General features: G+C 65.5%; 56 protein-coding genes and 3 pseudogenes (1 of these 59 only partly in view). 24 read left to right on the top strand and 35 right to left on the bottom strand.

The features are described from left to right. The 6 genes from HYU53_03195 to HYU53_03170 form a co-directional block, all read right to left on the bottom strand. Positions 1-924, bottom strand: partial view of a helix-turn-helix domain-containing protein gene (locus tag HYU53_03195; GenBank protein MBI2220193.1) — the 5' portion only. 117 nt of this gene lie to the left of the window's left edge; only the first 924 of its 1,041 coding nucleotides appear in the window; it begins with the start codon at positions 922-924; its stop codon lies off the left edge, out of view. A gap of 205 nt (positions 925-1,129) precedes the next feature. Further along, positions 1,130-2,440 (bottom strand): TrpB-like pyridoxal phosphate-dependent enzyme, encoded by a 1,311-nt coding sequence (locus HYU53_03190; protein MBI2220192.1) that lies wholly within the window; start codon positions 2,438-2,440, stop codon positions 1,130-1,132. Positions 2,441-2,518: 78 nt separating this feature from the next. Beyond that, on the bottom strand, positions 2,519-2,965 hold the full coding sequence (locus HYU53_03185) for a hypothetical protein (protein ID MBI2220191.1): 447 nt from the start codon (positions 2,963-2,965) through the stop codon (positions 2,519-2,521). 85 nt (positions 2,966-3,050) lie between these two features. Then, entirely contained in the window at positions 3,051-4,820 is a 1,770-nt protein-coding gene (gene arsA / locus HYU53_03180) for an arsenical pump-driving ATPase (GenBank protein ID MBI2220190.1), read from the bottom strand. 32 nt (positions 4,821-4,852) lie between these two features. Beyond that, positions 4,853-5,233, bottom strand: coding sequence for an arsenite efflux transporter metallochaperone ArsD (gene arsD / locus HYU53_03175; GenBank protein ID MBI2220189.1), 381 nt, complete (start codon positions 5,231-5,233; stop codon positions 4,853-4,855). An 11-nt stretch (positions 5,234-5,244) separates the two neighbouring features. Continuing rightward, the gene (locus HYU53_03170; GenBank protein MBI2220188.1) at positions 5,245-5,622 is read right to left on the bottom strand and encodes a winged helix-turn-helix transcriptional regulator; all 378 of its coding nucleotides are present in this window, start codon (positions 5,620-5,622) and stop codon (positions 5,245-5,247) included. 101 nt (positions 5,623-5,723) lie between these two features. On the opposite strand from HYU53_03170, the gene HYU53_03165 reads away from it, so the two are divergent. Continuing rightward, positions 5,724-5,915, top strand: a complete 192-nt coding sequence (locus HYU53_03165; GenBank protein ID MBI2220187.1) for a DeoR family transcriptional regulator — start codon at positions 5,724-5,726, stop codon at positions 5,913-5,915. Here HYU53_03165 and HYU53_03160 read toward each other — a convergent pair. Continuing rightward, entirely contained in the window at positions 5,885-6,712 is an 828-nt protein-coding gene (locus tag HYU53_03160) for a GNAT family N-acetyltransferase (GenBank protein MBI2220186.1), read from the bottom strand. The genes HYU53_03165 and HYU53_03160 overlap by 31 nt on opposite strands. Before the next feature lie 102 nt (positions 6,713-6,814). On the opposite strand from HYU53_03160, the gene HYU53_03155 reads away from it, so the two are divergent. From HYU53_03155 to HYU53_03145, 3 genes are all read left to right on the top strand, one after another. After that, positions 6,815-7,942: an NAD(P)-dependent alcohol dehydrogenase gene (locus HYU53_03155; protein ID MBI2220185.1), complete on the top strand. Its 1,128-nt coding sequence runs from the start codon at positions 6,815-6,817 to the stop codon at positions 7,940-7,942. 46 nt (positions 7,943-7,988) lie between these two features. Beyond that, positions 7,989-9,089 (top strand): AraC family transcriptional regulator, encoded by a 1,101-nt coding sequence (locus HYU53_03150; protein MBI2220184.1) that lies wholly within the window; start codon positions 7,989-7,991, stop codon positions 9,087-9,089. A 172-nt stretch (positions 9,090-9,261) separates the two neighbouring features. Continuing rightward, a complete protein-coding gene (locus tag HYU53_03145) occupies positions 9,262-11,706 on the top strand; it encodes an ABC transporter permease (protein ID MBI2220183.1) in 2,445 nt (814 codons plus the stop codon). A 38-nt stretch (positions 11,707-11,744) separates the two neighbouring features. Here HYU53_03145 and HYU53_03140 read toward each other — a convergent pair whose 3' ends face one another. Beyond that, complete coding sequence (locus tag HYU53_03140; GenBank protein ID MBI2220182.1) at positions 11,745-14,264, bottom strand: MASE1 domain-containing protein; 2,520 nt, start codon at positions 14,262-14,264, stop codon at positions 11,745-11,747. Between the two features lie 591 nt (positions 14,265-14,855). Here HYU53_03140 and HYU53_03135 point away from each other — a divergent pair. The 6 genes from HYU53_03135 to HYU53_03110 all read left to right on the top strand — a co-directional run bounded on the left by HYU53_03135 (position 14,856) and on the right by HYU53_03110 (position 24,062). Beyond that, the gene (locus HYU53_03135; GenBank protein MBI2220181.1) at positions 14,856-15,014 is read left to right on the top strand and encodes a hypothetical protein; all 159 of its coding nucleotides are present in this window, start codon (positions 14,856-14,858) and stop codon (positions 15,012-15,014) included. An 11-nt stretch (positions 15,015-15,025) separates the two neighbouring features. Beyond that, entirely contained in the window at positions 15,026-16,246 is a 1,221-nt protein-coding gene (locus HYU53_03130) for a beta-lactamase family protein (GenBank protein ID MBI2220180.1), read from the top strand. 628 nt (positions 16,247-16,874) lie between these two features. Beyond that, the gene (locus HYU53_03125) at positions 16,875-18,089 is read left to right on the top strand and encodes a TolC family protein (protein MBI2220179.1); all 1,215 of its coding nucleotides are present in this window, start codon (positions 16,875-16,877) and stop codon (positions 18,087-18,089) included. Continuing rightward, on the top strand, positions 18,080-19,615 hold the full coding sequence (locus tag HYU53_03120; GenBank protein ID MBI2220178.1) for an efflux RND transporter periplasmic adaptor subunit: 1,536 nt from the start codon (positions 18,080-18,082) through the stop codon (positions 19,613-19,615). The genes HYU53_03125 and HYU53_03120 overlap by 10 nt, the downstream gene beginning before the upstream one ends. A gap of 24 nt (positions 19,616-19,639) precedes the next feature. Beyond that, complete coding sequence (locus HYU53_03115) at positions 19,640-22,741, top strand: efflux RND transporter permease subunit (GenBank protein ID MBI2220177.1); 3,102 nt, start codon at positions 19,640-19,642, stop codon at positions 22,739-22,741. A 169-nt stretch (positions 22,742-22,910) separates the two neighbouring features. Then, positions 22,911-24,062: a PLP-dependent transferase gene (locus HYU53_03110; protein ID MBI2220176.1), complete on the top strand. Its 1,152-nt coding sequence runs from the start codon at positions 22,911-22,913 to the stop codon at positions 24,060-24,062. Between the two features lie 343 nt (positions 24,063-24,405). Here the strand turns inward: HYU53_03110 and HYU53_03105 are convergent, their stop codons facing one another. The 6 genes from HYU53_03105 to HYU53_03080 form a co-directional block, all read right to left on the bottom strand. Next, positions 24,406-24,945 (bottom strand): hypothetical protein, encoded by a 540-nt coding sequence (locus HYU53_03105; GenBank protein ID MBI2220175.1) that lies wholly within the window; start codon positions 24,943-24,945, stop codon positions 24,406-24,408. A gap of 33 nt (positions 24,946-24,978) precedes the next feature. Next, positions 24,979-25,416, bottom strand: coding sequence for a hypothetical protein (locus HYU53_03100; protein ID MBI2220174.1), 438 nt, complete (start codon positions 25,414-25,416; stop codon positions 24,979-24,981). A gap of 200 nt (positions 25,417-25,616) precedes the next feature. After that, complete coding sequence (locus HYU53_03095) at positions 25,617-25,793, bottom strand: hypothetical protein (GenBank protein ID MBI2220173.1); 177 nt, start codon at positions 25,791-25,793, stop codon at positions 25,617-25,619. A 435-nt stretch (positions 25,794-26,228) separates the two neighbouring features. After that, positions 26,229-27,074, bottom strand: a complete 846-nt coding sequence (locus HYU53_03090) for an extracellular solute-binding protein (protein MBI2220172.1) — start codon at positions 27,072-27,074, stop codon at positions 26,229-26,231. A gap of 60 nt (positions 27,075-27,134) precedes the next feature. Continuing rightward, positions 27,135-28,277: an MFS transporter gene (locus HYU53_03085; GenBank protein ID MBI2220171.1), complete on the bottom strand. Its 1,143-nt coding sequence runs from the start codon at positions 28,275-28,277 to the stop codon at positions 27,135-27,137. A gap of 131 nt (positions 28,278-28,408) precedes the next feature. Further along, positions 28,409-29,521, bottom strand: coding sequence for a chromate resistance protein (locus HYU53_03080; GenBank protein ID MBI2220170.1), 1,113 nt, complete (start codon positions 29,519-29,521; stop codon positions 28,409-28,411). A 114-nt stretch (positions 29,522-29,635) separates the two neighbouring features. Here HYU53_03080 and HYU53_03075 point away from each other — a divergent pair, with 114 nt between their 5' ends. After that, positions 29,636-30,607: a DUF1259 domain-containing protein gene (locus HYU53_03075; GenBank protein MBI2220169.1), complete on the top strand. Its 972-nt coding sequence runs from the start codon at positions 29,636-29,638 to the stop codon at positions 30,605-30,607. 663 nt (positions 30,608-31,270) lie between these two features. Here HYU53_03075 and HYU53_03070 read toward each other — a convergent pair. The 3 genes and pseudogenes from HYU53_03070 to HYU53_03060 all read right to left on the bottom strand — a co-directional run bounded on the left by HYU53_03070 (position 31,271) and on the right by HYU53_03060 (position 32,296). Further along, complete coding sequence (locus HYU53_03070) at positions 31,271-31,759, bottom strand: type II toxin-antitoxin system VapC family toxin (protein ID MBI2220168.1); 489 nt, start codon at positions 31,757-31,759, stop codon at positions 31,271-31,273. After that, on the bottom strand, positions 31,756-32,037 hold the full coding sequence (locus HYU53_03065) for a type II toxin-antitoxin system prevent-host-death family antitoxin (GenBank protein ID MBI2220167.1): 282 nt from the start codon (positions 32,035-32,037) through the stop codon (positions 31,756-31,758). Before HYU53_03065 ends, HYU53_03070 begins: the two co-directional genes overlap by 4 nt. A 166-nt stretch (positions 32,038-32,203) precedes the next feature. Further along, positions 32,204-32,296: pseudogene (locus HYU53_03060) on the bottom strand (GNAT family N-acetyltransferase). A gap of 209 nt (positions 32,297-32,505) precedes the next feature. Here HYU53_03060 and HYU53_03055 point away from each other — a divergent pair. The 3 genes and pseudogenes from HYU53_03055 (at position 32,506) to HYU53_03045 (ending at position 33,364) form a co-directional block, all read left to right on the top strand. Next, positions 32,506-32,634, top strand: a pseudogene (locus HYU53_03055) (ATP-binding cassette domain-containing protein). Positions 32,635-32,906: 272 nt separating this feature from the next. Further along, positions 32,907-33,194, top strand: coding sequence for a DUF4258 domain-containing protein (locus tag HYU53_03050; protein MBI2220166.1), 288 nt, complete (start codon positions 32,907-32,909; stop codon positions 33,192-33,194). Beyond that, positions 33,191-33,364: a YgiT-type zinc finger protein gene (locus HYU53_03045; GenBank protein MBI2220165.1), complete on the top strand. Its 174-nt coding sequence runs from the start codon at positions 33,191-33,193 to the stop codon at positions 33,362-33,364. The genes HYU53_03050 and HYU53_03045 overlap by 4 nt, the downstream gene beginning before the upstream one ends. 114 nt (positions 33,365-33,478) lie before the next feature. On the opposite strand, the gene HYU53_03040 is transcribed toward HYU53_03045, so the two are convergent. From HYU53_03040 to HYU53_03000, 9 genes are all read right to left on the bottom strand, one after another. Beyond that, the gene (locus HYU53_03040; protein MBI2220164.1) at positions 33,479-33,841 is read right to left on the bottom strand and encodes a hypothetical protein; all 363 of its coding nucleotides are present in this window, start codon (positions 33,839-33,841) and stop codon (positions 33,479-33,481) included. A 1,137-nt stretch (positions 33,842-34,978) separates the two neighbouring features. After that, a complete protein-coding gene (locus HYU53_03035; GenBank protein MBI2220163.1) occupies positions 34,979-37,255 on the bottom strand; it encodes a protein kinase in 2,277 nt (758 codons plus the stop codon). Between the two features lie 14 nt (positions 37,256-37,269). After that, on the bottom strand, positions 37,270-38,652 hold the full coding sequence (locus HYU53_03030) for a TolC family protein (protein ID MBI2220162.1): 1,383 nt from the start codon (positions 38,650-38,652) through the stop codon (positions 37,270-37,272). 22 nt (positions 38,653-38,674) lie between these two features. Further along, a complete protein-coding gene (locus HYU53_03025) occupies positions 38,675-39,169 on the bottom strand; it encodes an ABC transporter permease (protein MBI2220161.1) in 495 nt (164 codons plus the stop codon). A gap of 85 nt (positions 39,170-39,254) precedes the next feature. Then, positions 39,255-40,226 carry an ABC transporter ATP-binding protein gene (locus HYU53_03020; protein ID MBI2220160.1) on the bottom strand — a complete coding sequence of 324 codons (972 nt, stop codon included), beginning with the start codon at positions 40,224-40,226 and terminating at the stop codon, positions 39,255-39,257. Further along, complete coding sequence (locus HYU53_03015; GenBank protein MBI2220159.1) at positions 40,216-41,235, bottom strand: ABC transporter ATP-binding protein; 1,020 nt, start codon at positions 41,233-41,235, stop codon at positions 40,216-40,218. The genes HYU53_03020 and HYU53_03015 overlap by 11 nt, the downstream gene beginning before the upstream one ends. Then, positions 41,192-42,196, bottom strand: coding sequence for an efflux RND transporter periplasmic adaptor subunit (locus HYU53_03010; GenBank protein ID MBI2220158.1), 1,005 nt, complete (start codon positions 42,194-42,196; stop codon positions 41,192-41,194). The genes HYU53_03015 and HYU53_03010 overlap by 44 nt, the downstream gene beginning before the upstream one ends. 714 nt (positions 42,197-42,910) lie before the next feature. Then, on the bottom strand, positions 42,911-43,522 hold the full coding sequence (locus HYU53_03005; protein MBI2220157.1) for a hypothetical protein: 612 nt from the start codon (positions 43,520-43,522) through the stop codon (positions 42,911-42,913). 175 nt (positions 43,523-43,697) lie between these two features. After that, entirely contained in the window at positions 43,698-43,886 is a 189-nt protein-coding gene (locus HYU53_03000; protein ID MBI2220156.1) for a helix-turn-helix transcriptional regulator, read from the bottom strand. A gap of 253 nt (positions 43,887-44,139) precedes the next feature. Here HYU53_03000 and HYU53_02995 point away from each other — a divergent pair. The 3 genes and pseudogenes from HYU53_02995 to HYU53_02985 all read left to right on the top strand — a co-directional run bounded on the left by HYU53_02995 (position 44,140) and on the right by HYU53_02985 (position 45,133). After that, a pseudogene (locus tag HYU53_02995) lies at positions 44,140-44,405 on the top strand (nucleotidyl transferase AbiEii/AbiGii toxin family protein). Positions 44,406-44,535: 130 nt separating this feature from the next. Continuing rightward, positions 44,536-44,817 carry a type II toxin-antitoxin system Phd/YefM family antitoxin gene (locus HYU53_02990; protein ID MBI2220155.1) on the top strand — a complete coding sequence of 94 codons (282 nt, stop codon included), beginning with the start codon at positions 44,536-44,538 and terminating at the stop codon, positions 44,815-44,817. Further along, positions 44,801-45,133, top strand: coding sequence for a type II toxin-antitoxin system RelE/ParE family toxin (locus HYU53_02985; GenBank protein ID MBI2220154.1), 333 nt, complete (start codon positions 44,801-44,803; stop codon positions 45,131-45,133). Before HYU53_02990 ends, HYU53_02985 begins: the two co-directional genes overlap by 17 nt. 51 nt (positions 45,134-45,184) lie before the next feature. Here HYU53_02985 and HYU53_02980 read toward each other — a convergent pair whose 3' ends face one another. From HYU53_02980 to HYU53_02955, 6 genes are all read right to left on the bottom strand, one after another. Next, positions 45,185-45,853: a sulfite exporter TauE/SafE family protein gene (locus tag HYU53_02980; protein ID MBI2220153.1), complete on the bottom strand. Its 669-nt coding sequence runs from the start codon at positions 45,851-45,853 to the stop codon at positions 45,185-45,187. Between the two features lie 14 nt (positions 45,854-45,867). Beyond that, on the bottom strand, positions 45,868-46,182 hold the full coding sequence (locus HYU53_02975; protein MBI2220152.1) for a heavy-metal-associated domain-containing protein: 315 nt from the start codon (positions 46,180-46,182) through the stop codon (positions 45,868-45,870). Between the two features lie 76 nt (positions 46,183-46,258). Beyond that, positions 46,259-46,732: a heavy metal-responsive transcriptional regulator gene (locus HYU53_02970; protein ID MBI2220151.1), complete on the bottom strand. Its 474-nt coding sequence runs from the start codon at positions 46,730-46,732 to the stop codon at positions 46,259-46,261. A gap of 44 nt (positions 46,733-46,776) precedes the next feature. Further along, positions 46,777-47,085, bottom strand: coding sequence for a heavy-metal-associated domain-containing protein (locus HYU53_02965; protein ID MBI2220150.1), 309 nt, complete (start codon positions 47,083-47,085; stop codon positions 46,777-46,779). Continuing rightward, positions 47,082-47,312 carry a heavy-metal-associated domain-containing protein gene (locus tag HYU53_02960; protein ID MBI2220149.1) on the bottom strand — a complete coding sequence of 77 codons (231 nt, stop codon included), beginning with the start codon at positions 47,310-47,312 and terminating at the stop codon, positions 47,082-47,084. The genes HYU53_02965 and HYU53_02960 overlap by 4 nt, the downstream gene beginning before the upstream one ends. A gap of 26 nt (positions 47,313-47,338) precedes the next feature. Beyond that, positions 47,339-49,789: a cation-translocating P-type ATPase gene (locus HYU53_02955; GenBank protein MBI2220148.1), complete on the bottom strand. Its 2,451-nt coding sequence runs from the start codon at positions 49,787-49,789 to the stop codon at positions 47,339-47,341. Positions 49,790-50,010: 221 nt separating this feature from the next. Between HYU53_02955 and HYU53_02950 the strand changes: the two genes are divergently transcribed. The 5 genes from HYU53_02950 to HYU53_02930 all read left to right on the top strand — a co-directional run bounded on the left by HYU53_02950 (position 50,011) and on the right by HYU53_02930 (position 51,942). After that, positions 50,011-50,271, top strand: coding sequence for a hypothetical protein (locus HYU53_02950; protein ID MBI2220147.1), 261 nt, complete (start codon positions 50,011-50,013; stop codon positions 50,269-50,271). A 136-nt stretch (positions 50,272-50,407) separates the two neighbouring features. Then, positions 50,408-50,827 (top strand): MerR family transcriptional regulator, encoded by a 420-nt coding sequence (locus HYU53_02945; GenBank protein ID MBI2220146.1) that lies wholly within the window; start codon positions 50,408-50,410, stop codon positions 50,825-50,827. Continuing rightward, positions 50,824-51,138 (top strand): mercury transporter MerT, encoded by a 315-nt coding sequence (locus tag HYU53_02940; GenBank protein ID MBI2220145.1) that lies wholly within the window; start codon positions 50,824-50,826, stop codon positions 51,136-51,138. The genes HYU53_02945 and HYU53_02940 overlap by 4 nt, the downstream gene beginning before the upstream one ends. Positions 51,139-51,148: 10 nt before the next feature. Further along, the gene (locus HYU53_02935; GenBank protein MBI2220144.1) at positions 51,149-51,469 is read left to right on the top strand and encodes a heavy-metal-associated domain-containing protein; all 321 of its coding nucleotides are present in this window, start codon (positions 51,149-51,151) and stop codon (positions 51,467-51,469) included. 203 nt (positions 51,470-51,672) lie between these two features. Next, positions 51,673-51,942, top strand: coding sequence for an FAD-dependent oxidoreductase (locus HYU53_02930; GenBank protein MBI2220143.1), 270 nt, complete (start codon positions 51,673-51,675; stop codon positions 51,940-51,942). Positions 51,943-52,221: 279 nt separating this feature from the next. On the opposite strand, the gene HYU53_02925 is transcribed toward HYU53_02930, so the two are convergent. Then, complete coding sequence (locus HYU53_02925) at positions 52,222-53,079, bottom strand: hypothetical protein (GenBank protein ID MBI2220142.1); 858 nt, start codon at positions 53,077-53,079, stop codon at positions 52,222-52,224. 668 nt (positions 53,080-53,747) lie between these two features. After that, entirely contained in the window at positions 53,748-54,542 is a 795-nt protein-coding gene (locus tag HYU53_02920) for a TIGR04255 family protein (GenBank protein MBI2220141.1), read from the bottom strand. Between the two features lie 467 nt (positions 54,543-55,009). Between HYU53_02920 and HYU53_02915 the strand changes: the two genes are divergently transcribed. Continuing rightward, positions 55,010-55,264, top strand: coding sequence for a UPF0175 family protein (locus HYU53_02915; protein ID MBI2220140.1), 255 nt, complete (start codon positions 55,010-55,012; stop codon positions 55,262-55,264). Positions 55,265-55,270: 6 nt separating this feature from the next. Then, positions 55,271-55,780 carry a DUF3368 domain-containing protein gene (locus HYU53_02910; GenBank protein MBI2220139.1) on the top strand — a complete coding sequence of 170 codons (510 nt, stop codon included), beginning with the start codon at positions 55,271-55,273 and terminating at the stop codon, positions 55,778-55,780. A gap of 259 nt (positions 55,781-56,039) precedes the next feature. Here the strand turns inward: HYU53_02910 and HYU53_02905 are convergent. Continuing rightward, positions 56,040-56,340, bottom strand: a 301-nt coding sequence (locus HYU53_02905; GenBank protein MBI2220138.1) for a hypothetical protein, incomplete at its 5' end; no start/stop codon positions are given.

Here is a 56,340-nt window from a genome sequence, read left to right as displayed (position 1 = left end):
TGCCCTGTTTTCGCGGCCGTGCGGCAACTCGATGGCGAGTACACCCGCGCAGCCGCCCGGCGCCATCAAGGGCACGACCAGCGCGCCGCTCGCGTGCTCGCCGCCGTCAATCGAGCAGGTCTGAGCCGACCGGAACGCTGCGGCCGTCGCATTGTCCGCCTCGCGCCCGACGCCGGGTAAGTGCGCGAGCACCTTGGGCGAGTAGCCGTGTGCGAGCGCGGGTCTCAGCTCCCCGGCGCCCGCATCCCACACCCAGACGATGAGGCCGGTGGCTTCGAGAATTGTGCCGGCCTCCTGCAGCAGCGGCTGGACCTCGCTGGCGTGTTCAACTCGGCCAAGTTGGGTACACAGATGCGCGACCGCCAGCAGATCGAGGTCGGCCGACGGGGATTCCTGGGCGTCCATCACACCCGTTGTCCCGGCCGGGGCTGGCTCCGGAGCTGGATGCGCGGCAGCCGGAGCGCGTCGAAGCCGGGCCAGGGAGCCGATCGCCGTGCCGACGATGTAATGGAGCCGGGTCGGGGGACCGGCATTTCGTCCCGCGGTATCGGTCGTGGTGGCCAGCGCCGCGGAGATGTCGGCGGCTTCCGCCGGCTCAGGGTGAACCTCCACGAACTCGCGCAGCGCGACATCGGGATCCACGCCGATCGCCTGCGCGTACGCGCGAAGATACGCACGGCGAAAGATGCCTGAGGGCCAATGCGACAGGTCGTCGCGCTCCAGGGCTTCAAGCAACGCAACCTTTATCTTGGTCTGCTCGGCGATCGTGGCGAGCGCGATGTTGTGCGCTTCACGCTGCTGGCGCAAGCGAGCGCCGAAACTCTCACCCATGCGGAACACCTCTGCGACGTCCAGGACACGCGGACACAGGTCGCGGTGGGAACGTGATGGAAATCCGAATGGCTCACAGCCCGCGAGGGACAATCACCGCGCAGCCTCTGGCGAGGCGTCCCCGTGGCGGTGAGGGCCGGAAGACCTTTCGCGAGAGTAACAACATGTGCGCACCAGTTCAAGGGCGGAAACGCGCGCACGGTTGAGTTAACTCGCGTGGGGCGTCAGGTGACAGATAAGTGGGACAGTCACACTTTTCCCCTGTTTCGCGGAAAAGTGTGACTGTCCCACTTATCCGCTACCCCGTCATCTTCATCGTGCCGGAGAGCAACGAGTCGTAGGCCGCCAGATCGAAGATGCCATGTCCTGACAGGTTGAACAGAATGACCGTCCGCTCGCCGGATTCACGCGCGCGGCACGCGTGCCGCACGACGCTGTGGATGGCGTGCGCCGACTCGGGTGCCGGAATCGTTCCCTCGCACCGCGCGAAGGTCATCGCGCTTTCGAACACTTCTCCCTGCTCGTACGCCTCCGCCTCGATCAGCCCCGCCGCGAGCAGATGGCTGACGAGCGGCGCCGACCCGTGGTAGCGCAGACCCCCGGCGTGCACCGGCGTCGGGACGAAGCCGTGCCCGAGCGTGTGCATCATCATGAGCGGGGTCGTTCCCGCGGTGTCTCCGAAGTCGTACTCCCGCTTCCCTGCCGTGAGCGTCGGACACGCGGCGGGCTCGGCCGCGATCGCCCGCAGCCGCTTCCGCGAGCCAATCAACTTGTCCTTCAGAAACGGAAACACGAGCCCCGCGAAATTGCTGCCGCCGCCGTGGCAGGCGATCACGAGGTCCGGATACTCGCCGGCCAGCTCCATCTGCTTCTTCGCTTCCTGGCCGATGACCGTCTGATGAAGGAGCACGTGGTTGAGGACCGAACCCAGGGAGTACTTGGTGTCCTCGCGTTTGACCGCGTCCTCGATCGCCTCGGAGATCGCGATCCCGAGACTGCCGGGTGAGTCCGGAGACTCGGCCAGAATCCTGCGCCCCGCCTCCGTCAGGCGCGAGGGGCTCGCGACGACGTCGGCGCCGTAGGTCTTCATCATGATGCGCCGGTACGGCTTCTGCTCGTAGCTGATCTTCACCATGTAGACCATGCACTCGAGCCCCATCAGACGGCACGCGCAGGCAAGCGCGCTGCCCCACTGGCCCGCGCCGGTCTCCGTCGCGAGCCGCTTCACCCGTTCCTTCTTGTTCGCGTACGCCTGCACCAGCGCGGTGTTCAGCTTGTGGCTGCCGACCGGGCTGACATGTTCCGACTTGTAGTAAATGTGAGCCGGCGTATCGAGCGCCGCCTCGAACGCCTTCGCGCGAAACAGCGGGCTGGGGCGGTACAACCGATAGATCTCCCGCACCTCATCGGGGATCTCAATCGTCGGCGACTGCGAGACCTCCTGCGCGATCAGCTCCATCGGGAAGATCGGCGCCAGCATCTCCGGACCGATCGGCTCGCGCGTGCCGGGATTGAGCGGCGGCGGCAGCGGCGTCGGCAGATCCGGGACGATGTTGTAGAAGTGCGTGGGAATGTCTGATTCCGGCAGCGTGATTTTTGTGTCGATCATCGTCGCGTCACTCGGGTTGGGTTGCACAACCGTAGTGCCTGCTGCCGGAGCGTGTCAATGCGTCCAGAGCGACATAGTTCATCGCCCCGGGCTCTCGCTGGTGGTCGGGCGCACGCCCCAGCGTTCGCGCATGCGCGCCAGCATGCGTTCCCGGATTCGTTCCCGTTCCTCGGGCGTCATGGCTTCCCATCGACGGCGGTAGTGCGACCCGGATCCGCCGCGAAGTCCAAACCCGCCGAAGAGGATCCGGCACAGCGCCAGGAGCCCGAGCGCCTGCCAGAAGGTGATCTGCGGAAAGCCGAAGAGCGCCGGCAGCAGCCAGTTCCAGAGCTGCCGCACGATTTCAGTGCCGACGGCGATGAACGCCAGGAAACCCAGGATCGCCAGCGGGGCGATGCTGTTTGAAGCTGCGTCCTTCCAGCTCGTGCGCCACGAACACGTCGCGCTGCTCTCCTGGCAGTTCCTCCAGCGCCGCCTCGAGCTCGTCGAGACGGTCGCGGGGTCCGTGCCGGGCGCGTCCTTCATCTATATGCGTAGACGAACGAGGGAGCGGAATATTGTAAGGGCGCCGGTCCCGCCTCACGCGCCGCGCCGGCGCCGGCCGGTCCTCTCAAGGACAAGGCTGGGCAATCGCCGGGGCGGGCATCGGTTCGGCGACGCGACGCGCGAAGCGACGCAGGCACGCGGATCCGACCGGCGGCTCGGGATACCACGGCACCCACGCAACCCGCCGGGCGAGGCGCTCGCGGACTTCCGCCAGATACGGCGCTTCACGAACGCCGCGCTCACGAAGGACCGGATCGCTGATCGCTCCGCCGGCGAAACTCTGATTGACGACCCACGCAAATGGCTCGATGCCGGCTCTCCGGAGGTCCTCCTGCAACTGGGCCGCCTCGTGGACCGGGGTCGCCTCGGGCAAGGTGACGAGGAGCACCCTGGTGAACTGCGGATCGCGCAGGCGCGGGAGCAGGTGGCGCACCGCATCGGGCACGGCGGCGTGCGTGCGGGACACCTCGCGGTGGTAGGCTTCGGCGGCGTCGAGCAGCAGGAGCGTATGTCCCGTGGGGGCGGTATCCAGAACCACGAAGCCGTGTTCCCCCTCACCAACGGATCTGGCGAACGCACGAAACACGGCGATTTCCTCGGTGCAGGGCGAGCGGAGATCTTCCTCGAGCAGATCGCGCCCACGCGCATCAAGGCGAGGGGCCGCGGCAGCGATCACTTCGTCGGAATACGCCTTCGTCTCCGCGGCCGGATCGATGCGAGACACGCGAAGGCCGGGAAGAGCGTCACCGATCGTGTCCGCCACGTGGGCGGCGGGATCGGTCGTGCTCAGCAGGACCTCGTGACCTCGCGCGGCCAGCTCCACGGCGATCGCCGCGGCCGTCGTCGTCTTCCCGACACCCCCCTTGCCCATCGTGAGCACCACGCCGCGCCCGTCACGCTCGATGTCGTCAACCAGGACGCTGATCGGACCCGGGAGGTCCACCGGCACCTCCGGCGAGCCGATGCCTGCGGCTCCGTCGACAGGCGCCCTGAACACGCGCCGCAGTCCGTCGAGGCCGATGGGCGCCCATGACAACAGGGGCACGTCCGTCCTGGGCAGCGCGGCAAGCCGTTCCGGGAGTTCGAGCAGCGCGCCCCGGCCACGAGCCTCCAGCGCCCGAGCGACAAAATCGTCAGGGTCGTGGGCCGTGAAGACGCCATTGACGACAAGGCGCTGGTGAGCGACGCCGAGGTCCTTCAGCTCGCCGCTCGTTCGCATCGCTTCGGCCAGAGCCGACGCCTCCGGCCGGGTCACCAGAACGATGGTCGTGACGTCGGGGTTCGACAGGGCCGCGAGGCTTTCACGGTAAAGGGTGATCCTTCCCTGAAGGCCCGCCAGCGGCCCAAGGCACGACGTGCCGGTGGTATTCGTGTCGATGAATCCCGTCCAGGCGGCCGGCAGCTTCAGCAGGCGCAGCGTGTGACCCGTTGGCGCCGTGTCGAAGATGACGTGGTGGAAATCCGCGGTGGTCTTCGCGTCGGCGAGCAACGTGGTGAACTCGTCGAACGCGGCGATCTCCACGGTGCACGCGCCCGAGAGCTGCTCGTCGATTCGCGCGACGGCAGAGGCGGGCAGGAGGGCGCGGTACGGGCCCACGACGCGCTCGCGATAGTCGTGCGCGGCCGTTTCGGGGTCGATATTGAGCGCCGAGAGCCGTGCCACGCCCGGCACCTCCGTCGGACGGGTCGAGAGCCGGACCCCAAGCACTTCATCCAGGTTTGAAGCGGGATCGGTGGAGACCAGGAGCACGCGCCGGCCGCCGTCGGCAAGCGCCACGGCCGTCGCGCAGGCAAGCGACGTCTTGCCGACGCCACCCTTCCCGGTGAAAAACATCACGCGCGTCGCAGTGAACGGGAGGAGCGCCATCAGCAGCAGCCGGAGCCGGGTGTGCAGCATCCGCCCGACGACACTCGAACCAGCGGCTTCGTGCGTGAGGCCGACGGCGTCAGTCCAGACAAGCGTGCCAGTTCGTCTCTGCGTGGATAGGTCCCGCGTCCGACGATTTCGCCATTGACGAGCACGAGCGGGAGACACGCGTCCCCGTCGCGTTGCAGCGCCTGCTGCACGAGGGGATTGGTTACGAACGCCTGCGGCTCCTGGGCGAGGTTGTGGCGCGTCACGCTCACGCCTTGAGACGTCAGCCAGTCCACGTCCGCGGCAAACGCAGCGAGCAGCGGATCGACCTCGGGTCCACAGACGCCGCTCGAGCAACACATCGGAGGGTCAAAAACATCGATCCGGGTCATCTCTGAATTCCTCACACCGCCTTGAGCAGTGCCTTGAGCCGTTTCAACGCGGACGGGACGATGCAGTAGCTGACGCGCGGGCCGCTCTCGTTGGCCCGGATCAGGCCGACGCTTCGGAGGATGCGGAGATGCTCCGACACCGTGGATTGCGCGAGCGGCAGCTCATCGACGATGTGGCTGCACATCCGGGCTTCCTTCTTCGAGAGCATCCGGAGGATTCGCACGCGCGTGGGATGCGCGATCGCCTTGGCGAACGCGGCCAGTTCCTCATCGGCGGCGGGGCCCTCCAGCGCAGCCGGGAGCAGATCGACTGCCCGGAGATCCTCCGGCGGGCAGCAAGCGTCGGCGGCGGGGCGGGCAGGGTTGCCGGGGACCGTTTTCGGTGTCATCGTTTATCGACGATTAACGATAGCACCGCGATGCGCTCGGCGTCAACAACCGAAGCGCGACACGCCAATGGCCGTATTGCGCGGACGATCGCCAGCGGCTGGTGATCAACAGACTGCTCGAGGGCTCCGAAGGCAACCTGACGACGTCGAAGTGCGCGGCGCTGACGGGCAGCTCGCAGGATACGGCGCTGCGGGACATCCAGCAGCTCGTCGAACGTGGCGTCCTCGTTCGCAGCGCGGTGGTGCTCCGCCCGCGGGTTGTCTACGGCTTGACGAGAATCGCGCGCGCGTAGAGCAGCTCGAAGCCGCGGCGCATCACGTTGTCTTGAGACCGCGTGCCCGGCGCCGTGGTGACGACGGCGAGCGTGCAGCCCGCGGCGCGCGCGTCGGCGAGACGGCGGTGCAGGAGCGCCTTCTGGACGCCGCGGCCTCTTGCACGGGGCAGCGTGCCCGCCCCGGCGATCTGTGCGAGATCCCCGTCGATCCGCATCGCCGCTTGGCCGACCGCCTCCCCCTCCATCCGCGCGAGGTAGCGGATGAAGCCGGGCACGCCCATCATCTGCTCGAGGACTGCCCTCAAGCGCTCGCGCGGCAGGGCGTCCGGTGGCACGCTGCCAGTGCCGTCGAGATTCATGAACGCGTCCACGGCGATATCGATCCACGTGGGGCACTCGCCGGCCGTGACGATTTCGACCGCGACGGCGCTGATGTCCGGGCCAGGCAGCGTGCGATCGAGGGGCAGGCCCAGCACGTTCTCGAAGCCGTGCAGCCGGTAGCCGCGATCCGTCAGCGCCGACCCGAGCGAGGGATCCGCGAGGACGGACATCTCGATGCGGAGCGGCTCGCCGCGATCGCGCCATTCGCGCTCGATCCGCGCGAGCGCCGCAAGGTCCAGGTCGGCGTCGAGCCCGAGGCCGATCACTTTGTTCACCGGCGACAAGGGGGCGACATAGACGGCGTGCCCGCCGCTGATCGGCAGAACGAGCGGCGCCGGCTCCGGTCTGCCGGCGCCGATCGACCCCGCGATGTGCGCGCACATGCGCGCCTCGGCGCGATCGATCCGGGCGGCGAGCGCCGCGTCGGCGAACATGACGCCAGATACTATGCGACTTCCGCCGGCGTGGCGTGTCCGGCATATATGATGGCGCGCCGTGCTAGTGACCGCCCGTTCCGCGCCACCTACACTTGACTCATGGCCACACACCCACATCTCCCGACCGGGGCCGTCAGCCAGACGTCCTCCAGCGATCCTCACAGCCACACGTCGCGGGCGTATGCCGCGTCGTCTCCATCGGCCGGGCTCGCGCCCTTCTCGGTCGACCGTCGCGCCGTCGGTCCGACCGACGTCAAGATCCGGATCCTCTACTGCGGCGTGTGTCACTCCGACCTGCATCAGGTGCGCAACGAGTGGCAGAACACGATGCCGACGCAATACCCCTGCGTGCCCGGGCATGAAATCGTCGGCCGGGTCGAAGCGGTGGGCCGGGATGTCACGCGCTTCCGTGAAGGGGACCTCGGGGGGGTCGGCTGCCTCGTGGGCTCGTGCGGAGCGTGCCCGAGTTGTCGCGAGGGCCTGGAGCAGTACTGCGAGAACACGATGACCCTCACGTATAACAGCCCGGACCCGCATACCGGCGGCGTCACGTACGGCGGGTACTCCGAGACGATCGTCGTCGACGAGGCGTTCGCGCTGCGCGTTCCCAACCGACTCGATCTGGCGGCGACGGCGCCGCTGCTCTGCGCCGGCATCACGACGTACTCGCCGCTGCGCCACTGGCGCGTCGGCCCAGGGCAGAAGGTCGGCATCGTCGGGCTCGGCGGGCTCGGACACATGGGCGTGAAGTTCGCCCATGCCTTTGGCGCGCGCGTCATCCTGTTCACGTCGTCGCCCGGCAAGCGCCCGGACGGCCTCCGCCTTGGAGCGGACGAGGTCGTCCTGTCCAGGAGCGCCGATGGCCTCGCGGCGCACGCCAACAGCTTCGACTTCATTCTCGACACGGTGTCGGCGCCTCACGACGTGAACGCGTATATCGGGTTGCTGAAGCGCGACGGCGTCCTCACGATGGTCGGCGCGCCGGAGGCGCCGCTGCCGACGGCGATCGCCGGGCTGCTGTTCAAGCGAAGGCGGTTTGCGGGCTCGCTGATCGGCGGCATCCGCGAAACGCAGGAGATGCTCGACTTCTGCGGCGAGCACGGCATCACCGCCGATGTGGAGACGATCGCGATTCAGCAGATCAACGACGCCTTCGACCGGCTCCAGAAGAGCGATGTGAAGTACCGCTTCGTCATCGACATGGCCTCGCTTGCCTCGACGGCGTAGGCGCGCGCGGTGCTAGCATTGTCCTGATCGAGGGGACATCCGACGAATGGTGACTCGCTTCCGGCTCTCACGGCTCACCGCGGCTCGGCTGCAGGAGCGATCCGTGTCGCCGGAGGCGGTACTGCGACGCGCCGGACTGCCGCCGGCGCTCTTCCTGGAAGAGAAGTGCTTCCTCACGACCGAGCAGTTGTTTGCGTTCTGGCGCGCGGTCGCCGACCTCAGCGGCGATCCCGCGATCGGGCTCGCGCTCGGGAGCGAGGATCGCGTTGAGCGGCTCGACCTCGTCGCGCTGGCTGCGCTCTCCGCCTCGTCGTTTCGCGATGCGGTGGCGCGCGCGGCGCGCTACAAGCAGCTGTGCTGCCCGGAAGAGATTCACGTGAAGATCCGGGGCGGCGAGTGCGCCGTACGCTTTCGCTGGTTGCTCGCGGAAGATGTCGAGCCCTGGGCGCTGACCGACCTGTGTTTTGCGTGGATCGCCACGTTGGCGGCCAGGGGAACCGGTGGCGCCGTTCGGCCGCATCGTGTGGAGCTGAAGCGCGCCGCGCGGAATCGCCAACTGTACGAGTCGCATTTCGGCTGCCGCGTGCGGTTCAACGCTCCCGACAACGCGCTGATCTTTCGGGCCTCGGATCTCGATCGTCCGTTCCTGACGCACAACGCCGACCTGCTCGGTATTCTCGCGCCGCAGCTGGATGCCGAGCTGGCCGATCGGAATGCGAGGCAGGACGCCCACGAGCAGGTGAGGGGCGCGCTCCGGCGACTGCTCGCCAGCGGGCGGCCGGGGCTCCGGAGCGTCGCCCGCGAGCTCGGGTCGAGCGCCCGCACGTTGCAGCGGCGGCTTGGCCACCTCGGCGTCAGCTACCAGCAGGTACTCGAAGAGGCCCGCCGCGACATGGCGACCCAGTATCTGATGCAACCCGCGCTCGAACTGTCGGATATCGCCTATCTTCTCGGCTACGAGGACGCGAATTCGTTCTTCCGCGCGTTTCGTCGATGGGAGGGCGTGTCACCCGGTCGCTGGCGCGACGGGCAGCGCAGTCGATCGACGCGTGCGTTGCCTCTTGGCGGTCGCAGGCAGGCCTCCGCGATCGAACAACGGGTGGAGCCCTGCCGGACGGTGTCAGCCCGGAGCACTCGCGCCGGCTAGAGGGAGCGGCCGATGTCTCAGAGCGTTCACACGTACAACAAGGATGGCTGACGGTGGACTCGCATTCTCAACGGCCATCCTTGATGTGAAGAAGGAGCCACGATCGCGGCCCGAGTGACCAGGCAACATACCGGACGTTCGCTCCGTCCAATCAGGATCGGAGAACACCGACATGGCCTCCTTGCTCCTCGATCTCCGCCACGCCGTCCGGGTGCTCGTCAGGAACCCCGGCGTCACCCTCGTCGCGATCTTCACGCTGGCGCTGGGCATCGGCGCCACGACGGCCGTCTTCAGCGTCGTCCATGGTGTGCTGCTGCGTCCGCTGCCCTACCCCGCACCGGATCGGCTGATGGCCATCTGGGAAGTCAACGACCGCGGCACGTACTCGCGCCTCGCCGACCCGAATTTCAACGACTTCCGCGATCGCAATCGGACGTTCGGCGCGATGGCGAAGTACGCCGCCGGGATGGTGTCGGTTGTCGGTGCGGGCGAGCCGACGCGCGAGACGATCGCGCAGGTGACCAGGGACTTCTTCAAGATCCTGGGGGTCCAGCCCTCGCTCGGCCGCTCCTTCAGTGCAGACGATGCCCGCCTCGGCGCCGCGCCGGCCGTCATCGTAAGCCACCAGTACTGGGCGCAGTCGCTCGGGTCGGCGGCATCCCTGTCGGCCTTCCGCCTCCGCATCCAAGGTCTCGTGTATCAGGTGGTGGGCGTCATGCCCGCCGGCTTCCAGTTTCCCGCCCGCGCTGACCTGTGGGTACCGGCCGAACTCGACGCGGAGAATACGAGCCGGACGTCGCACAACTACCTCGCCATTGGCCGGCTCCGGGAGGGCATGAGCGTTGCGCAGGCGACCGCCGACCTCAGCGCGATCGCCAGGGACATCGTGCGCCAATCTCCTGAGCAAGGGAGCTATCTTCTGACCGACGCGGCGACCGTGCCCCTGCAGACCTCGCTCACGGGTCGCGTCAGCTCGACGTTGTATATCCTCCTCAGCGCCGTCTTCTTCCTCCTGCTCGTCGCCTGCGCGAACGTGACGAACCTTCTCCTCGCGCAGGCCGCCGCGCGTCAGCGCGAGATCGCCATTCGCCACGCGCTCGGCGCGGGACCCGGGCGGCTGGTCCGCCAGTTCGTCGCCGAGGCCCTGGTGCTCCTAACGGCGAGCAGCCTGATGGGCCTCGTGATTGCCTCGCTTGGGACGAGCGCCTTAATCTCGCTCGCCCCAGCCAACCTGCCGCGGCTGGACGACGTGTCGATGAACCGAGCGGTGCTGGCCTTCGCGATGGGCCTCTCGGCGCTGGTCGCCGTCGCGCTCGGCCTCGTCACGGCCGCGCGGGCGGCCCGGCGCGAACCCCGCGCGATCCTTGTCGACGCGCGAGGCCAGGCGGGCGGCGCGAGTCCGCGCGCCGGACGGATCATCGTGGCAGCACAGGTGGCGATCACCCTCGTGCTGCTCATCGGCGCAGCCCTCCTCGGCCGCAGCTTCATGCGCGTGCTGGCGGTGGATCCGGGATTCCAGACCCAGGGACTCGTCGCGATGGATCTGGCGGTGCCCCATTCGGACGATCCGTCGGCCAGGACACGGCTGTCCCCGTTCTATGCCGACGTCCTCGACCGGCTGCTCGCGATTCCGGGCGTCGAGGACGTGGCCGCGGCCAGCGCGGTGCCCATGGACGGCGGCCTGCCCGACGGTCTCTTCGCGGTGATTTCGCCGGAGGACGCACCAAGGGCGATGGACGAGCTCCGGGTCCTCTTCCAGCGGAAAGACAGGCTTGGCACGGCCGACTACTGTGCCGTGTCGCAGGCGTATTTTCGCGCGCTCGGGATTCCCCTCGTTCGCGGCCGTGTGTTCGACGATCGCGACGCGCCGGCCGCGCCGCACGTGGCCGTGATCAGCGAGTCGCTCGCCCGGTCCCGGTGGCCGGGCGCCGATCCGATCGGCCGCACGATCGAGTTCGGCAACATGGACGGCGACCTGCGGCCGCTCACGATCGTGGGCGTCGTGGGTGATACGCATGAGTACGGCCCCGAGCAGCCGCCACGCCCGACGGTGTACGTCGATCTGCTGCAGCGGCCGGGGTTCTCGGCGACGGTGGTGATCCGATCGGGCGCCGATCTGCGCGCGACCATCGCCGCGGCGCGCGGCGTCCTGAGGGAGGTGGCGCCTGACGTCCCGCCGCGCTTCCGCACCTTCGCGCAGATCTATTCGGCGGCGCTCGGCGCGCGGTACTTCAACCTGACGCTCGTCGCCGCGTTTGCGGGAACGGCGCTGGCTCTCGCGGTGGCCGGCATCTACGGCGTGATGGCTTACAGCGTCACGCGGCGCCGGCGGGAGATTGGCGTGCGGGTCGCGCTGGGCGCCAGCCCCGGCGACGTGCGCCGGATGATCCTCGGGCAGGGCCTGGCGACGACGGCGGCCGGCGTCGCGGCCGGTCTCCTGGGGGCCCTCGGCCTGACCCGAACGCTCGAGAGCCTGCTCTTCGGCGTCACGCCGACCGATCCCCCGACCTTTGCCGTCACGATCACGGCCCTCGCCGCCGTCGCGGCGCTGGCCTGTTACGTGCCGGCGCGCCGCGCGACGCGCGCAGATCCCGTGGAGGCGCTGCGCCGGGAATAGGGATTCCTGCTTACTTGAACTGCATCCAGTGAGATCCTTCACTCGGGTGGCGGCTGGCTCCACGTTTCCGTATCCAAGAAGTCACGGACCTTCCGCGCCAGGGTTTCGGGCGTGAACGGTTTCGGAAGGAAGGCTACGCCGGTGCGCAAGACGCCGTGATGGACAATGGCGTCTTCAGTGTAGCCCGACATATAGAGCACCTTGAGGTCCGGACGGACGCGCGTCAGCCGCTCCGCGAGTGCGGCGCCGCTCATACCTGGCATCACGACATCGGTGAGCACGAGCGCGATGCGCCGGCCGTGGTCGGTGTAGGTGAGGAGGGCCTCGCGGGGGTTTCTGGCAACGATGACGGTGTAGCCTTGCTGCTCCAGTGCTCGCCGAGCCAGATCGCGTACATGGTCGTCGTCCTCCACGAGCAAGATCGTCTCGGCGCCCGCCGTTGAGACGAGCTCGCGTCGGGGCGCTTCGGTCGCGGGCGCGAGCGCTTCCACGCGCGGCAGATCGATGAGAAACGTCGTGCCTGTCCCAGGCGTGCTCTCCACGGAGATAAACCCGCCGCTTTGCTTGACGATCCCGTACACCGTCGACAGTCCCAGGCCGGTACCCTGGCCCGAGGCCTTCGTCGTGTAGAAGGGTTCGAAGAGGTGCGCCTGGACCTCGGGCGTCATCCCGTGCCCGGTATCGTTGATCCGCAGACGCACGTAGCGTCCGGGCACGACCCAACTGTTGGCACGCGCCGCGGCCTCACCCACATCGACGTGGGCCGTCGCGATCGTCAGCGTGCCGCCGTGGGGCATCGCGTCACGCGCGTTGACCGCCAGGTTCACGATGACCTGGTCGATCTGCGTTGGGTCGGCGTGCACACGTCCTAACGCAGGCTCGAGCTGCAGGACGACGGCGATGTTCTCGCCGATCAGCCGCCGTAACAGGCGCTCCTGGTTCAGCACCGCGAGGTTCAGGTCCAGGAGCGCCGGTTGCAGGATTTGTTTGCGGCTGAACGCCAGCAGCTGGCGAGTCAGCGCGGCACCGCTCGCCGCCGCCCGTCGGATTTCACGCATGTCGGACGCACGCGGGTCGTCCTCGCTCAGGCCTGCGAGCAACAGGTCGGTATAGCCGAAGATGGCCGTCAGCAGGTTGTTGAAATCGTGCGCGATGCCGCCTGCCAGTCGCCCGATACCTTCCAGCTTCTGTGCCTGCCGCAGCTGCTCTTCGAGCCGCTTGCGCTCGGTCACGTCGCGCAGAATCGCCGTGAAAACGGTCTGCTTGTCGTGGACGAGCCTGGATATCGAGGCCTCGGCCGGGAACTCGCTCCCATCCTTGCGTCGGCCGAGAATCTCCCGCCGCTCCCCCATGAGGCGGGCCGTGTCCGGCGACTGGGCGAAGTGCTTGACGTGCTCGGCGTGCGCGGCCACGACTCGAGCCGGCAACAACAGATGCAGCGGCTGCCCCAGCGCTTCCGGAGCGGTGTAGCCGAATATGCGCTCGGCACCCTGATTAAACAGCGTGATGTGCTGCCGCTCGTCAACGGTGATAATGGCGTCCTGCGCAATCTCAACGATGCCGCTCAGCCGCCCCTCGGAGGCCCGCAGCGCTGCATTGGCGACGCCCAGTTCCGCCGTGCGCTCGCGCACGCGCTGCTCAAGGGTGTCGTTCAGTCCATGCAGAAGATGCTCCGCGTCTCGGCGCTCCGACACGACTGCGCCAATGGCCAGCGCCATCATGCCCACGGCGCCCATGAACGCCTGCAGGAGGAGCAGCGATTCGTTATGGGACGCCCTCGCGAAGGGTCCGAAACCATGCAGCGTGCCCCAGATCGCGATCGCCGACAGCGCAAGCGTGCCGGTCGCGGCCTCCCGCGGGCCAAAGCGAACGGCCGCCCAGATCAGCGGAGGAATGCAGAGGAATTCCAGCGGATAATTCTTCGTCGTGAAAGGCGACCAGCCGGCAAAGACGACCAAGGCGCCGAATATCAGCGTCGCCAGCACGGCCGCCGCTTCGAGCGCCTGGCGACGACCCCCCGCAAGCCAAGGAGGGGTGCTCCAGAGAACCAGGACGGGCGTCACGACCACCGCCGCAACGGCATCACCGACCCACCATGTGAGCCAGATCCCGCGGTAGTCGCGCCAATCTGCCGCCCCGCTCACCGACAGGCTGGCCGGACCGAGCGTGGCACTCACGACCGTGCTGGCCAGCGCCGCAAACAGGCAGAACCTCAGAACACCCTCGGCTCGCCTGAAGGCGTGGCGGCCATTGGCGAACCTGTTCACGAGCGCTGCGCCGATCAGCGCTTCTAAAGTGTTCCCCACGGCAATGGCGCCCGAGGTGGCCACCGTGCCCGCCGTGGTGACGTTCACCAAGAACGCCCCGAGCAAGATCCCTGGCCAGGCACGCAGACCCAGCAGGAGCAATGCGGCGAGCGCAATGCCGGTCGGAGGCCACACGGCCGTCGCGCTCGCGTGGACAAACGCCAGCTTCAAACCCAGCTTGCCCGCGGCAAAATACACCGCGCCAAGCGCGCTCCACACGGCGATGTCCCGATGGATGCGTCGCCCGATCACCGGCCAGCCACAGAGAGCTGTTTCACCAAATCTCCGCTAGGTCTTGGCGCGCACAGGAACTCACGATAGACGAGATTATCGACCTCATACCGATCACGGTGCGAGAGAATTTTTCCGCGCGCGGCCACCGACGTCGGCAGATTCGCAAGCGAGCGGCAACGAGCTCAGCTTCACGGCCTCGACAAATTGATCAGGTGTCAAGCCGCGATTGATGCCGTCGATCGTCTGCTCCCACATTCGCGCGGCAAGGTCCTCCGCCGCGGAGCGACCGTCCGCGCACGACGGGGATTCCGGGCACGGCCGAAGCTCGATAGGTTCACGCGCGGGAACGCTTGGACGGAGGCAGCTCGAGCTCGGCCCCCGGGATCCGTTGACAGCGAAGGCTCTGTTGTGGTCCTTTACTTGGTATTAGAAAGTATTTGTGTATACCAAGTCATGGCGGACACGTGCCGGGCGGCGGCGATGGCAGGGAAGGACCGATGAACCGCCGGGCACCGGGCCGGAGGCGCTGGTGTCTGGTCGCGCTGCGAATCATGTGCAGGTGGCCGACGTCGCTGTTCGCTCTACGCATTTATGACGGATCCGCTGCGTGTGGCGCATCAGGGAGCGGACGCCGCCAGGTCCGTGCTGCCGGCGGCGTTCAACTGGCCGGTGTTTCTCGTCGCACTGACGCTGATGGCGGTGCCGGTTGCGCAGATCGGTTTCAGGGCGTTCGTCCGCACGGTAAGGTTAAGAGCTGAGAGCGCATAACCGGAGGACCCGTGTCGAAGAGTCGGACCCACACCTTGCTCGCGCTGATCGTCGTGGCCGTCGGCCTGCTGCTCGCGGCGATTCTGGGGCTTTTTGCGTACATGAGCGTCACTGCGACGCCCCTGCACCCGGACCCGCAGAGCGTGCCATCCGTTACCCATTCGGCCCCATCGCGGAAATGGGCCGACGCGGTGGAACGCGGGCGACAAATCATGCGCGCGGGCCTCACCGAGCAGAACCTGCCGGGGCTTTCGGTGGCGGTCGGTGCAGATGGCGACATCGTGTGGGCGGAAGGCTTCGGCTGGGCGGATCTCGAGAACCGGGTGCCTGTCACGCCGAATCTTCGGTTCAGGATCGGCACCGCCTCCAAGGCGCTCACGTCGGCCGCGGTCGGACTGCTGCTGGAGAAGGACCGGCTGAAGCTCGACGAGGTGATTCAGACGTACGTGCGTGCGTTCCCGGAGAAACAGTGGCCCGTCACACTGCGCCAGTTGATGGGGCATCTGGCCGGCGTCAGGAACGACGCCGGTGACGAGGAGCCGCTGTCGGTGCGCTGCGAGCGGACGGTCGAAGGGCTGCAGCGCTTTGCGGAGCGCCGGTTGCTGTTCGAGCCGGGGACCCAATACCGCTATTCGAGCTACGGCTGGATCCTGGTGAGCGCGGCCGTCGAGGCCGCCGCGGACAAGCCGTTCTTCTCGTTCATGCGGAAGCAGATCTTCGAGCCGCTGGGCATGGACGACACGAGTGCCGACTCGGCGACCGAGCCGCTCCTGGATCGGGCCACTTTCTACTTCCCGAGGTTCGCGGCGGATCCCCGCTACGGCCCGCAGGCGCCGCGCGAGGTCGACTATTCCTGCTTCGCGGGATCCGGCGCGTTCCTGTCCACCCCGGCCGACCTGGTGCGCTTCGGCATGGCGATCAACAGCGGCAAGCTGCTGCAACCCGCCACGGTCCGATTGCTCCAGGCGCCGCAGCGACTGGCCTCGGGGCAGGAGACGGGTTACGGTCTTGGCTGGGACCTCGAAACCGTCGCGCTCGCGGGCGAACACACGCGCCTGACCGGCCACGACGGGGAGTTGATGGGCGGGATGGTGGCGTCTTTCATGACGTTTCCCGAACGTGGAATCGTCGTGGCCGTGACGTCGAACATCTCGTTCGCCAACACCTCGTCTCTTGCGTTGAGCATCGCGCAGGCCTTCGCGGAACAGGCGAGAAGCCCAGCCCGCAAGTGATGCGCCGAACGCGGTGGCGAATGGCTGGGTGTCAAGGACGGAGTCCGCTGGGTGGTGGTGCGACTTCGACGGTAGCCGGCTTCCGCTTTCAGAAAACCTCGAACTGTGCTGGCCTGCCGGCACAGCGGGTGTTTGACGGGCTCTCCTCGGTCTCATACACTCGCGCTTGTGCATCGCGTAGCGACAATCCTGCTCGGATTGGTCCTGGCCTCGACCTCTGGCCACGTCTCTGCGCTGCACGTCCACGTGTACACCGATCACGATCATCCCGAGCACCACCACGGGCTCGCCGCGCACGAGCATCATCTTTCGGCACCTCATCACGAGGAGAGCGATGGAGTGGCGCACCTTGAATCCTGCGGCCCCGGCCTGCATGCGGTGTCGATCGCAATGGGCTGTGCCCCATTACCGCACGTCGATTCGCTAGACGCGCAGTGCGCCAACCCCGGTGTTGTCGAGCCGCTGGTTCCGCTTCGCTCCGTCGAACCCTTCACGGATGTTCGGGCCCACGGTCCGCCGCCTCGCACAGGCGCCCCCCCTCGCGCCCCGCCTCTCGCCTTCCGCGCCTGATCACTTGACCGGCATGCCGCCGGTCGTCCGTCAGTTCGAGTAAATCGAGGACCGTCTTATGCCGACCCGAGCCCAGGTCTGTACCTGGATCGCTGGATTCGGCCTGGTCGTCGTGCCGTCGTTGGCGCAGGCCCAGGATCGAACCGAGCGCGAAGTTGTGGAGTTGATCGTGCGCGATGGGCCCCGGGCGCGGGCGATCCGCGCGGATTCGGAGGTCACCCGGCGCGAGCAACGTGCGCGGCTCTCGTACCCGAATCCCGCGGTGACGTACAGCCGAGAGGGCGCCGGCTTCACAGAGTTCCTTCAGGCCGAGCAGTCGCTCCCGATCTTCGGTGCTCGCGCGGCCCTGTCCCGAGCCGGTGTTGCGGCCACGGCGGCCGCCGAGGCAGAGCGGGATGCGCGGCTCTGGGTCCTTCGTTCGGAAGCCGCGACCGCCGCCGCCCAGCTCGTCGCCGAACAGGCGCGGCTCGAATTGGCTCAGGGACACGTGCGCGAAGTGGAACGGCTGATCGAGATCCTCCGCACGCGCGAGCGTGAAGGGGAGGGCTCTCGCTTCGATCGCCTGCGCGCGGAGCAGGAGCTCCGTGACGCGCGCCAGATCGCCACGACGGCAGCGGTCTCAGTCGTCGAAGCGCGCGCGGCGCTTTCCGCCTTACTGCCGCGCGACATCGCGCTGACGAGAATCGCCGGCGGCTTCGACCCACAGCGGACACCCGCGACCGCAGGCGCGCTGATCGCAAGGGCGACCTCGACGCGGGCAGAACTTCGGGCCCTTCGGCAATTGAGCGAGCGCGCAACGCACGAAGCCGAGGCGGCTCGCCGCGCGAGACTTCCCTCGCCGAACGTGTTCGGGGGCATGAAGCGAGCAGACGACGGGTCGGGACGTGAGACCGGCGCTGTCTTCGGCCTGAGCGTGTCGGTTCCGCTGTTCGATGCGGGCGGACGCGAATCCGCCAGATGGGCGGCCGAACGTGCGCGTGTCGACGCGGAACGGGCGTCCATCGAATACCGCATCCGCAGCGAGATCATCGGTGCTTCAGAGGTGCTCTCGCTGCGCCAGGCGGCGCTCGCCCGGGAACAGCAAGGCGCCGCCGACGAGCTCGTGCAGATCGCCGAGGTCGCCTACCGCGAAGGCGAAGTCGGGATCCTCGAATTGCTCGACGCGGTTCGAACGGCATCACGAGCGCGGATTCGCAGTATCGATTTACGACGTGAGGCGCGCATGGCACAGATCGCCCTGGAACGCGCAGTAGGAGACGCATTGTGGCCCTGAAACGTCTGTGCTCGGTGTTCGTGATCAGCATTGCCGCGGCGGGCTGCGGTCGTTCCGCCACGCCGGCAGCCGCCCCAGAGGAACCCGAGGCGCTCAGTGTGACGCGGTGGACCGACAAGACGGAGCTGTTTGCCGAGTATCCGCCGCTTGTGGTCGGTGGCACATCGCGTTTCGCGATTCACCTCACGCGGCTCGACTCCTTCAAGGCGCTCGCCGAGGGAAACGTCGAAGTGCGCCTGCGAGGCGGCGCTGGCCAGCCGGAGGTATTCCGCGCGGATGCGCCTTCTCGTCCGGGGATCTTCGGAGTGGACGTGAAGCCCGCACAGGCTGGAAAGCGCGAGCTCGTCATCGTGCTGAAGGCCAAGGGGCTCAGCGATGAGCACCGCGCCGGCGAAGTCGATGTGCACCCAGACGTTGAAGCTGCACACGCCGCGGCCGGAGGCGGCGGCGAGAACGCACCGGGCATCAGCTTCCTCAAGGAGCAGCAGTGGAGCCTGGACTTCGGGACCGCAGTGGTGAAGGAACAGGCGGTCCGTGAATCCATTCGTGTCTCTGCGCGACTCGAGGCGAGGCCCGGCGGCGCGGCAGACGTGGTCGCGCCCATTGATGGTCGCCTGACGCGGGTCGTGGAAGTGCCGCTTGGAGCGAGCGTGTCACGCGGCCAGGAGCTCGCGCGAATGCTGCCTCCGCCGTCTCTGCCGGGGGACCTTCCGCAGCTCCAGCGAGCGCGCGCGGAAGCGCAAAGTGCCCTGGCGCTTGCGAGACGCGATCGCGAACGGGCCGAACGTCTGACGACTGCCGGTGCAGCCCCCGAGAAGCGACTGGACGAGGCTCGGTCCGCCGAGGAACAGGCGAAGGCCCGTTTTGCTGCGGCTGAAGCCAGCCTGGCGCAGTACAACGCCGCGCGGGCTGGCGGCGCGGCGGACGCGGAGGGAACGTTCGTCGTTCGGGCCCCGGTCAGCGGCGTGATCGCCCGGCGCGACGCGACGACGGGTGCCAACATCTCCGCGGGAACGGTCTTGTTTCGGGTGGTCGATGCGTCGCAGGTCCACGTGGTGGGGCAGGTTCCCGAAGCGGAGGCGGCGCGCGCCCGGCTCGCGCGCGCGGCCGAGATCGGGATCGCCGGGCAGCCCGACCGCTTACCGGCCGGTCGTCTCATCAGCATTGGGAAGGTGCTTGAGTCTCCAACCCGCACGCTGCCGATGACCTTCGCCCTCGATAACCGGACACTTGGGATCCCTGTCGGTCAAGCCGTCTTCCTGCACCTGTTGATGGACACCACACCGCTGCGGCCTGTCGTTCCGGTGGCGGCAGTCGTGGACGATGCCGGACGTCCGATCGTGTTCGTGCAGCGCGAGGGCGAGACGTTCGAGCGCCGTGCGGTGAGGCTGGGACCGCGAAGCGGCGACGTGGTGCAGATCACGGAAGGCGTGAAGCCGGGCGATCGAGTCGTCACGAAAGGTGCCTATCTCGTGCGGCTCGCGTCGTTGTCAACGTCGGTGCCCGCGCACGGGCATGTGCACTAGTACTCGCTGGGGGCGAGGCTGAAGATGATTGACGGACTCATTCGCTGGTCGCTCAGCCACCGCACGATCGTCGTGGCCCTTGCCGCTGCTTTCCTTGTGTGGGGCGGTTGGACGGCAACGCGGATCCCTTTGGACGTGCTCCCGGATCTCACCGCTCCCACGGTGACCATCCTCGCGGAGGCGCCCGGGATGGATCCGTTGGAGATTGAATCGCTCGTCACCTTCCCCATCGAATCCGCGCTGAACGGTGCGGCGGGCGTGCGGCGCGTCCGTTCCGCCACCGCGGTGGGCGTGGCCGTGGTGTGGGTCGAGTTCGATTGGGGTCGGGACATCAACCGTGCCCGTCAGACCGTCACGGAGAAGCTGACGCTCGTCTCGGGTTCCTTGCCGCCGAACGTCGAGCCGCCATTCCTCGCCCCGGTTTCTTCGATCATGGGCGAGGTGCTGTTCATTGACCTCGAATCGGACCGGCACTCGCCGCTGGAGCTCCGCACCGTCGCGGAAACTGTCGTCCGCCGTCGTCTCCTCGCGGTGCCGGGGGTGTCGCAGGTGATCGCCACTGGCGGCGAGCAGAAACAATACGAGGTCGTGGTCGATCCGGCGCGCCTGGCAGCTCACCAGGTCACCTTGGGGGAAGTTGAAGAAGCGTTGACCGCCGCGAACAGGAACGCGACCGCGGGCTTTCAGGTGGCGCAGGGGCAGGAATACCTCGTACGCGGCGTCGGACGTCTGGGCGACATCGATGCGATTGCGTCGGTCAGCGTGAAGACAGCGGATGCAGCCCCCGTACTCATCCGCGACATCGCAATCGTTCGTGAAGGGGCCGCAATCAGGCGGGGTGAGGGCTCGCACAACGCCAAGCCGGCCGTGATCGTAGGGATCCAGAAACAGCCCGGCGTGAACACGCTGGAATTGACCGGGCGAATCGACACCACCCTGGAAGACGTTCAACGTGCCCTACCACAAGGGATGCAGATCCACCGCGATCTGTTCAGGCAGGCGGACTTCATCGAGCAATCGCTGGATAACCTGTTCACGGCGTTCATCGAGGGTGCCGCCCTCGTCATCCTCGTAGTCGTTGTGTTTCTGATAGACGTGCGAGCCGCGGTCATTACACTGCTGGCACTGCCGTTGTCGCTCGTTGCCGCGGTCATTGCGATGGACCGCTTTGGTCTCACGATCAACAGCATGAGCCTGGGTGGCCTCGCGATCGCCATTGGCGAACTGGTGGACGATGCGATCATCGACGTTGAGAACGTCGTCCGGCGGCTACGTGAGAATGCCGCCAGACCAGAAGCAGAGCGTTTGCCGGTGCTCGAGATCGTGTATCGCGCCAGCACGGAGATCCGGAACTCTGTCGTATTCGCCACCGTCATCGTCGCGCTCGTCTTTCTCCCGCTGTTCATGCTGAGCAGTGTCGAAGGGCGCCTGCTGCGGCCGCTTGGATTTGGGTATGTCGTCGCGTTGACGGCATCCCTCCTCGTGGCGCTCACGGTCACGCCGGCGTTGTGCTCGTGGCTGTTGCCCAACTCCCGCTTGGTTGCGTCAGGGACGGAGCCACGACTGACGCAGCGGCTCAAAGCCGCGTACGAGCGATGGTTGGGTCACGCGTTCAGATATCGGCGAACAGTATTGGCCACTGCTGCAGCGCTGCTGGTTGCTGCGCTCGCCGGCATCTTGGCAGCAGGACGGTCCTTTCTGCCCGGATTCAACGAAGGCGCGTTGACAGTCAGCGCCGTCACCATCCCGGGGACGAGCCTGGCAGACTCGAATGCGCTGGGCAATGGGCTCGAACGCTTGCTGCTGAGCGTTCCGGAGGTCACGTCCACGGCCCGTCGAACCGGACGCGCGGAGCTGGATGAACACGTGCAGGGCGTGGAGTCCGCCGAAATAGACGTCCGCCTCGAGATGAAGGAACGTTCGCGCGAAGCCGTTCTCGAGGAGATGCGGCAAAAGGTGTCGCTGCTCCCGGGCACGAACGTCACGATTGGCCAGCCGATCTCGCATCGCATCGACCACATGCTGTCCGGGACCCGTGCCAATATCGCCGTGAAGATCTTTGGCGACGATCTGCCGACCCTGCGACAGCTGGCCGGCCAGGTACAACGCGAGATGTCGCGCGTCGCCGGAGTCGTCGACCTTGCGACGGAGCAGCAGACCGACATCCCGACGCTGAAGGTCCGGGTCGATCCGGCGGCAGCTGCACGACAGGGACTCGCGACCGGCACTGTCGCCGACGCTCTGCAAACGGCGCGAGTGGGGCGCGCCGTCGGTCAAATCCTCGAGGGGCAAATCGCTTTTCCCCTCGTGGTCCGCTACGCCGTCGATAACTCAGCCGCGCTCGAGTCCATCGGCACCACGCAAATTCAGACGCCGGACCGCAGGCAGATTTCGCTGTCCTCGGTCGCGTCAGTTCAGGAAGACCGCGGACCGAATTTCGTGATGCGCGAAAACGTCCAGCGCCGAATCGTGGTGCACAGCAACGTGTCCGGACGAGACCTCCGCAGCGTGGTCAACGACATCCAGGCGCGCGTCGGACAGAACGTTCGGCTGCCGGAGGGCTTCCGCATCGAATATGGCGGGCAATTCGAGAGCGAGGCGCAGGCCTCGCGTCAGCTGCTCTGGCTCTCGCTGGGTGTCGTGATCGCGATCTTCTTCATTCTGTCCGCAGCATTCGGATCGTCGCGAGACGGGCTCTTGATCATGCTGAACCTCCCGCTCGCGTTGATCGGCGGCGTGCTGGGCGTGTACTTGTCGGGCGGGGTCCTGTCCGTCGCCTCAATCGTTGGATTCATCACGCTCTTCGGGATTGCGACGCGGAACGGCATCATGCTCGTGTCACACATCCGGCATATTCAGGAGCAGGAAGGCGTCACGGACTTTCGAACGGCCGTTGTTCGTGGCGCGACCGAACGCCTCGTGCCGATTCTGATGACGGCACTCGCGGCGGGACTGGCGCTGGTTCCGATCGCGCTGTCCGCCGGGGAGCCCGGCAGCGAGATTCAAGCGCCGATGGCGATGGTCATCATGTTCGGACTCCTCAGTTCGACGGCGCTGAACATGATCGTCGTCCCAATCCTTTACGAACGGTTTGGCCGTCCTGCCGCATCGGCGGCACCGGCATGAATGCTGCGTCGCTCTGTGGCTGAGCGCCTTGATCAGCACTGGTGTTCGCGTCGAACGATCCTGCAGAAACAGCGTGACACCTTAAGAAAAAATCGGCCTATTTTTTCTTCAAGGCCGCGCCGAGGCACGTAAGGTTTCGCCCCAAAGTTGCGATATGGAGGATCGAGCAATGACATCGAGGGATACGACAGGGCACAACGCGGGTGATCCAGGCTCGGTCGAATCGTGGCTGGTCTCGGCAGGACGGGATCGGCGCCCGGGTTCGCCGCTGAATGTGCCGCCGATGCCGGCGTCGAACTTCGTGCTGGGCGAACCTCGTGCGTACTCGCGCGACGACGGCACGCCGGGTTGGGAGGCCTTGGAAGAGATCGTCGGCGGCCTTGAAGGCGGCTCCTCGGTCGCCTTCGCCTCCGGCATGGCGGGAATCGCGGCAATCTTCGATCAACTCCCCGCGGGCTCGGTTGTGGCCCTGCCGGACGACTGCTACCAAGGTGTCGTGGGACTCGCGCAAGCTGGCCAACGGCGCGGCCGGTGGACCGTGCATCGCGTGGCCGTGGCCGACACCGCGGGCTGGGTCGAGATGTGCGGAGTGGCCGACTTGATTTGGCTGGAGTCGCCTTCGAACCCGCTGCTGACTGTGGGCGACCTGGACACCATCTGCGCTGCACCGCGGAAGCGTGGCGCGATTCTCGGCGTGGACAACACCTTCGCGACGCCGCTCAATCAGCGTCCACTGACGCTTGGAGCCGACGTGGCCGTGCAATCGGTGACGAAGTTCATCGGCGGACACTCGGACCTGCTCGGCGGCGTTGTCACCGTGCGCGACGCCAACTTGCTGGCGGCGCTGCGTCAGTCCCGGGAGCTCACGGGCGGAACACCCGGCACCCTCGAGGCGTTTCTCGCGGTGCGTGGAGCGAGAACGCTGGCACTGCGCCTGGAGCGGGCGCAGCACAACGCCATGACACTGGCCGAGCGCCTCGCGCGCCATCCCAGCGTCACGCTGACGCGCTATCCGGGTTTGGCGAGCCACCCGACTCACGAGGCCGCGCGACGCCAACTCAAGGGCTTCGGCACGATCATCTCGTTCGACGTGCGTGGCGATACTCCCGCCGCCGACGCCGTGTGCGCCGGACTGCAGCTCATTCAACACGCCACGAGCCTTGGCGCAGTCGAATCCACCATCGAACGGCGGGCCAGCATTCCTGGGCAGGAGCACCTGCCTCCGACGCTGTTGCGGCTGAGCGTGGGGATCGAGGCCGTCGAGGATCTTTGGACCGATCTGGATCGAGCGCTGCGAGCCGTGCCGGAAGTGTGGTACTGAACGCAGAAGCAGGACATGGCGGCGAGCGATCCTGGGCGCGTCGCCATCCTGCGCCGCACACTGTAGATTGGAGACGTATCCGTTCCCGTCACCTCCAGCTGGATGCGCGTAAAGCCGGCCGCCAGCAGGTCACGCTCAGTGAGCGCCGGATCGGCATAGCTGAATGGGCCACGTTCCATGCACGCGGGGGGATCGTCGGGAAACAGCGCGGCGACGGCGTTCCCCGCCGCGTTCGGGACGGGGTTAAGTTCGAGGCGGTCGAAGCTGACGAGCAAGTAGTGGCCGTTGAGACGAAGAACGCGCCGCGATTCCTGATGCGCGCGGACCTTGTCGGGGAAAAACATCACGCCGAACTGGCACACGACGAGGTCGAAGCGCTCATCCTCGAATGGCAGATCCTGTGCGTCCGCCGGCTGGAAAGACACGCGGTCAGAGCGACGACGAAGCGGTCGAGTTCTCTCAGACTCGTGAAGACGTTTGGGGTCACGCGGATGCCCCGGATTTCGGGCGCACGGGCATTGCCGGCCATCGACTGCACGAGGACGCCGTGCCTGGTTCGAAGCCGTCGCTGTAGTCCGTCTGCGTCGACGCCCGGCACTTCGATCGTGCACAGGCCGACGCTCGCCTCCGGAGCCGCCGACGTGTAGAAGCGCGCATCCGGGAGAACCGCGGCAGCTTGGGCCCGCCAGTACGCAGTCAGATAACGGAGCCGCGCTGCCTTCCGGGCCGCACCCAGCGTCCGGTGCAGCGCAATGGCGGGGAGAACGGCCGGCTCGACGTACGCGGGCACCACGTGAGTGATTTTCGGCACCAACTCATCCGTGCGGTGCCTGAACGCGGCGGGGCCGACGAAGCGATCGAGGTTTGGTTCGAAGCGGCCCAATAGGGATCACCGCTCCCCGCGGCACTGCCTGAACTAGAACGGCGCGATCGGAAAGACGAAGACGAGGGAGAAGGACCAGGGGCTGGCGCGATCGACGAAGCGGACGCCATCGACGAGGCCACCGCTTTTCGCCAGCCCGGTCGCGACGTAGTCCAGGGAGCCCTCCAGTTCGACTCCACGTAGCCAACGCCCTTCAGGGAGCCAGTTGAAGACGGACACGCTCGTGTCGAGCTCCAGATTCAGCTTATGTGTGTACGCGCGACGGTCAGTTGGTCGCTCTGCGGGACTGAACTTGTCGACGACATCGAAATGCGAGCCAAGCCAGCCTTTCGTACGTTCCGCCGGCAGCCACAAAAAATTGGTCTCGAACTCGAGCTCGGGCGTGCTGTCTCGATCGAAGGGCAGGAAGATCGCTTCGATCGTGAACTCGAGCCATGACACGCGCGTCGGCACACCCAGCGAGAGAATCACCTCGAACTCAGTCTCTCGGCGCTCCCTGGTGACGGTGCCGTCGTCGTGAACGATACGCGGTGAACCAAAGACGTTTGTGAACGTGATCGTGGGTTCGATCTTGAACTCAGGCGGACACAGGACACGACACGGCGGTGGCGCCTGTGCCAGCGCTGCGGGTGCGCCGAGCAGAAGTATTCCGACGGCGAGTACTGGTGCCCTCACGCACGTTCCTCATTTCTCGTGAGCTTATTGATGGACACGATGCGACCTGCGCGCATCTCGACCACGTCATCCGCGAGCGCCGCGGCGTCGTCTCTGTCGTGGGTGACATACACCATCGTGACGCCCAGGTCACGCTGGAGTCGGGTGAGTTCCGCGCGCAATGTGGTCCGCAACTCGGGGTCATGTAGGTCCACTTCGAGAGCAGGTCGCGGCCGGCGAGTGTGGCGACGAGCCCACGGCTGCTCCCGAGATACGTCCAGGCGAGAGCCACGATGTCCGGAGGCAGCAGCACGGGCGCGGCGAGCGCGAGCCGTAGAAGGCCTTTCTGAGGCAGGGCAATCCGGGCCAGCGAAAGACCCAAAGGGGCACCAATCGCGGTGGCGAGAAGCGCAGTGCCCACACCGAGAAGCGCCGTGTTGGCGAGCAGCCCTCGCTGCCGCGCATCGAGCCAAACCGCGTACCCGGCGTCTGGGCCGGCCGGCACCATCAAGAGCAGATAGCCGATCGGAAGCAGGCAGCACACGACGAACAGCACCGAGGCGCTGCCCACCACGATGGTTCGACTGGACGACCGTCGCCACATGCTGTGCTCGTTGTCCTCGGCCGCTTCAGAGACCCAGAATTCCGGCGAGGCGATTCGTCACGTCCTCGACGCGATTCGCGGCCTTTGAGTAATCGAGCGTCATGGGCTTGAAGGTGTCGATCGCAGGAATGTTCTTTGGACCCTCTACGCCGGCGTGAAGCGGAATCTGCACCGCCTCGGACTGTGCGAGTTGCCGCTCGACGTCCGGCGAGAGCAGATAGTCAATGAGCTTGCGCCCCTCGTCCGCGTTGGGCGCATTGGCGATCAGCGACACCATGTTCGGCATCATGGGCACGCCCAGGCCAGCCGCGTCCGGCAACACCATCGCGACGGGTTGCCCGTCTTCGAGTGCGACGTTGACATCGTCTGTATCGGTCAACCCGATCTTGACCTCGCCGCGCGCGACCAGATCACGCACGACGGAGTTGCCGTCGACCACTTTGACGTCGTTGGCTTTCAGCCGACGGAAGAAGTCGTCCATCTTTTCGTCACCTGCGAGGGCGTAAAGGGCGGCGACGTGGAAAGACGTGGAGCCGAATCGCGGATCGGCGATGGCCGCCTGCCCGCGCCACTTTGGATCCGCCAAATCGAAGACCGATTGCGGTGCGTCTTCCGACGTCACCAGCGTCGTGTTGTACGCAATCACCCGCATACGAGCCGAAAATCCCGTCCAAAAGCCCTCGGGGTCGACGAGTGTCGCCGGAATGCCTTCAGCGCTTGGTGACCGGTAGGGTGCCAGCATGTCCCGAGACTTGAGCACGAGCGTGCGGACCGGCTCGTTCGACCAGAAGACATCGGCCTGAGGGCGTGGCTTCTCGGCGATCAGACGATTGGCGAGGCCCGTCGACTTGGTCTCTTCGGTGTCGTACACCGCGTTGACCCGAACGCCGGTTCGGCGCTCCTTTCTGAGTTCCGAAAGTCGTGGGTCGCATCACTTCGCCTGCGGGAGGTCCGTCGTCGGTCGGCTTCGCGACGCCAGTGAAAACACCAGTGCCATCGCGAAGCCGACGACCGCCAGGATCTGAAACATGCGTGCGTACCCCACAGTGGCCACCAACAGGCCGGCAGCGATTGGGCCAAGCGCGTCTCCGACGTCATAAACAGTGCCGAATACGCCGTGGGCGGCCCCATAGCGCGCTCGACGGGTGACATCCGTGATGTACGCGCTCGTTGCGGCGGTCGTGGTGGCCACGCCGGCGGCGTACGCGAGCACCGCTCCGAACAGTGCCGAAAGGTCCGTGGCCCTGGACATCGCCAGCACCGCGACGCTGCATACGGTCAAGCCAGCGACAATCACCCACTGACGACCGGCCCGATCCGAGAGGAATCCAATGAGCGGCCGAATCGCGAGTGTCGTGACCGTCTGGATGCCGAACAGCCATCCGAGCTGTGGCGTGGTGAGCCCCACCACGTCGCGGCCGTAGAGAGGCAGAAACGCGTTGAGCGCCCCGTTCAGGACGAACTGGGCCGCTTGCGCACCACTTGCGACGAGGACCAGGCGATTCTGAGCCACTTCGCCGATACCGGCCTTGAATCCCTGCCAGCGATCCGTGCTCGGAGGCGCGGTGGAACCGCTTCGCCACCCCATCACGATCAAGGGGGCCGCGAGGCCGATAACACCGGCCGCGAGAAATGCGAGATCAAAACGGCCTGCGGCAATCAGATACCCGGCCAGAACCGGTCCCAGCGCCTGCCCGGCACCTTGCGCAGTGGAATACGCACTCAGCCACGTTCCGCGCTTCAAGGGTGGCGCGATGTCCGAGAGACTGGCGGACGCGACGGGCCCGAAGATGGCCGTTGCACTGCCGTGCATGAACCGGAGCGTGATGAGCGCCGCCAACGTGGAGACGCCAAGGTACGTGAACGGCAGGGTCGCGAAGACCAACGCGCCACACACCAGCAAGGGACGTCGACCCAGAATGTCAGACCACGCGCCAGCCGGGAGCTTGAGGACGATCCCGGTCAGCGTCGATGCGCCCATCACCAAGCCGATCAACGCCGGCGCCGCTCCGAGATCGCGTGCGAAGAGCGGCAGCAAAGGCGTCCGGCAGATCGCGTAGCTGCAGTACGCCACGAAGCCTGCTGCACACAAGCGAACGAGCCCGCTTGCAGCGAGCTCTGCGCCGAAGTGCCGCTCCGGGAGCACATAATCGTCCGAGCTGACATCCGGCCGCCGCGGCAGGACTGATGGCATCGGCAACCTCGTTAATCGGTGCGTCGCCGGCGAGTGGCGTCCTTCGCTCGGCGCGTTGGGGCACCGGTGCGCGACCGCGCCACGGGCCGGGGACCCGTGGATCGTGCAGACTGTTCGAAGGCACGGTATAGCGATTCGAACAGAGCCATGCCCCGGTCGAGCAGCTCGTCGTCTTTAGAAATTGAGAGCTGCATGCCTTCGATCACAGTCCCGACGGTCGGTGCCTCCTGTGCGCCGAAGCGGCCATCCTTCAGATCGAGGTCGTGCACGATGCCGGCAATGCGAGCGACCGCCGGCTCCTGAATCGCGAAGACGGCGCAGAGTGTTTCAAACGTGCATCCCTCGCCCTGGTGGCTGAACTCCACGCCGAACATGTCGAACGGCACCCCGTCGTGCGGCACTGATTCGCGGTCGGCCACGAACGCGAACCGTCCATTAGGGTCCACGAAGCGCTTGATCAGCCATGCCGAGGCCATGCGGTCCACTCCCGGACGTGGACGCGTCACCCACAGACGATTCCCATAGTCCCGCGGATCGGCGCTGCCAGCCGTCCGCGATGGTTCAGCCGGGCGATGTGTGGCGAGGGCTTTGTGTTGGAGCTGCTGCAGCACCGTGGTGACGCGATCGCGACCGGCGCTTCCGAAGAAGTCGATGTGCTCGATCGCGCTCAAGCGTTCCCTGAATACCTCGACGAGGCGCCCCAGGGCTGGCGCGCGCGTCCCGCGGGGCCGGCGTGTGGCCGCGAGCCGTCCGAGTACTTGCTCGATGTCGCGTGCGAGGGTGGCGTACGCCTCCTGCCGCGCACGTCTGAACTCCTCCACCAGCGCATCGTCCGACCACGAATCGACGTTGTCAGCGGCAAAGACGGTCGCGTCCCCGCCAGCGGACTTGATTTCCGTCTTGAGCCACTCGAAGTCTTCGCGCGCACTGGGCGTGTCGGGCAGGACGTACACCGCCTGCTTGACCGGGAGGGCACCGAGCTGTTGCAGCCGTCGCCATGTGCGGACGCGCAAGTTCGAGGCGGTGGAGGGCAGCTGGTGCACAAATAGCAGCCAACGGCGCCCAGACTGGAACGGCCGAGGGGTAGCGCGGGATTGCGGTTGAGCTTTGACCGTACCAGTCATGCCTGAGTGACTTTAGACTTGACGTTGTAACGTTCGTTTCACAGTATAGATGAAGCGTTACGGCAGTCAATCCAATACGGGAGATGGGTCATGGTCTTGTTGAGACGCGCTGCGATGTGCATGACGGTAGCTGGGGGCCTTCTGTGGTCCGGCGTGGTGAGCGCACAGGAGACGCCGAGCGAGTACAAGACGGTCCTCACGACGCTGGGGAAGGGCGGCGATTTCAAAGAGGGCGTGCTGAAGGTGAACATCCCCCGAAACGATCTGCGTGTCACGATCAAACAAAGGCCGGCACCGACGCCGTTCGGCTTCGGCGGCTGGATCGCCCTCACGAAGGGCGAGGGAGGACACGAAGTCATGATGGGTGACCTCGTGCTCACCGAGGACGAAGTGAATCCCGTGATGTCGGCCATCCTCGACAACGGCCTCGATGTCACCGCGCTGCACAATCACTTCTTCTGGGAACAGCCGCGGGTCTTCTACATGCACGTGCACGGTATGGGGAGCGCGGCGGATCTGACCCGTCGCGTCAAGCCCGCCATCGATCTCATCGACCAATCCGCGAGGCGCGCGTCGACCCCACCGGCCGCGCCGGTGGCATCAGCACCGACGCTGAACAGCGCCGCGCTCGCGAAGATCGTCGGCCACGAGGGCGAGCAGAACGGACCGGTCTACAAAATCACGATTGGCCGGCCCGATATCAACGTGCGGGAGCACGGCGCCGCGATCAACTCGCGGATGGGACTGAACACATGGGCGGCCTTCACGGGGACTGATGCGGAGGCCATGGTGGCCGGCGATGTCGCGATGCTCGAACATGAGGTCACGCCGGTGCTGAAGGCGCTACGCGGCAACGGACTCGACGTCGTCGCGATTCACCACCACATGACCGACGTGCAGCCGGTGGTGATCTTCCTCCACTACTACGGCACCGGACCCGCGGCAAAGCTCGCGCAGGGCGTCCGCGCCGCGGTTGACTTGCTAGGGAAGGCGGCAGCGAGTCGTCAGTGGTCGTCGACGCTTGGCCTTGACGGCGGCGGGTGTTTGGGATTCGAACTCGCGAGAGCGCTCGGAGGTGGACGTTAAGTCTTTCCGGACGTGAGCGTTAGAGGCGAATTTGCGCGATGCTCGTGGGCCGCAATCGAAAGACAGCCAATAGCGCAAAGCCTTCTGATTAAACGACTTAGGCTGTGTGGCTGGGAGACAGGGATTCGAACTCGGAGCGGGGCCTGTTTCTAACGCGGTGATGGCGCGCGACTTCTGATTCCAAGCGCTTGAATCACAGGCGGTTACGTCGCTCCTTTTCGTTCACTGCCGTCCACCCGAATCCTCGTGAATCTACCGCCGTCGTGGAGATATTTTGGAGACGGGCCGCCGCGTACTCTCCACCCCACCGATCGACTTTTGGCAGTGCGGAGCGCGCGCCTCGCGGCCTCCTCTCGTTGGTTGGGCACGAGCACACGGCGTTCCTGAAGAACGATCACGCCGAGCTGGACGGCGAGCAAGGATACTCATGAAGAAGCCAACGATGAAGCTTGATTCGGACGAAAAGACGTAGCTCGAGTCCGTCGACGGCGGCGACCGGAAGTCCGCCGGCGGCAAGCGCGAGCGGCGCTACTCTCGGTACGCGAAGGCGACGTCCCGGCAGGATCGCCGGCTGAACAAGACGTGGCTGCCGACGAAATGACGCTTCGATGAATGAACCAGGGAGGCCAGCGCAGCGCGTCGGCGGTCCCGGCTTAGCCAATCTCAGTCGGTGTCGTCCGTTTCATCTGGAGGCTGTTCGAGCGCCGCTGTCCCGCCTGGGCGTTCTGCCGGCCACGCTTTGAGTCCTGCTCGTTTCGCCGCGTCCCACAGCTGCTGATCGAACGTCGCCAGGACGATTTCGGCGGCGACGGATTCTTGCCAGGTCAAAGCGGACGCGAGTTGCACTGAATCGTAGCCGCGCAAGCCGTGCTCCCACGCCAGCCCCTCGGCTCGCTCGACCAGTGCCTCCGTCATCGGGACGCGCACAAGGTCCGGCCAATCTCCGATGAACAGTCGTCGAGCGTTCCGTGCAAGCTCCTGCGTGACGACACCGGTGCGAGCGGCTTTGGCGAGTGCCGCAACCACTTCAGCGCGGCTGACGATCGACGTTGCCGTCATCTCGGATTCGCCGGTGAGCGCGATCGTCTCCCTTGACCCGCGTTCGACGATGTAGCGCTTCACCAGTGCGCTCGCGTCGAGATACGCAATCACTCGCGATTTTCGACGACCAAATCGGCGACCGTTTTCGCGCCGCGGACCTTCCCGGCGGGCTTCGCCGGCCTGAGACGCCGGCCACTCCACGCAATCGTGCCGGCTCTCTTGAGAGCCTCGATGCGCTCCCGCAGCGACACCCCCTCGGGAATGATGCGAGCAACGGGTTGGCCATGGTCAGTGACGACAATCGTCCTTCCGGCCCGTACTTCGCGAACGCACTCGCTCAACGTCGATTTGAGTTCCCGGATGCCGATTCGCTTTTCGCGGGTTCCCATGAGGCTACATTGTATAAGATGTAGCCACGAGCGCAGCCGAAAACTGTCGATCGGATAGACGAGCGGGTTCGTCCCTGAAAGAACCACCAGGAACTGGTACACGAGCTTTGGCCTGGCGGCTCGTTTCTTCGGCTTCCTCGCTGCGGCGAGCCTTGGAGCGGATCGGTTACCGAGATGCAACCAACGCACGAACATCCTTGAGAAGAAGAAACAGGTGGTATGGATCGCTCGGCAAAGGGATGAAGTCAAAGCGCTCGTAGACCCTCATCTCCATCGGCGGGCCGACCGCCGTCTCTTGCTTTTGAGAATCGATGATGACGACCTGGCCGCCCGGCCTCAGGATCTTCTTCAGCAACGCGATGTACTCGGGGTGCTTGTCGATGTGGTGCCACGTTTCGGAGATGAACACACGATCAACGGAGGCATCGGCCAGGAGCGGATCGTCGGGTAAGGCGAGGATTTCCGCTCGACCGGCTCCGGCATCATCCCGGCGAGCTTTCCGGCGGGCAGCAGCAGCGTGTGGCCATTGCGCGCGCCATCGTCAACGATCCCGAGATCGTCTTCGCGGACGAGCCGACGGGAAACCTGGACACGCAAGACTGGTCTTTTCAGCGTAACTCGTATGAAGCCGGCGAATTGGCGTCTGCCGATTCTTTCGTTCGCTTTCGTCCACTCGCCTGTGTTTTCGGGTCTTGCCAGCGCAATGACACTCGCGGAAATCGTCTTCAAGAATCGCTGCCGCGGACCGCTCCGCTGGATGTCTGCGCCGATCTTCGTTGCCGATCGCCAAGGCGCCAAATCTCGATTCGCGTCCGACCGCGTCTCGCGTTAACATTTTCCTGAACTCCCCGGTTCTTGATGTCTTCTCGATGATTTCACGCGATCAACTGGACATCCGCCAGCATGCCGCGCAGCGGATGTTGGAGCGGAACATTTCGGTGGCCGACGTACTGGTCGTTCTGAACAGCGGCGCGACTATTGAGGACTATCCTGAAGACACGCCGTTTCCAAGCCGATTAACGCTTGGCTGGGTCGGGCAACGGCCGGTGCACGTGGTATGGGCCACCGCGGCCAGCACAGACCGGATTGTGATCATTACGGTCTATGAGCCGAACCCCGAGGAGTGGGACAATACCTTTCGCCGGAGGCGAACATGACGTGCGTGATTTGTAAGCACGGGACGACCGCGCCGGGCACGACGCGGATGGCGGTTGAACGCGGCTCGACGGTCCTGGTCGTACGCGGTGTACCGGCGCAGGTCTGCGAGTTGGCCGTTGCGGCCGAGGGCGGCGTACAGGTCGAGGTTCGCGAATACATCGCGGCGTGACGAGACCGCTTTCCGGTCAGCGGTAGTCTCGTTCCCCACCTCCCGGTTCGCGAATTGACCTGACGGTTCGGCGCCTTCACAAGGCCGAGATTGCCCTGGGGTGTTCAGGCCGGATCACCCACGCCTTGGATCGTGTCCTCGACGCGTGCGTCGAGCGTGAATCCCGCGAACGTCATCAGCACGCGACCGACCTGTTCCCAGGTGAAGGGCTTTGCCGTCGATGACGACCAGCGGCAGGTCGCCGTTCGTATCCGAGTCCCATTCGATGCGTCCGACAAGACGCTGGTCCGACGTCAGCTGCCAGCCGAACTGGGTGCGCTCGACGTAACGCCGCGCCATCTCGCGGCGCATGTTGGCGTACAGATGTCGAAAGAGCTCCCAGGCGTCGGCCTCGAGGTCTCCAAGCACGCGGAAGCTGTAACCGAGTTGACCGTCGCTCGTGATCTCCACCGCCTCCATCTCATGGCCGGTCGCCACGAGCACCGACCTGATCTGGAAGGTATGCGGAACGCCGTCCCCAAGGCTCTACCGCACGCGCCGCATTTGCTGTCCTGGCCCATGTCTGCCTCCTCACCGAAAGCCTCGCAACGTCATTCGGTGCGCGGCGCCTCGGGCTATCATGGCGCATGCGCCAGCGCACCTTCAAAGGGACCTGCGCACTGTGCGGGGCCAGCGTCGACAGACGTCGCAGCGCCGCTCATCACAGCAGCTGCGCAGCCGCTCATGACGTCGTCGCCTCGCGCGGGGCCGACCTCGTCACATTCCGTATCACCGCGGTGGGCGCTCCCGAGTATTGGCTGGACGCTGAAGCGGATGCTGGCGCGGCGCTGTCGACGCTGGACACTTTTCTTCGCAACATCTGGGTGGAGTGCTGTGGACACCTGAGCCTGTTTTCAGTGCCACCGTTTCGTTACTCATCCTCGCCGAGCGGCATATCGGGCTTGCTCGGGCGGGCCAATACTGAACGCAGCCTGCGCGCGAAGATCGGCGAGGTGTTCAACTTCACCGGCCAGAAGGGGACCTACGACTACGATTTCGGATCGACGACCCGGCTGACCATTGAGCGCACTGGCGTCCGGGATGGCCGCATCGGCAGGCGGTCCGAGGGCCCATCCCTGCTCGGACGCGATGTTCCTGCCGGTGGTCAACTCCCCGAGGATGGGCATCTGCGGGTACACCGGGTAGTCGACGCTGTGACCGGCGGCCCCGGCATTCCCGATCAAACGCGTGCTCTTGGAACTCCCCAGCCGGGAGTGAACGAACCGCTCGAGATGCAAGCGCCGCCCGGTGGCTGCAGCGGCCGTCCACTTGCGCGCGGAGATGTCACTTCAAAATGTCCCTTCGGGAAAGTTGGTCCGAGAACTGCCGCATTCGTTCAGGAAAGACGTTCAAGAGTGAGAAATAGGCTGAGAAGTTGCGCGGCCCGCGAACGATGCCGCGGTCACTGCGGCCAACTGCGTGAAAACATTGGCGTTCTATCGAGTTCTGCGGACTTCGTTTCGGTCCGCTTCGATCCGTGTCGTTTCCTGCGGTTTTTCGCGACGGCATTTCGATCCGCTGCTGCCTGGTTTCGCTCCGTTCCCGTGCAAGTTGTCTCAATTTGTCTCAGGCAACTCAGCCTTCCGGTGCGGTCATGGGATTCTCGGGCAGGCGCTCGCGGACGCGCACATCGTTTCGAAGATGTTGCCAATCCGGGTCAACGTTGAGTACAAGGGCGATGAACGAGGGAAGCGCCGCGACGGCCTCAGACAGGTAGGCCAACGCGCGGTCTGTCTCGCCCCTGCGTGCCAGCAGCGCCGCCAGCCCGTACCTCTCCAGCGCCCCCAGAGCGTGACCCTCGTCCTCACGTGCGAACATGCCCGACGCCTGCCGAAAGTGACGGTCTGACTCCTCTCCTCTGCCCAGCCTCCAGAACACCGCGGCGAACCGCTCCTCCAGTTCCAGACGGGCGCCGACCACATTGGGCCCACGCAGGCTCGATCCGGTCTCCTGAACCTGCACCGCCTGGCGCGCGGACGCTTCCGCTCGTGCGTAACCGCCACGCAGGAGACAGAGGCGCGCCAGGAGGAGGTGCGCGTAGCCGAGCGTCGCGTCCAGGCGGACGGCTTCGGTCAGCTCCTTGATCGCGTCGTCCAGGCGACCGCGCCCGAAGGCGAGTCCTCGGCCACGCGCCGCGTGGGCAAGCGCGTTGCCCGGATCGAGACGAATAGCCTCACCAGACGCGGCGATCGCCTCGTCAAATCGTCCCGTGTTCAAATAGGCCACGCCAAGCCAGTGGTGGGCGACGGACAACCGCGGATTGATCGCCAGTGCTCGCCGTTCCAGCTCCACGGCCTTCTCGGAAAATTGCGGCGTCCCGGAGAAGAACGCTTTCAGGTCGTACGCAGCGCCGAGTGCGGCCCATGCGGAGGCATACCGCGGGTCGTGCTCGATAGCGCTCTCGAACAGCTCGATCGCGCGCTCGAGAGATGACTGCTCAGCGCGTCGCAGTTCGACCAGGCCGCGGGAGTAGTACTCATACGCTTGTATTGACTGCGTCTCGGGCTCTTCGATCGCCAGCACCTCGGACGCGTGCAGCCGGAGATCGAGGTCGTGTGTGAGTTCGTGAACGATCTGGTCCTGCAACGCGAAGATCTGGGTCATGTCGCCATCGAGCCTGACGGTGTTCGTGACCGTGCCGGTCGGCACGTCAACGAAGCGGGCGGTGACACGCAGGGCATTGCCCTGCCGCTGGTACCCTCCGGTGACAATGCAGGTGGCGCCCAACTGACGCCCAAGCCGGATTGCGAGATCGCGCTCGCCGTTGCGACCGCGGGTGTCATCCCCGTCCAGCCGCTGAAGCGTATCGGCAACCTGCTCCGTGCCGATGACGGTCACGGCATGCAGGTGCTTTAGGTCGGACGTGACCGTCTCGGCCAGGCCGGCCGCGATCCAATCGTCGGCGGGCTGCCCGGTGATATTGGTGAAGCGCAGCACCGCGACTCGATGTCCCGATCGACCTTCTGAGCCGCCTCCGTGTGTCAGCGTCGCGCCCGCGGAGCTCGCTCCACGCTGGCTGGGACTTTCACCTGTCATGGTGAGACCACGTCGTGCGTCCTCGAGCGCCTCGCGAAATTCTGCCGCGCTCTGGTATCGGCCGGCCGGATCTTTTGCCAGCGCCCGGGTCACAACGCGTTCGAGGTCGGGAGATCCCACGGGAAGGGGCGCGGGGGAGCCGTGGAGGATGCCCTCGAGCAGGTCTGCGGCACTGCTCGTGTCGAACGGCAGTTGACCGGCGAGCATTTCATGGAGCACCACGCCGAGCGAGAACAGGTCGGAGCGGCCATCGATCGGGAGGTTTCGCGCCTGTTCGGGCGACATGTAGGCCAACGTGCCCAGGACGACGTCCGCGGCCGTCACCGGCGCCGGTGTGTGGCTGGTCGTGAGGGTGACGTCAGGCCGGTACTTCGCCAACCCGAAGTCGAGGACCTTCGCGACCCCGCGGTCGTCGATCATGATGTTGCTGCTTTTGATATCCCGATGGACCAGCCCGCGACCATGCGCCTCCTCCAGGGCCGCGGCCACCTGGATCGCGATGGCGATGCCCTCCAGCGGCGGCACCGGGCCGCGCGCCGTCCGGCGGGACAGCGGTTCCCCGCGCACGCATTCCATCACGATGAACAGCGCGCCTTCGTACTCCTCGATGTCGAAGATGGCGGCGACGTGCGGCGAACGGAGCGCGGCAGCCGCCCGCGCCTCTCCCAGGAGACGCGCCCGACTCTCGGGATCGGCCTGTCGCGACGCGGGCAGGAACTTCAACGCGACGTTCCGATCCAGGCGCAGATCGCGCGCGCGGTACACCTCGCCCATGCCGCCGACACCGAGGCGTTCCTCCACGCGATAGTGCAGCACGGTACAGCCGATCATCACAAGCCGCCGCCTGCGGCGCCCGCCGGTGCCCCGGCGGGCAGGGCACGACCGATCGTCCACTCGTACGTAGCACGGGCGGATCGATAGTCCCATTCCGCCTGGGCGCGGACCGCATCGGCGCGCGCCAGGGCGGCCTGCGCGTCCAGCAGCTCGTTCACGGTGCCTGCACCGACGCGATACCGTTCCCGCGCGATGCGGACGTTTTCGTCCGCGTCACGGATCAGCACCTCGGCTGCGCCGATGGCCTCATGCGTCTCGCGGAGTTTCGCATGCGCGGACCACACCTCCGCCTGCACCGTCTGCTTCGTTCGCTCCACCTCCGCCTCGTCGCGCGCGCGGGCGGCCCTGGCCCCGGCGAGCCGGTGCTGTTTCGCAAATCCGTCGAACAACGACCAGCTCACGCTGACGCCAAGGCGCCAGTCGCGGTCCGACGGGAAGAAGCGGTTATCCCGCACCCCGGCCGTCCATTCGGCCCCGATGCGAGGCCCGAACGCGCTCCGTGCACCCGCGACCGCTTCCGTCGCGGCCGTCGCCCGCTCGATGGCGGCGCGGATGGTCGGCCGGCCGGCCACCGCCTGCGCGAGCGCACGGGTCACGTCGATCGCATCCGCCGGCATGAGCGAGTCGCCCTGCGGCGCTGCCTCGACGAGCGTATCAACCGGCAGTCCCATCGCCGTATTCAGCGCGCCGCGTGCCTGCCGTACCAGACTCTCGATACGCACCCGCGCGAGGCGCGCTTCCGCCACCTGGACTTGCGCCTGGATGACATCGCCTCCGGACACCGCTCCAGCCGCGCGCCGCTCCGAGGCCAGTCTGAAGTGCTCCTCGGCGCGCGCCAGGTTGGTTGCGGCCACCTCCTCGCCGTCGCGCGCGGCGACCAGCGCATAGAACGCGCGCCGCACCTCCAGCGAAAGATCCTGGCGCACCCGCGCCGCCTCGTGGTCCGCGGCGGCACGATGGGCCATCGCGACGCGCAAGTCGGCTGCCCGCTTACCGCTGTCGTAGAGCGTGTAGCGGCCGGAGAGGCCCGCGGTCCAGTCGTTGGTCGGCCCGATCGTGCTCGGAATGTCCGACCCCAACAGGCCTCCCGGGAGGAAGGCGTGCGTTTCCCATCGCGTATACCCGGCGGTCACGCTGAGGGTGGGATAGTACGGCGCACGCGCCTCCCCCACCGCCTCTTCCGCCACACGCACGCCCTCGGCCGCCGCTCGCGCGCGCGGGTTGCGGTCGAGCGCGATTCGCACGGCCGCGTCCACCGTCAAGGGGGCCGGCGGCGGCGCCTGCGCGACGAGGGGCGCCGGGACCGTCAGGACTCCCAGCACCAGAAGAATGACGACGATGTGGCTGTCACGGGTGAGCGCGCTCAGTGTCGAGTCCATGGCTTGTCTTCGTCCTTGCTTGTCAGGCCAGCGTCTTGCGAAATCGGCGCGACGCGAGCCACAGCGTTGCCGTTCCCATCACCGCCAGGCTCAGCATCTGCGGCCAGAGAATGTCGGGCCCCACGCCCTTGAGAAACACGCCTCGCACGATGACCAGGAAATATCGGAGCGGATTGAGGTAGGTCAGCCACTGCACCGCCGCGGGCATGTTCGCAATCGGGAACATGAAGCCGGAGAGCAGGACCGCCGGAAAGTAGAAGAAGAAGCTGCTCATCATCGCCTGCTGCTGCGTCTGGCTCACCGTCGAGATCAGGAGTCCGACGCCCAGCGTCGTCAGGAGGTAGAGCGCCGTCGCGCCGAAGAGCACGAGCAGGCTGCCCCGGATGGGCACGTCGAACCAGCCCACGCCAATCGTCGTAATGAGCAGGACATCTGCGAAGCCGATCAGCGCGAAGGGCACGGTCTTGCCGAGGATGAACTCGATCGACGTGATCGGCGTGACGATGATCTGTTCCATCGTCCCGATCTCTTTCCAAGGCTCCGGGGATCCCGCACGATGTGCAGTACTTCTTTTCGCGCGACGGCCCACGTCCGCCGCGCCTTCACTGCCGCACCTCGGACTGTTTCGCGTCGCGGCGGTCGCGCGCCTCGATCAGTGACACGAACACATCCTCGAGCGACGGCAGGATCTGCTCGACGCGCTCCACACGATAGCCGCGCTCCTCCAGACCGTGGCGGATGGGGCCGCTGAGCGCCGGATCGGATACGACCGCATGAAAACCCGCCCCGAACAGCGCCACTTCGGACACACCGGCGAGTGTCTCGACCTCACTCATCGCCTCGTGTGGACGGTCGGTGATCACGTCCAGGACGGTCTCACGCATGACCTCTGTCTTCAGCGTGTTCGGGGTGCCGCTCGCGATCAGCTCACCCCGGTAGATGAGTGCCAGGCGATCGCAGTATTCCGCCTCGTCCATATAGTGGGTCGTGACGAACACGGTCGTGCCCTGCGCCGACAAGTCGTAGATCAGGTCCCAGAACCGGCGACGGCTGATCGGATCGACTCCCGACGTCGGCTCGTCCAGGAAGACGATGGGCGGCTCGTGCAGGATCGCGCACCCGAGGGACAGCCGTTGTTTCCATCCGCCGGAGAGGACGCCTGTTCGCGTACGGCGATGATCCTCAAGGCCCGCCATCTCGAGCACCCACGCCTTGCGGGCGGCGCGCTTGCCGGGATCGACGCGGTAAATGCCGCTATAGAAATTGATGTTCTCCTCCACGGTCAGGTCTTCGTAGAGCGAAAACTTCTGGCTCATGTACCCGACCTGGGTCTTGATCTGTTCAGCCTGGGTGCGGATGTCGAAGCCGGCCACCGCGCCGCGGCCACCGGTGGGGGCGAGAATGCCGGTCAACATCCGGATGGTCGTGCTCTTGCCAGCCCCGTTGGGGCCGAGAAATCCGAAGATCTCTCCGCGCCGCACGTCGAAGCTGACTTTGTTGACGGCGACAAAGCTGCCAAAGCGGCGTTCGAGACCGTCCACGGTGACGGCCAGCCCGCGCACATCACCGTTCATGGCGAGCCTCCGCGTCCGGGCGAGCGTTTGTAAGCACCGACACGAACACGTCTTCGAGCGCCGGCTCGATGGGCAGGATGCGCTCGATGTGATGACCGCGGCCGGCCAGCATCGTCTCGACGTGCTGGACGCCCTCGGCATCTGCGGTCAAGACGTGCACCCGGTCGCCGAACATCGTGACGGCTCCGGCGGGCAGCGATCCCCGTAGCGTCGCCGCGATCCGCCGCGGCTCCTGTCCGCGGACTTCCAGCAGCACGCCGCGCATCAGCCGCTTGACGCCGGCAGGCGTATCGATCGCGAGCAGCCTCCCCTGGTGCAGCAGGCCGACGCGATTGCAGCGCTCGGCTTCATCCAGATATGCGGTTGCCACGAAGATCGTCACGTTCTCGCGCAGGAGCTGGTACAAGATCCGCCAGAAGTCGCGACGGGAAACCGGATCGACGCCGTTGGTCGGCTCGTCGAGCAGCAGGACTTTCGGCGTGTGAATCAGGGCGCAGGCGAGCCCGAGCTTCTGCTTCATGCCGCCCGAGAGATTGCCGGCCAGGCGCCTGGTGAACGGCGTCAAGTTACTGAAGGCCAGCAGGCGCTCGACCTTCTCCTCGCGCCCACGGCGCGGCACGCCATGGATGTCGGCGTAAAAATGGATGTTCTCGGTGACCGTCAGGTCCGGGTAGAGGCCGAAGCGCTGGCTCATGTAGCCGATGTCGTCCTTGACCGCCTCCGCATCCCGCACCACGTCGTGGCCGGCCACCCAGGCGTTGCCTGCCGTCGGGGGGAGGATCGCGGCCAGCAGCCGCATGGTCGTGGTCTTCCCAGCGCCGTCCGGGCCGACGAGCCCGAAGATCTCTCCCGGCGACACGCTGAACGTGAGGTGCTCAACCGCTGCGACGGACCCAAACGATCGCGTGAGGCCGTCGGCGCGAATCGCGGCGTTGGACGTCGGCTGCGTACCGCCCGCGAGGCGTCTATCGGCTTGCACGGGGCACCTCGGCGAGCAGGATGGCGGCATCCGCCGGCATGCCCGGTTTCAGCTCGAAGGACGGGTTCGGCACGTCGATCTTGATGCGGTAGACGAGCTTTACGCGCTCCTTCTCGGTTTGCACGTTCTTCGGCGTAAACTCCGCCTCCGACGCGATGAAGGACACCACGCCGTCGTACGCCTTGTCCGAGTAGGTGTCGGCCGTGACACGTGCGCGCTGGCCGAGCTTCACCCGACCGAGGTCGGTCTCGGCGATGTAGGCGCGGAGCCAAACGTCGCCGAGGACGCCAATCGTCACCACCGGGGTGCCGGGACTGATGTATTCACCGGGTTCGATATTCTCGGCGAGCACGATGCCGGAGATGGGCGCGACGAGCAGCGCGTCGTCGAGGCGGGTCTGCGAGAGGCCTCGCGCCTGTCTGGCGCGCTCGAGGCGGGCACGGGCCTGGGCAATCCGTTCGTGACGCGGCCCTTTTCGAAGCAACGCCAGACGTTCCTCGGCGTCGCGAAGCTGCGCGCGTGCGACGGCGAGCGTCGCGTCGGCCGCTTCCCGCTCGCGCGCGGAGACGATGTCCTGCGCGTAGAGGTCCGACTGGCGCGCGGCCTCGGCGCGCCAACGCTCTTTTTCGGCACGCGCGCGCCCCAAGACCGCTTCGCCCTGCGCGATCTCCTCGGGCCGCGAGCCGGCCTCGAGCTCCGCGAGGTCGGCCGCAGCCGCCTGGACCTCCGCCTGCTGTAGGGCGACCTGCTGCGCAAGTTCGACGCGATCGAGACGGGCGATGATCTGGCCCGCGGAGACCACGTCGCCTTCCGACACCAGCCTCGCGTCCATGCGGCCCGCGGCTTTGAAGCTGGCCTGCGCCTCCGTGATTTCGATGTTCCCTGACACGAGAAGGCGGTCGGTCGGGTCCGCCGGCTGCCGCCGGGCATAGAACAAGCCGGAGCCGCCGAGCACCACCACCGCGACGAGTACCATGAGTCGTTTCTTCATATCGATTCCCCGATGCCGTCGTCTCTCCGCGTCGAATGTGAACGATTATTCACTTCAGCGCTAAATTTTTTTGAGCCTCCAACCGTCGCGTCCGACGCGGCCCGGCCGCCGTTGAGACCGTGCGATTCCTCTCGGACGAAGACCTGAGTTCGGCGTTTCACCCCCAACGGAGCCGCCCGCCTCCTTGATCTCGATCGTGGCGGTAGAGACGGCCGAGCCATCGAACGCGCGACCCGCCTGGTCGGGCAAGTCACCCGTGCTTTCCTGGAGCGTCCACGACCCTGAAAGAGTCGGTGTCCCGGGCGATTGCGCCGACGTCCCGGTCATGCCACCGCCGGCCAGAGTCACAAGGACGGCGAGCACCCAAGGTCCGGTGTGCCGTCCAGACAATGATGGCGTCGGCCTCCGCAGATCCTGCTGCATGACGTTCACGTCACCCTTCATTGACATCGTGGACACGCGCCTTGTCTCGCATACCGCCCGTCCCGAGTCCGCACCAGGAACCCCTCTGCGACAAGCGTCGCCAGCACGTGGCGGCAGACGTCGGACTCCAGGCCAAAGAGCCGCGCCGCCTGTGCCTCGGTGAGGAGCAGACCCGGCATCTCCCGATACTCGCCGCGCACGCGACGGCAGGGCGACGCGTCGATCGTGGGTCTCCCCTCCGGCCACCGAGGGCAATCCGGTGCCCGTGGGTCGTCGCCTGCCATCACCACCTCACCGGTCATCCCGGTGCCCATGGACGGCGGTCTCCTGGTGCTCGGCCGCACCCGTCGCACCAGCCTTGTACAGCGCCTCGACGTAGTGCAGGTAGTCCACGTACGCCGCGACGTACGCCCGGCCCGCGTCCACATTGCTGTCGGCACGCGCCCCTGTTTCACGCGCCCTTGCGAAGCGCTCCCGAACGCTGCGACTCACATGGGCGGTCACGTCGCCCACCACGGTTTCCACCGAACCGGTGGCGAGCGAGCGGTCGACCGCAGCGACAAACGGCTCGATGTGACCGGCCGGCTTCAGTCCGTCGTACGGCGCGCCCTCTCCGGCCCGGTGGATGCGCACGAGCGTTTCAAAGAACCACGTATCAGCGAGAGCACGGGCGTCCGCGCCGAGTGCGCGAACCGTGAGCGTCCGCGTGAAGGCGGCGCGCACGTCAGCTTCGCGCTCGGGCGCCACCCACCGAAGCACCAGGCCCACATCGTCCTTCTCGAGGGCCGTGCGAGCCGCCTGCACCACAGGGCCGTCCAACGCATCGCAATGCGCAGACGCGGACGCGGGGTACAGAACAAGGCTTGCGACCACCATCACCACCGCAGCAACTGTTCTAGGCATTCGTTCTCCTCTCGTTCTCCTGCGACGCCAATCGTTTCGAAGCTGGCCGTCTGACGTGACGCTCCATTCACATCAGACGCAAAAAAAGGGGACTTCGTTCAATCCGCCCGAATTGCTCCGGCGAATATCTTCCAAGCACGCTCGGCGTGCTGCGTGATATCGAACTCGCCATCACTCATGTGGCAGAGGATCGCCGCAGGTCGTCCTTGTTCTCGAAATGCCGGTACGGCGCGGACGGGACGATGCCGACCCGGCGTGCCACCGACGCAATACTTAGTCGTCTGATGCCATGCCGGGCCACCACGGCGAGTGCCGCTTGCGCGATCTGCTCCTGACGAATTTCAGTATCCAGTTTCAGTGCCATTAAGAACGTCAATTCACAATGTGGCGCTGATTTAGGTCGGTGTCAAGTGACGATGACATTTGGCATTGATCGCCGCCGGCCGTCAGTGTCATGCGGCCGGCGCGCGGACTCGGACGTTGCCGGCATGGATGCAAGACCTCGTGCGCGAGCTGCTCAGCAGAGATCATGATCGCCCGGTCCCCCCGATTCGCAGGCGACGCGACCGAGCGCGAGCGAAGCCGACTCCCAGAAGAGTCGTGGCATCGCGCGCATCATGAACGAGGCGTTCGGACGTCTGCTCGCCGCGAGTGACGACGAGCGCCGCGACGTGTTCTGACGACGGCTCGTCGATTGGACACAGCCGTCGAGAATGTCGAGAAAGACTTCAGGGTCTGCTGGACGCTCGACGTGCTCTTCAACGGGCTCCCTGAAGATCACCCGCGCCTCCTCTTCAAGGGCGGCACGTCACTGTCGAAGTCGTTCGGCCTGATCAACCGCTTTTTCGAGGACATCGATATCACGGTGTTCCGCAAGAACCTTGCGAGCCGGCGCCAGAGGCCCTGTTGTGGCGCCTCGCAGGGACAATTTCAGGGACAGGCGTGGCGCGGCTTGACTGAACGACCGGCACCGTGGAATCATCAAATTTGATGCGAATTTGATGAGGCCACACATGCTCGATCTCGCCAACGACATCCGCTCGCTCAGTGACTTCAAGCGCAACACGCTCGACCTGCTGAATCGCCTCAGAAAGACAGGTCATCCCCTGGTTCTGACCATTAACGGAAAGGCGGCGCTGGTCGTGCAGAACGCGGAGGCTTACCAAACGCTCCTCGACCGCGTGGAGGCCATCGAGGGCATTCAACGCGGGCTGGCCGATGTGAAGGCCGGTCGCACAAAGCCCGCGCGGCAGGCGTTCGATCGGCTGCGTCGCAAGCATGGCATACCGCGTTGACATTGCGCGGAGTGCGGAAGCTGAACTCGAGGCGCTGTACCTGTGGGTCGTTGAGCGCGCTCCGCAGCAGGGTGCCGCGTGGTTCAACGGTCTCGAGCGGGCCGTTCTCTCGCTCGACCAACACCCGGAGCGCTGTCCGGTTGCGGCTGCGAGTATCGAACCGGACCGCCCGGTTCGGGTGCTCAGCTACGGTCGAAAGCCTCACGTGTACCGCGACTTCTTCACCGTCGACCACAACGCGCAGGTCGTTCGCGTGGTGCACGTGAGGCGTGGCGCCAGGCGACGGCCGACGCCGGACGAGTTGAAGGGCGAGTAGTCCTCAGCCGAGAGCCAGGCTTTTCTGCCGGAGATCGGCGCGTCGCGACCATCAGAGCAGTGTTGCGAACGCCCGCACGTAGTACACCGCCACCGTGAGGAGCGCGCATCCACTGACAATCTGCAACGGACGGCGCCAGCGGGCCAGCGACACGAACCGCATGATCAGACCCGCGAAGAGACCGACGATCAGAAACGGCAATCCTCGGCCGACTCCAAAGGCGAACGCGAGCAGTAGACCGTATTCAGCGCGGGCTTGCGCCGCGGAAACCGTCAGCAGAACGAGGAGCGGGGCTGCTGAGGTCCCCAGACTAAATATGAATCCGTAGAGGAACGCGCCGCTGATTCCTGGACGTCGTAAGTCGGCGAGTCGTTGAACCTTCAGCCGGGGACCCCGGAATGCGACCACCGCCGCAACGAGGGAGAACACCGCCATGCCGAGCGCCCAATACCGGCCGAACGATTCGGTGAGAATCGCGCCGAGCCGACCAGCGACGGCACCAAGCAATGTGAGATTGACGACAATCCCGAGGAAGAACGCGAGCGCAACCAGGAGGCCACTGCGTCGCTCCTGGCTCTCGGTCCCCCCGGTTACCGCCGCTACGCCTATTCCCACAGGGAGCGTGCACGGACAGACGGCACTCGCGAGCACACCGGCGACAATGGCCACGAGTACTGCGGCTCCACTCGCGTCAGGCAGCCACGCACCAAACCTCTGCAGAAAGTCTTCGAGAATCACTGCGATTGGGCGGGCGTCGGCACTCCAGCCTTGTACCCAAGTTCGTTGATCGCGCGGGTCAAGGCATCGACGCTGACTTGGCCATGTTCGTATTGGACGGTCACGTTGTGCTTTGCCAAATCGACCTCGGCTTTCCGGACGCCCTGGACAGCTTGCAGCGTGTTCTTGACGCTACCAGCGCAGACCATGCAGATCATGCCGTTGACAGGAACGGTGACGGTCCGTACCTCTGCTCGGTTTGAGGGTGAGTCCTGGGCCGTCGGGGTCGCCTCACGTTGGCAGGCGGTTGACAAGACCGCGATGCTCAGCACGAGCGCCGCAAGCCCCCACAACGCGGCTCGGTGGCGATTTCTCGGTGGTCTCAGCGTTGGCCTCTCTCGGTGTCGCTTACTTTCGCGATTTTCGCCGCGCCGCCGCAGGCGCGCCCTGCGCGTGCAAATCGAGCCTCGGCGCATCCGTCTCCGGCTCTTCCGCCCCCGAGATAATCTGACACAGTCCTCGACACGTTGGTTCTTTCTTGCCGTCCCACTTGGCAAGTTCGGCCGCCAGTTGATCACGAAAGCATGCGAGTTGCTGGATTCGCTCCTCGACCGCTGTGAGGTGCCGTCGCGACAGATCCAGCACGTGGGAGCACGGCGTGTCGCCGGCGCGACTCAACTTGAGAATCTCACCGATTTCTTCGAGCGAAAAGCCTAGGGACTGGGCTTTTCGGATGAAGCGCAGTTCCTCGACCGTGGTCTCGGAATATCGCCGGTACCCTGTCGCCGAGCGCGGTGCGGGCGCCAGCAACCCGATGCTCTCGTAATACCGAATGGTCGGCGCCGTCAGGCCGGTGCGCTCGGCCACGTCCCCAATGAGCAAACCTGCCATCTCGACCAGTACACACCCTCAAGGGGACTTGAGGGTCAAGTATTTTCTCCGGCGTCGAGAACCTCGAATCCGATCTTGGTGAGGGCATCCTTGAGCTGCTGCTCGCGAACGTGCTCAGGCTCATACCTCACCCGGATACGCTTTTTCGTCACCTTCGACGTGACGTCTCGGACGCCAGGGATGGAGGTCAGCGCTCCCGCAATCTTTTCGGCACACCCTTCGCAGACCATGGTCGGAACCAGGAACTCTCGATCTGCCAACGGCGCCGTTGCGGTCACTTCTTCGCGGCCGAGCTCGACGCGACGGACGCCGATGGTGTTCAGAAAGTTCGCGAAGATGCTCATGGTGCGGCCACCTCTGTTTCGTACCCGGCCTCACTGAGGCGCTCCGCGATCGACCGGGGCTCGACGACCGCTGTGTCAAAGAGCACGTCGATCCGCTGGCGATCCGCTTGCGCGCGGACCTGCCCGACACCCTCCACCGTGTTGAGCAGCCGCGCGACGCGCTGCTCGCAGGCTGCACAATGAAGCTGCTGTTCGCCGGTGACTTCGAACGTGACTGATTTCAACATAGCGACTCGCGTCCTCTTTCGATTGCCTATGGGTTTCCAGTAGCGGCGGCCGGCGGCGGCTGGCCAACCGTTCTAATGGCCTCGAAGAAATACGTGCCGCGCCCCCACAGCGAATTGATGAAGATCGTCGTGACGCTGGCGGCCATCGCGACCATGCCCCACACCGGGTACACCAGCCCCGTGGCCGCGGCGGGGATGCCGATGCCGTTGAAGAGGAACGCCAGCGACACGTTCTGCACGATCTTTCGATAACTCTCTCGGCTCACGCCGTACGCGTCGAGCACCGCCCCGAGTCGTTGACTGAGGATGATGACGTCCGCGGACTCGATCGCGATATCCGCGCCACTGCCAAACGCGATTCCGACGTCTGCCTGCATCAGCGCCGGCGCGTCGTTGATGCCGTCGCCGACCATGGCGACTCGCTCACGCTCTTGCAGTTTCCGGATCAACACGGCCTTTTCGGCGGGCAGTACGCGAGCATGGACCTCTTCAATGCCAGCGGCACCAGCGAAATGCCGGGCCGCCTGCTCATTGTCACCCGTGATGAGAGCGGTGCGGATACCCAGCGCGTGCAGACGGCGGACGGTCTCGACGGCGTCAGGCCTCACCGCGTCCCCGAGTGCCACGAGACCACGCAGCACGCCGTCCCGCGCGACGCCGATCACGGTGAGCCCGCCTGCTTCGAGCTCGTTGATCCGTGTGTCTTGGGGGAGGTCCACCCCGTCTGCCGCGAGAAACGCCGGGCTGCCGACCGTGAGCCGATTGCCATTGAGACGGGCCCGGACGCCCCGACCCGTGACCGCCTCGAATCCCTCGACCTCCGACAGCGGCAGACCACGTCGAAACGCCTCTTCGACGATCGCGCGCGCCAGCGGGTGCTCGGATGACGCTTCGACGGCCGCAGCGAGGGTGAGCACCTCCTCTTCGGTGCCCGAGACGGCGACGATCTGGCGCAACGCAGGCTTGCCCTCCGTCAACGTCCCTGTCTTGTCGAACACGACCCGCTGCACACGACGCAGCGCTTGAAAGGCCTCGCCCGTGCGCATGAGCACGCCTCGTTCGGCAGCTTCGCCGGCCCCGCGGACAATCGAGAGCGGCGCCGAGATTCCCACCGCGCAGGGATAGCCCATCACCAGAACGCTCAACCCCGCAAACATGGCCCGCTGGAGGTCGGGAGACCCTCCGATTACCAGTGGACCGAGCAGCCAGAAGAGCGTCGACCCGGCCGCCATGACCAGCACGAACGGCGTGTAGACCTGCAGGACGCGATCGACCAGATGAAGTAGACCGGGTTTGAGCGCCCGGGCGTCCTCCACGCTGCGGATGACCTGCCTCAGAAAACTCTCCTCACCCACGACGGTCGCACGCACGAGCAACGTGCCATGCCCGTTTAACGAACCACTCAACGTCCGATCGCCAGGACGCTTCTGGACGAGCGCCGGTTCGCCGGTGACTAGCGATTCGTCCACGTCCGAGTCCCCAGATTCGACCACTCCGTCAATGGCCACCCGAGAACCTGGGCGGATCCGGACCAAGTCGCCAACACGGACCTGTTCGAGCGGCACGACCTCTTCCTTGCCGTTCTTCACCACGTACGCGACGTCAGGCTCAAGGTCGAGCAACTTCTTGACCGCTTGCGAACTGCGCGTTTTGACGATCAGCGACAGCCACTCGGAAAAGATGTGATAGCTGATCACCATCACCGCCACCGAGAAAAATGCCACGGTCGGATACCCGACCGGGTTGAAGGCGAGGCCGATCGCGCCGCCGGCCAACCCCGCAAAGGCGCCGAACTCCACGAGCACGTGCTGGTTCAGGATGCCACGCCGCAGCGCCATGAAGGCCATGCGCACGATGTGGCCGCCCACGTCGAAGATGACAACGAGCGCGAGCACGCCGGCGATCCAGGGGACGACGGGACCGAACGCGTCCTTCAATTGAAGGTAATAGATCCCGGCGCCGAAGGCCGACAACAGCGCTGAGCCGCCGATCGCCGATTGCAGCCCGTAGCTGCGCAAGACGACGAAGGCGAGCGCGACGAGGCTCGCAATGGAAAAGACGCAGAGCGGAAACCAAGGGCTATCGACTGGGTAACCGACCAATCCCATCGCCGCAATCGACATCGTCAGGGCGGTCAGGAAGCGTCCACGCTCACGCACCAATGCGCGCTCTTCTTCCTCATAGGGACGCAGCTTGCGCGGATCGGAGAGCGTGTAGCCGATGTCAGTGAGCGTCTGCAGTAGATCCTCCGCGCGCGTCACGATCGGGTCGTACTCGATGAGCGCCTGTTCGTGAGTCAGGCTCACGGCGACTTTCTCGACGCCAGGTCGCTTGCTCAGCGCCTTTTCGATCGTGCCCGTGCACAGCGAACAGTGGAGTCCCCCAATGCGGGCACGAATTCTGCGGCGGCCGGGTAGCTTGGACGGTTCTTCGCTCCAGAAATGTGGAGCGGCTTCCACACTTGCGACGACATTCATGATGAGACCTCGATTGCCCGACGTCGGTTCAGACGCAAGTACAACCCTTCAAGGGGACTTGAGGGTCAAGAAGTGTTTTAGGACCGATAAGGCTTGACTCTGGAGTGCGCTCCAGGGTGGATACTTCTGCAATAAGCTCCTGCTGCAGATCTCCCATCCCCGTGCTTGCAGCGGTAGCGCCGCGATGTCCTCAGAGCGGCACGAAAGGCCTTGCCGTCGATTTGCTCACCGTCAAGGCCTTGCTCTGCGAGTCCGCACTCAGGGGCGTTCGGGAGGGTCCTTATCGATTCTGTGCCGACCCCGCGTGCGCGGTGGTGTACTTCGACGACAACGGTCACGTCTTCAACACGGCGGACCTCCGCGTGCCCGTCTGGCAGAAGCAGCCCGCCGGTGCCCGCATGATCTGTTATTGCTTCGATGAGAATGAGACGTCTATGGCACTTGAGTTCGCCCAGACGGGTCGGTGTGACGCTTCGCTGTGAGTGCGGGACCATATCGCGGCCGGCCGCTGCGCCTGCGAAGTGCGGAACCCGCGCGGCGCGTGCTGCTTGGGCGATGTGATGAAGGCCGCCGCACGGATCGAGGCTGAGTGTGCCTCGGTCCTTCAGAAGTAAGCCCATGGCTACCAAATATCGGATCAGTGAAGTGGCAGAGAAAGCGGGCATCACGCCTGATGCCATGCGTTACTACGAGCGGCTCGGCGTGTTGCCCCGCGCGCCGCGGACGGCTGGTGGGCTACGAGCGTACGGGGACGACGTGCTGCCACGGGTGCGGTTCATTCAACAGGCCCAGGCAATGGGGCTGACCTTGAAGGACGTGAGAGAGCTCGTTTCCAACGAAGGACGTGGCGGGTATCAGCGATGCCGGCGGGTCCGTGATCTCCTGAAGAGCCGGCTTGCTGGCGTGGACGCCCGGCTCAAGGAGATGCAGGCGTTTCGACGGACGCTCCGCACCCACCTCCAGGATTGCGAGCACGCCCTCGAGCAGGAGAGACCCGTCTGCCCGGTGATGGCCGAATTGGGTGGGTTAAGCCAGTGAAGACGGCCCTCGCGTCCGTGCTGGCAGCCGGGGTGGCATCGGCCTGTTGTATCGGCCCCGTCGCGTTCGTACTCCTCGGCGCCGGCACGTTCGGCGCGTCCTTGTCCGCGCTGGAGCTGTACCGTCCATTCTTGCTCACGGCGACGGCGCTGTTGCTGGGCGGCGCGTTTTTCGTCGCCTATCGCCCGACGACCGATTGCGGCACGTGCTCCCCCGCGTCGCGGAGACGGACGCGCGTCGCGGTGTGGCTAGCGGCGGCACTCACCACAGCACTGGTCACGTTTCCGTACTACGTTGAATATCTCTTCTGAAGGAGCACATATGCGAAAGGTTCTGGCACTTGCAGCGGCGATCGCAGTCAGCGGCGTCGCAACGGCTACGGCGGTACGCGCGCAGTCAACGCAGACCAAGCCGGCGGAAGCCACGAAAGTCTGCACGATGAAAGTCACTGGCATGACCTGTTCGGGATGTGAGGCGGCGGTGGAGATCGCTGCGAAACAGATCGACGGCGTCAAAGACGCGAAGGCCAGTTACGCGAAAGGGACGGCTGAGGTCACCTACGATTCCGCCAAGACATCGCCGGACGCGATCGCCAAAGCGATCGCCCAAAAGACTGGCTACAAGACCGAGGTCGCGAAGTAGGGAGTCGATCCATCGAGGTCGGGCTGGTCGGCGGCGACATCCGTGTAGAGCGAGGCCACGTGCGGTTCGTGGACTCGCAGACGGTGGAGGCAGGACGGGGCGGAGATCGTCACGACCGCGGTCGTCGCGGGACACGAGCGACAATACCGAACGGATCGAGTGCTCGTGGCTACGGGAAGGCGCCCCAACACGGACAACATGCCATGGACCGGGCTGGTGTGCAGGTGAACGAACGCAGCGAAGCCGTCGTCGACACATCCCTGCGAACAAACGTCCCACACATCTACGCGGCGGGCGACGTGATCGGGCGGCAGCACGGCAGTCAGATGGCAACTCCGATTGGCAGCCGCCAAGGTGGCATCGCCGCCCGAAATGCCCTCTCTGGCGGACCGATGAAGGCAATCGATCATCGAGTGATCCCGCGAGTGCTGATGCGGACTCGAATCAGGTGCCACATTGGCCCGCACCCGTGATCGCCTCCATAGCTCCGCTGACGAACGCGGATCGTCTGTGACCGCGTGCGAGAAACGGGCCGTCGATCTAGAACTCGCAAGGTATTGGCTTGGTGCGAGTTACGGAGAATTTCGACGATCGGATTTCTTTGGCTGGGTGTTAGGGACGGAATTCGCAACTGGCTCCTCACGGCCGCATGACGTTCATAGCGCCGCAAGTCGATACGTATCCGTATTTCGGCTCCGGGTATGACGAGTACGCTGTCCGAAATTTGTATACAGATTTCGGACAAAAGCCGGTCACGCCTTCGCGCTCGTCGAAAGGTGGTCGAGATCGAGCGGATCGCTCTCGACGTAGTCTCTTGCGGTCATGTCTTCCAAGACGACGACTTGGCCATCGACAGCCTTGAAACGTCCGGAGGCTGGAACGAGCTTGAGCCACGAGTTCAAGAGATCAGGCCAGCTCTTCCCCTCGAAGATGATCTCTTCCTCTTCACGCACGAACCAGAAAAGGATCTCCACCTCGGCAGCATCCCAAGAAGGCGCTGCTCGGACGCGGATATCGCGAAGAGCGCGAAGCCCGCGACCCTCGACTGAGTCCTTATCGTGCTTCTCGACAAGCCGTCGCTGTAGCTTGTCGACCAAGCTCGTGAAGTCGTCAGGAAACGCGAACCGTACTCGCTTCCGAGCAAGAGCCTGCGCAAACCCTCGACCGGCTGCATCGTCGAGGTAGCCCGGCGTCCTTTTCCACGAAGCGACGATCGACTTTTCGACCGTCATCACTCGGTCGAGATCGGCTACGAGGCAATCCGGCTCCAGGCCCGGCAGGGTTGCATAGGCTGGACGCCGCCCACGTTTCACCATCTGGAGGTCGTCCTCACTGACCTGCACGAGCGGAGCGATCTCGACATAGGGTCTGTCGACGCAGGCTCGAACGATATCGCAAGTCTGCGTGACGACGATCAGCCCTCGAACTTCCGACGTGAGCGCTTGCAGGTCCCCATCTGCGGCCTCCGCCGCCGCATCGGTAAGCGGGGCGCCCGGGTCACCTACATGAACGAACCACGATTCCTCGAGCGCCAAATCGCCCTGCCTCCAATCTTGGAGAGCAGCGTCGATGCGCTTGGCCTCATCGGAGTCTGGACTGAGTGTTGCCACTCACTATCTCCGATGCCGATTGACTGACCTTGCCGCACGCAGGCGCCCGCTCGAAGGGTGAATGCGATCCTGGAGCGCACCCACAAGGTCTTCGGGTCGAGGCGGAGTTCGCGCTGCCCGCTCTGCTTCACTGAGGCCTGACGGCGTGACGCGTCGCACTTCACCGGTTGCCAAGAGCGCTAAAACTCGGTCGTAAGCGCCGATGGCCAACATGTCAAACGGGAAGTTTCCGTCTTCCCGAGCAGCCAGCAATAGGGCGCGGTTGGCCGTGGCCGTCCCTCTATCAATCTTTCGGACTACAGCGAGCAGCCGCTGGAGATGCTCCTCGTTGCTGGGCGCCATGGGCTTCCCGCTGGCCCAGAAGTGGAGGGACCGACGACTCACGTTGAACAACCGAGCGAGCTGATCCCACGTCAGGCCACTGAGCCGCCTCAACTCGGCGATCGCACCGCTCGCTGACAGGGCCGCCGGCAGGGATGTCCCTGCGTTCGTCTGGTCAACAGGCCTCTGTAGATGCGAAAGCACTTCCGGAGGAGGCGCAACCGCGGCGGAGGTTCCAAGACCAACGAAGATGACGCTGGCTAGGATCGGCTCACGGACCTGCCGCATGAGGAGCATTGCGCCGCCGGCCGACGTGGTATCAAACGGTGAGCGGACTGGCGTGCTATTCATGGCTCGCCTCCGAATCGAACCAGGAACTCATTCGTGACAGCCCACCGAAAGACCGTGTAGATCCGCTCGGCGTAGCGCTGCGCTTCTGAAATGACTTGGTCAACTTCAAACGGCATCGGAGCCGCGCTGAACATATCAAGATCGAGAATCCAGCTCTTCTCCTTCGCGGGTTCGATCGCCGATGGATCGACGGTCGCGCCCGGGGGAAGACACCCCCACCGAGCAAGCATCTGTGCGCCGGTCACGTTGAACAGTGATTCTGAAATCGCGTGCACTGCCTGGGTCGCGATGCTCGTTCCCACGATGCCACGGACCTCAGGCCGCACAAGCGCCGTGATGTCGTCGACTGTCGGGCCAGCAATCCGATCGATGTAGCGAACCCCAAGGCGATCGAGCTGACTCGGTCCGATGTGCTCAATGACCGCTTCGGCGAGAAACCTGAGTCTGCCGAAGAAGTCCGACCTGCTGACGTACCGCGTGGTCTCAAGCGCCAAGAATTCAGATGCCAGCGAGACACGCCAATCGCCAGTCGTATCGCTGAAACGCCAGGCGATCTTTGGTTTCGCTTGGGCCACACCGCCTGGTCCCAGCAGAAACCCTTGCGTCTGCTCCTGTCGAAGCACGGGATATTTACTTCGCGTTGCCTCCTGAAAGGGGGCCACGAACTCTCGCTGCTCGACGGACAGAATCTCGGGAAACCGGAGCTGCGCGATGACGCGCACCAGGGGTGCGTTCTTGAGCGGCACCTCCTCTGGCGTCGGAGCTTCGAGCGGATTGTCTGTGGCGCTCATACGGATACGATAAGCCGAAGCGCTCTCAATGTGAAGTGGAATGTGAAGTAATTACAAGTCTATATAGGCCAGCACTTTACATAGGCCGTTCACCTCCGAAACGTGTGGCCTTGAGACTTGGCTCTAGGACGACAGATTTCCTAGCGGACGGTTCGCGTCAGGTTTCGCCATAAACCTGCGTTCATACGAAGCAGGGAGTGGTGTGCTTTACTGTTGAGCTGGCTGGGAGGCAGGGAGTCGAACCCCGATAACGTGGTCCAGAGAGCCGTGAATGGGTTGCGGCCCGTTCCGGTTCGCTCTGGTTTGTTCGAGTTTTCGGCGTTATCGCTTCGGTGCGTTTCGCTCCGTTCTGCTGTGTTCACGCACAAAATGTCTCATTGTGTCTCAGGCCCTCTCGCTCCGTGCAGAGTCGCGCCAGAATGGATCGGGCGCAGCCGGTACGGCTATAATCGAAATGAGAAGGCTCCATGGAAATCACGGTCGAGATTCCGGGACCGCTGTCTGGGCAGCCGACTGACGACTTGGTCAGGCGCGCGCGCCTACTGCTCGTGATCGACGAGGTTCGAGCCGGCCGCTTGACTCGTGCCGGCGCGGCAGGCGCACTCGATGTGACGCTCGACGACTTCCTCATCGAGGCCGGCCGGCACGGCCTCTATGCCATTGATCACGACGTCGAGGATTTCAAGCAAGAGCTCGGAGCTATTCCGAAGAGCCAGCGCTGAGGCTGCGTGCTGGTCGTCGCCGACAGTTCCCCGCTCATCTACCTCTCGCGCGTCGGGGCCCTTCACCTGCTTTCTGCGCTCTTCGATGAAGTCGTCGTGCCGCGAGCGGTGTGGCACGAGGCCGTGGAACGGCGCCCGTCCGCGCCTGGCATCGATGCACTCCACCAGGTACGCTGGTTGCGGGTCCTCGACGACCCGTCGCTCGAGTTAGACCTGGGGCTCGATCCCGGAGAGACGGCAGCCATCCTCCTCGCCGAATCTCTCCGGGCAGATCTCCTTCTCATCGACGAACGGGTAGGACGGAAAGTGGCACAAGCGCGCGGTCTCGCCGTACGGGGAACACTCGGCGTCCTGGTTCAAGCGCGACAACTGGCATTGCTCCCTGCACTCAAGCCCGTGCTTGACGCGCTCGTCGCAGCGGGCTTCCGCATCGCACCCGCTCTGATTCGCGAAGCGCTCGCGCACGTGGGAGAAGGCGCAGAACCAGCGAATGCGACATCGACAGATCGCTCGTGATGGACGTCCTCCAGGACGACGGCTAACCAAAGCGGCACTCGCGTTGAAGATGCCGTCACTCGCGGTTCTCGACAAGCAAGTCGGCGACAGTCTTATTGCCACGGATCTTGCCCGCGGGCTTCGCTGGTCGCAGCCGCCGTCCGCTCCACGCAATCACGCCGGCCCTCCTCAAAGCCGCGACACGCTCGCGAAGCGGCTTTGGCCTTCTGGTACCGACTGGTTTCTTTCACATCGCTATGTGGCCTCCGCTCGACGTTCGTCAGCCGCGTGCGTGGTCCTCCTGTTCGAGGTGGTGGATAGGGCCGCCCGGAGATGGACTGCCAACGAACTCTCGAATACGCGCCGCTTTTCTTGCGCCGATGCCTCGCACCTCGGCCAGTGCGGCGGCGTCCACGGTGACGATCCGCTCGATTGAACCAAAGTGGCAGAGGAGCCGGTGTGCAAGCGCGGGTCCCACTCCTGGCAGCCCCTGCAGCAGGAAAAGCCGCCTCGATGCAAGACGTTTCGGCTTCCTGTCGAATCGCCGCAGGATTCGCTCCTGTGGTCCGCGCACCTGCTCC

This window comes from Acidobacteriota bacterium, from assembly GCA_016184105.1.
Classification (GTDB): Bacteria; Acidobacteriota; Vicinamibacteria; order Vicinamibacterales; family 2-12-FULL-66-21; genus JACPDI01.
This window is presented reverse-complemented; position numbering and strand designations above follow the sequence as displayed.

Excerpts from the sequence above, each read along its gene's own strand:
- HYU53_03190 (MBI2220192.1), bottom strand. The coding sequence starts at position 2,440 with ATGATCGACACAAAAATCACGCTGCCGGAATCAGACATTCCCACGCAC.
- HYU53_03185 (MBI2220191.1), bottom strand. The coding sequence starts at position 2,965 with ATGAAGGACGCGCCCGGCACGGACCCCGCGACCGTCTCGACGAGCTCG.
- arsA (MBI2220190.1), bottom strand. The coding sequence starts at position 4,820 with ATGTTTTTCACCGGGAAGGGTGGCGTCGGCAAGACGTCGCTTGCCTGC.
- arsD (MBI2220189.1), bottom strand. The coding sequence starts at position 5,233 with ATGACCCGGATCGATGTTTTTGACCCTCCGATGTGTTGCTCGAGCGGC.
- HYU53_03170 (MBI2220188.1), bottom strand. The coding sequence starts at position 5,622 with ATGACACCGAAAACGGTCCCCGGCAACCCTGCCCGCCCCGCCGCCGAC.
- HYU53_03160 (MBI2220186.1), bottom strand. The coding sequence starts at position 6,712 with ATGTTCGCCGACGCGGCGCTCGCCGCCCGGATCGATCGCGCCGAGGCG.
- HYU53_03155 (MBI2220185.1), top strand. The coding sequence starts at position 6,815 with ATGGCCACACACCCACATCTCCCGACCGGGGCCGTCAGCCAGACGTCC.
- HYU53_03150 (MBI2220184.1), top strand. The coding sequence starts at position 7,989 with ATGGTGACTCGCTTCCGGCTCTCACGGCTCACCGCGGCTCGGCTGCAG.
- HYU53_03145 (MBI2220183.1), top strand. The coding sequence starts at position 9,262 with ATGGCCTCCTTGCTCCTCGATCTCCGCCACGCCGTCCGGGTGCTCGTC.
- HYU53_03125 (MBI2220179.1), top strand. The coding sequence starts at position 16,875 with ATGCCGACCCGAGCCCAGGTCTGTACCTGGATCGCTGGATTCGGCCTG.
- HYU53_03115 (MBI2220177.1), top strand. The coding sequence starts at position 19,640 with ATGATTGACGGACTCATTCGCTGGTCGCTCAGCCACCGCACGATCGTC.
- HYU53_03110 (MBI2220176.1), top strand. The coding sequence starts at position 22,911 with ATGACATCGAGGGATACGACAGGGCACAACGCGGGTGATCCAGGCTCG.
- HYU53_03080 (MBI2220170.1), bottom strand. The coding sequence starts at position 29,521 with ATGACTGGTACGGTCAAAGCTCAACCGCAATCCCGCGCTACCCCTCGG.
- HYU53_03075 (MBI2220169.1), top strand. The coding sequence starts at position 29,636 with ATGTGCATGACGGTAGCTGGGGGCCTTCTGTGGTCCGGCGTGGTGAGC.
- HYU53_03065 (MBI2220167.1), bottom strand. The coding sequence starts at position 32,037 with ATGGGAACCCGCGAAAAGCGAATCGGCATCCGGGAACTCAAATCGACG.
- HYU53_03050 (MBI2220166.1), top strand. The coding sequence starts at position 32,907 with ATGATTTCACGCGATCAACTGGACATCCGCCAGCATGCCGCGCAGCGG.
- HYU53_03045 (MBI2220165.1), top strand. The coding sequence starts at position 33,191 with ATGACGTGCGTGATTTGTAAGCACGGGACGACCGCGCCGGGCACGACG.
- HYU53_03030 (MBI2220162.1), bottom strand. The coding sequence starts at position 38,652 with ATGGACTCGACACTGAGCGCGCTCACCCGTGACAGCCACATCGTCGTC.
- HYU53_03025 (MBI2220161.1), bottom strand. The coding sequence starts at position 39,169 with ATGGAACAGATCATCGTCACGCCGATCACGTCGATCGAGTTCATCCTC.
- HYU53_03020 (MBI2220160.1), bottom strand. The coding sequence starts at position 40,226 with ATGAACGGTGATGTGCGCGGGCTGGCCGTCACCGTGGACGGTCTCGAA.
- HYU53_03015 (MBI2220159.1), bottom strand. The coding sequence starts at position 41,235 with ATGCCGCCATCCTGCTCGCCGAGGTGCCCCGTGCAAGCCGATAGACGC.
- HYU53_03010 (MBI2220158.1), bottom strand. The coding sequence starts at position 42,196 with ATGAAGAAACGACTCATGGTACTCGTCGCGGTGGTGGTGCTCGGCGGC.
- HYU53_03005 (MBI2220157.1), bottom strand. The coding sequence starts at position 43,522 with ATGCCTAGAACAGTTGCTGCGGTGGTGATGGTGGTCGCAAGCCTTGTT.
- HYU53_03000 (MBI2220156.1), bottom strand. The coding sequence starts at position 43,886 with ATGGCACTGAAACTGGATACTGAAATTCGTCAGGAGCAGATCGCGCAA.
- HYU53_02990 (MBI2220155.1), top strand. The coding sequence starts at position 44,536 with ATGCTCGATCTCGCCAACGACATCCGCTCGCTCAGTGACTTCAAGCGC.
- HYU53_02985 (MBI2220154.1), top strand. The coding sequence starts at position 44,801 with ATGGCATACCGCGTTGACATTGCGCGGAGTGCGGAAGCTGAACTCGAG.
- HYU53_02965 (MBI2220150.1), bottom strand. The coding sequence starts at position 47,085 with ATGAGCATCTTCGCGAACTTTCTGAACACCATCGGCGTCCGTCGCGTC.
- HYU53_02960 (MBI2220149.1), bottom strand. The coding sequence starts at position 47,312 with ATGTTGAAATCAGTCACGTTCGAAGTCACCGGCGAACAGCAGCTTCAT.
- HYU53_02955 (MBI2220148.1), bottom strand. The coding sequence starts at position 49,789 with ATGAATGTCGTCGCAAGTGTGGAAGCCGCTCCACATTTCTGGAGCGAA.
- HYU53_02945 (MBI2220146.1), top strand. The coding sequence starts at position 50,408 with ATGGCTACCAAATATCGGATCAGTGAAGTGGCAGAGAAAGCGGGCATC.
- HYU53_02935 (MBI2220144.1), top strand. The coding sequence starts at position 51,149 with ATGCGAAAGGTTCTGGCACTTGCAGCGGCGATCGCAGTCAGCGGCGTC.
- HYU53_02930 (MBI2220143.1), top strand. The coding sequence starts at position 51,673 with ATGGACCGGGCTGGTGTGCAGGTGAACGAACGCAGCGAAGCCGTCGTC.
- HYU53_02920 (MBI2220141.1), bottom strand. The coding sequence starts at position 54,542 with ATGAGCGCCACAGACAATCCGCTCGAAGCTCCGACGCCAGAGGAGGTG.
- HYU53_02915 (MBI2220140.1), top strand. The coding sequence starts at position 55,010 with ATGGAAATCACGGTCGAGATTCCGGGACCGCTGTCTGGGCAGCCGACT.